At 63.1% G+C, this 55,791-nt stretch carries 55 protein-coding genes, 1 tRNA gene and 6 pseudogenes (2 of these 62 cut by a window edge); 26 read left to right on the plus strand and 36 right to left on the minus strand.

Annotated features, from left to right (window positions below; translation table 11 throughout):
• Both argC and EJ077_RS18420 read left to right on the plus strand, forming a co-directional pair.
• Positions 1–498, plus strand: the 3' portion of a protein-coding gene (argC, locus tag EJ077_RS18415) for an N-acetyl-gamma-glutamyl-phosphate reductase (protein WP_208695537.1). It extends 429 nt beyond the left edge of the window; the window shows 498 of its 927 coding nt (coding positions 430–927); its start codon lies off the left edge, out of view; it ends in the stop codon at positions 496–498.
• Positions 495–1,337 carry an aminoglycoside phosphotransferase family protein gene (locus tag EJ077_RS18420; RefSeq protein WP_210212118.1) on the plus strand — a complete coding sequence of 281 codons (843 nt, stop codon included), beginning with the start codon at positions 495–497 and terminating at the stop codon, positions 1,335–1,337. Before argC ends, EJ077_RS18420 begins: the two co-directional genes overlap by 4 nt.
• 152 nt (positions 1,338–1,489) lie before the next feature.
• Here EJ077_RS18420 and EJ077_RS18425 read toward each other — a convergent pair.
• A pseudogene (locus tag EJ077_RS18425) lies at positions 1,490–2,514 on the minus strand (COX15/CtaA family protein).
• 219 nt (positions 2,515–2,733) lie between these two features.
• Here EJ077_RS18425 and EJ077_RS18430 point away from each other — a divergent pair.
• A complete protein-coding gene (locus EJ077_RS18430) occupies positions 2,734–2,949 on the plus strand; it encodes a DUF2842 domain-containing protein (protein WP_135932244.1) in 216 nt (71 codons plus the stop codon).
• 24 nt (positions 2,950–2,973) lie between these two features.
• Here EJ077_RS18430 and EJ077_RS18435 read toward each other — a convergent pair whose 3' ends face one another.
• A complete protein-coding gene (locus EJ077_RS18435; RefSeq protein WP_208695539.1) occupies positions 2,974–4,032 on the minus strand; it encodes a polysaccharide deacetylase family protein in 1,059 nt (352 codons plus the stop codon).
• Between the two features lie 89 nt (positions 4,033–4,121).
• Here EJ077_RS18435 and EJ077_RS18440 point away from each other — a divergent pair, with 89 nt between their 5' ends.
• On the plus strand, positions 4,122–5,351 hold the full coding sequence (locus EJ077_RS18440) for a GNAT family N-acetyltransferase (RefSeq protein ID WP_208695540.1): 1,230 nt from the start codon (positions 4,122–4,124) through the stop codon (positions 5,349–5,351).
• A gap of 3 nt (positions 5,352–5,354) precedes the next feature.
• Here EJ077_RS18440 and EJ077_RS18445 read toward each other — a convergent pair whose 3' ends face one another.
• Positions 5,355–6,068 carry a GntR family transcriptional regulator gene (locus EJ077_RS18445; RefSeq protein ID WP_208695541.1) on the minus strand — a complete coding sequence of 238 codons (714 nt, stop codon included), beginning with the start codon at positions 6,066–6,068 and terminating at the stop codon, positions 5,355–5,357.
• Between the two features lie 262 nt (positions 6,069–6,330).
• On the opposite strand from EJ077_RS18445, the gene EJ077_RS18450 reads away from it, so the two are divergent.
• The 6 genes from EJ077_RS18450 (at position 6,331) to EJ077_RS18475 (ending at position 12,170) form a co-directional block, all read left to right on the plus strand.
• Entirely contained in the window at positions 6,331–7,416 is a 1,086-nt protein-coding gene (locus tag EJ077_RS18450) for an ABC transporter ATP-binding protein (RefSeq protein ID WP_208695542.1), read from the plus strand.
• 56 nt (positions 7,417–7,472) lie between these two features.
• Complete coding sequence (locus EJ077_RS18455; protein ID WP_208695543.1) at positions 7,473–8,762, plus strand: ABC transporter substrate-binding protein; 1,290 nt, start codon at positions 7,473–7,475, stop codon at positions 8,760–8,762.
• Positions 8,763–8,847: 85 nt separating this feature from the next.
• Positions 8,848–9,759, plus strand: a complete 912-nt coding sequence (locus EJ077_RS18460; protein WP_208695544.1) for an ABC transporter permease — start codon at positions 8,848–8,850, stop codon at positions 9,757–9,759.
• A 1-nt stretch (position 9,760) separates the two neighbouring features.
• Positions 9,761–10,579: an ABC transporter permease gene (locus EJ077_RS18465; RefSeq protein WP_127279656.1), complete on the plus strand. Its 819-nt coding sequence runs from the start codon at positions 9,761–9,763 to the stop codon at positions 10,577–10,579.
• Between the two features lie 2 nt (positions 10,580–10,581).
• Entirely contained in the window at positions 10,582–11,328 is a 747-nt protein-coding gene (locus EJ077_RS18470; protein WP_208703037.1) for an aspartate/glutamate racemase family protein, read from the plus strand.
• Between the two features lie 5 nt (positions 11,329–11,333).
• Positions 11,334–12,170, plus strand: a complete 837-nt coding sequence (locus EJ077_RS18475) for a GNAT family N-acetyltransferase (protein WP_208695545.1) — start codon at positions 11,334–11,336, stop codon at positions 12,168–12,170.
• A gap of 29 nt (positions 12,171–12,199) precedes the next feature.
• Here EJ077_RS18475 and EJ077_RS18480 read toward each other — a convergent pair whose 3' ends face one another.
• Positions 12,200–14,485, minus strand: a complete 2,286-nt coding sequence (locus EJ077_RS18480) for a GumC family protein (RefSeq protein ID WP_208695546.1) — start codon at positions 14,483–14,485, stop codon at positions 12,200–12,202.
• A gap of 255 nt (positions 14,486–14,740) precedes the next feature.
• Between EJ077_RS18480 and EJ077_RS18485 the strand changes: the two genes are divergently transcribed.
• The 5 genes from EJ077_RS18485 (at position 14,741) to EJ077_RS18505 (ending at position 19,468) form a co-directional block, all read left to right on the plus strand.
• The gene (locus EJ077_RS18485; protein WP_127279587.1) at positions 14,741–15,304 is read left to right on the plus strand and encodes a polysaccharide biosynthesis/export family protein; all 564 of its coding nucleotides are present in this window, start codon (positions 14,741–14,743) and stop codon (positions 15,302–15,304) included.
• Between the two features lie 11 nt (positions 15,305–15,315).
• Positions 15,316–16,446 carry a glycosyltransferase gene (locus tag EJ077_RS18490; RefSeq protein ID WP_208695547.1) on the plus strand — a complete coding sequence of 377 codons (1,131 nt, stop codon included), beginning with the start codon at positions 15,316–15,318 and terminating at the stop codon, positions 16,444–16,446.
• An 88-nt stretch (positions 16,447–16,534) separates the two neighbouring features.
• Complete coding sequence (locus EJ077_RS18495) at positions 16,535–18,070, plus strand: undecaprenyl-phosphate glucose phosphotransferase (RefSeq protein WP_208695548.1); 1,536 nt, start codon at positions 16,535–16,537, stop codon at positions 18,068–18,070.
• The gene (locus tag EJ077_RS18500; protein WP_208695549.1) at positions 18,067–19,335 is read left to right on the plus strand and encodes an O-antigen ligase family protein; all 1,269 of its coding nucleotides are present in this window, start codon (positions 18,067–18,069) and stop codon (positions 19,333–19,335) included. The genes EJ077_RS18495 and EJ077_RS18500 overlap by 4 nt, the downstream gene beginning before the upstream one ends.
• Before the next feature lie 56 nt (positions 19,336–19,391).
• Positions 19,392–19,468, plus strand: a tRNA-Pro gene (locus EJ077_RS18505).
• 99 nt (positions 19,469–19,567) lie between these two features.
• Here EJ077_RS18505 and EJ077_RS18510 read toward each other — a convergent pair.
• Positions 19,568–20,029 carry a YbaK/EbsC family protein gene (locus EJ077_RS18510; protein WP_208695550.1) on the minus strand — a complete coding sequence of 154 codons (462 nt, stop codon included), beginning with the start codon at positions 20,027–20,029 and terminating at the stop codon, positions 19,568–19,570.
• A 182-nt stretch (positions 20,030–20,211) separates the two neighbouring features.
• The gene (locus EJ077_RS18515; RefSeq protein WP_208695551.1) at positions 20,212–20,493 is read right to left on the minus strand and encodes a helix-turn-helix domain-containing protein; all 282 of its coding nucleotides are present in this window, start codon (positions 20,491–20,493) and stop codon (positions 20,212–20,214) included.
• Positions 20,494–20,770: 277 nt separating this feature from the next.
• Between EJ077_RS18515 and EJ077_RS18520 the strand changes: the two genes are divergently transcribed.
• From EJ077_RS18520 to EJ077_RS18530, 3 genes are all read left to right on the plus strand, one after another.
• Positions 20,771–21,385 (plus strand): hypothetical protein, encoded by a 615-nt coding sequence (locus EJ077_RS18520; RefSeq protein ID WP_208703038.1) that lies wholly within the window; start codon positions 20,771–20,773, stop codon positions 21,383–21,385.
• A gap of 195 nt (positions 21,386–21,580) precedes the next feature.
• Complete coding sequence (locus tag EJ077_RS18525) at positions 21,581–21,790, plus strand: hypothetical protein (protein ID WP_208703192.1); 210 nt, start codon at positions 21,581–21,583, stop codon at positions 21,788–21,790.
• A gap of 240 nt (positions 21,791–22,030) precedes the next feature.
• Positions 22,031–23,008, plus strand: coding sequence for an ATP-grasp fold amidoligase family protein (locus tag EJ077_RS18530; RefSeq protein WP_208695552.1), 978 nt, complete (start codon positions 22,031–22,033; stop codon positions 23,006–23,008).
• A 71-nt stretch (positions 23,009–23,079) separates the two neighbouring features.
• On the opposite strand, the gene EJ077_RS18535 is transcribed toward EJ077_RS18530, so the two are convergent.
• The 7 genes and pseudogenes from EJ077_RS18535 to EJ077_RS18565 form a co-directional block, all read right to left on the minus strand.
• Positions 23,080–23,382, minus strand: coding sequence for a hypothetical protein (locus EJ077_RS18535; protein WP_208695553.1), 303 nt, complete (start codon positions 23,380–23,382; stop codon positions 23,080–23,082).
• A 93-nt stretch (positions 23,383–23,475) separates the two neighbouring features.
• Entirely contained in the window at positions 23,476–24,015 is a 540-nt protein-coding gene (locus EJ077_RS18540) for a MerR family transcriptional regulator (RefSeq protein WP_208695554.1), read from the minus strand.
• 215 nt (positions 24,016–24,230) lie between these two features.
• Entirely contained in the window at positions 24,231–24,554 is a 324-nt protein-coding gene (locus tag EJ077_RS18545) for an integration host factor subunit alpha (RefSeq protein ID WP_010915609.1), read from the minus strand.
• 101 nt (positions 24,555–24,655) lie between these two features.
• A pseudogene (locus EJ077_RS18550) lies at positions 24,656–25,626 on the minus strand (beta-ketoacyl-ACP synthase III).
• A gap of 9 nt (positions 25,627–25,635) precedes the next feature.
• Positions 25,636–26,706, minus strand: a complete 1,071-nt coding sequence (plsX, locus tag EJ077_RS18555; protein WP_127869623.1) for a phosphate acyltransferase PlsX — start codon at positions 26,704–26,706, stop codon at positions 25,636–25,638.
• A 113-nt stretch (positions 26,707–26,819) separates the two neighbouring features.
• The gene (locus EJ077_RS18560) at positions 26,820–27,368 is read right to left on the minus strand and encodes a YceD family protein (protein ID WP_208695555.1); all 549 of its coding nucleotides are present in this window, start codon (positions 27,366–27,368) and stop codon (positions 26,820–26,822) included.
• Between the two features lie 3 nt (positions 27,369–27,371).
• A complete protein-coding gene (locus EJ077_RS18565; RefSeq protein ID WP_208695556.1) occupies positions 27,372–27,914 on the minus strand; it encodes a ubiquinol-cytochrome C chaperone family protein in 543 nt (180 codons plus the stop codon).
• A gap of 114 nt (positions 27,915–28,028) precedes the next feature.
• On the opposite strand from EJ077_RS18565, the gene EJ077_RS18570 reads away from it, so the two are divergent.
• The 3 genes from EJ077_RS18570 to EJ077_RS18580 all read left to right on the plus strand — a co-directional run bounded on the left by EJ077_RS18570 (position 28,029) and on the right by EJ077_RS18580 (position 30,268).
• Complete coding sequence (locus tag EJ077_RS18570) at positions 28,029–28,541, plus strand: outer membrane protein assembly factor BamE (protein WP_208695557.1); 513 nt, start codon at positions 28,029–28,031, stop codon at positions 28,539–28,541.
• 175 nt (positions 28,542–28,716) lie between these two features.
• Positions 28,717–29,262: a dTDP-4-dehydrorhamnose 3,5-epimerase family protein gene (locus tag EJ077_RS18575; protein WP_208695558.1), complete on the plus strand. Its 546-nt coding sequence runs from the start codon at positions 28,717–28,719 to the stop codon at positions 29,260–29,262.
• Position 29,263: 1 nt separating this feature from the next.
• Positions 29,264–30,268, plus strand: coding sequence for a glycosyltransferase family 2 protein (locus EJ077_RS18580; protein WP_245458450.1), 1,005 nt, complete (start codon positions 29,264–29,266; stop codon positions 30,266–30,268).
• A 97-nt stretch (positions 30,269–30,365) separates the two neighbouring features.
• Here the strand turns inward: EJ077_RS18580 and EJ077_RS18585 are convergent, their stop codons facing one another.
• The 6 genes from EJ077_RS18585 to EJ077_RS18610 form a co-directional block, all read right to left on the minus strand.
• A complete protein-coding gene (locus EJ077_RS18585) occupies positions 30,366–32,507 on the minus strand; it encodes a sodium-translocating pyrophosphatase (RefSeq protein ID WP_208695560.1) in 2,142 nt (713 codons plus the stop codon).
• A gap of 191 nt (positions 32,508–32,698) precedes the next feature.
• Positions 32,699–33,667: a hypothetical protein gene (locus EJ077_RS18590; protein ID WP_208695561.1), complete on the minus strand. Its 969-nt coding sequence runs from the start codon at positions 33,665–33,667 to the stop codon at positions 32,699–32,701.
• 156 nt (positions 33,668–33,823) lie between these two features.
• Positions 33,824–34,573 (minus strand): ABC transporter permease, encoded by a 750-nt coding sequence (locus EJ077_RS18595; protein WP_208695562.1) that lies wholly within the window; start codon positions 34,571–34,573, stop codon positions 33,824–33,826.
• Positions 34,570–35,508, minus strand: a complete 939-nt coding sequence (locus tag EJ077_RS18600) for an ABC transporter ATP-binding protein (RefSeq protein WP_208695563.1) — start codon at positions 35,506–35,508, stop codon at positions 34,570–34,572. The genes EJ077_RS18595 and EJ077_RS18600 overlap by 4 nt, the downstream gene beginning before the upstream one ends.
• Positions 35,505–36,668, minus strand: a complete 1,164-nt coding sequence (locus EJ077_RS18605) for an ABC transporter permease (RefSeq protein WP_208695564.1) — start codon at positions 36,666–36,668, stop codon at positions 35,505–35,507. Before EJ077_RS18605 ends, EJ077_RS18600 begins: the two co-directional genes overlap by 4 nt.
• A 41-nt stretch (positions 36,669–36,709) precedes the next feature.
• Positions 36,710–37,588: an ABC transporter substrate-binding protein gene (locus EJ077_RS18610; protein ID WP_245458786.1), complete on the minus strand. Its 879-nt coding sequence runs from the start codon at positions 37,586–37,588 to the stop codon at positions 36,710–36,712.
• A 252-nt stretch (positions 37,589–37,840) separates the two neighbouring features.
• Between EJ077_RS18610 and EJ077_RS18615 the strand changes: the two genes are divergently transcribed.
• Entirely contained in the window at positions 37,841–38,413 is a 573-nt protein-coding gene (locus EJ077_RS18615; protein WP_208695566.1) for an NADPH-dependent FMN reductase, read from the plus strand.
• Positions 38,414–38,427: 14 nt separating this feature from the next.
• Here EJ077_RS18615 and EJ077_RS18620 read toward each other — a convergent pair whose 3' ends face one another.
• The 16 genes and pseudogenes from EJ077_RS18620 to EJ077_RS18695 form a co-directional block, all read right to left on the minus strand.
• On the minus strand, positions 38,428–39,639 hold the full coding sequence (locus EJ077_RS18620; RefSeq protein ID WP_208695567.1) for an MFS transporter: 1,212 nt from the start codon (positions 39,637–39,639) through the stop codon (positions 38,428–38,430).
• On the minus strand, positions 39,636–40,136 hold the full coding sequence (gene nusB / locus EJ077_RS18625) for a transcription antitermination factor NusB (RefSeq protein ID WP_127281214.1): 501 nt from the start codon (positions 40,134–40,136) through the stop codon (positions 39,636–39,638). Before nusB ends, EJ077_RS18620 begins: the two co-directional genes overlap by 4 nt.
• Positions 40,133–40,627, minus strand: coding sequence for a 6,7-dimethyl-8-ribityllumazine synthase (gene ribH, locus EJ077_RS18630; RefSeq protein WP_208695568.1), 495 nt, complete (start codon positions 40,625–40,627; stop codon positions 40,133–40,135). The genes nusB and ribH overlap by 4 nt, the downstream gene beginning before the upstream one ends.
• An 80-nt stretch (positions 40,628–40,707) precedes the next feature.
• Positions 40,708–40,983, minus strand: a pseudogene (locus tag EJ077_RS18635) (type II toxin-antitoxin system RelE/ParE family toxin).
• Positions 40,983–41,243: a CopG family ribbon-helix-helix protein gene (locus tag EJ077_RS18640; RefSeq protein ID WP_208695569.1), complete on the minus strand. Its 261-nt coding sequence runs from the start codon at positions 41,241–41,243 to the stop codon at positions 40,983–40,985. Before EJ077_RS18640 ends, EJ077_RS18635 begins: the two are co-directional and overlap by 1 nt.
• Before the next feature lie 70 nt (positions 41,244–41,313).
• Positions 41,314–41,931, minus strand: a complete 618-nt coding sequence (locus EJ077_RS18645) for a riboflavin synthase (protein ID WP_208695570.1) — start codon at positions 41,929–41,931, stop codon at positions 41,314–41,316.
• 6 nt (positions 41,932–41,937) lie between these two features.
• A complete protein-coding gene (gene ribD / locus EJ077_RS18650) occupies positions 41,938–43,074 on the minus strand; it encodes a bifunctional diaminohydroxyphosphoribosylaminopyrimidine deaminase/5-amino-6-(5-phosphoribosylamino)uracil reductase RibD (RefSeq protein ID WP_208695571.1) in 1,137 nt (378 codons plus the stop codon).
• 2 nt (positions 43,075–43,076) lie between these two features.
• Complete coding sequence (gene nrdR, locus EJ077_RS18655; protein ID WP_127281280.1) at positions 43,077–43,556, minus strand: transcriptional regulator NrdR; 480 nt, start codon at positions 43,554–43,556, stop codon at positions 43,077–43,079.
• 97 nt (positions 43,557–43,653) lie between these two features.
• Positions 43,654–43,983, minus strand: a complete 330-nt coding sequence (locus tag EJ077_RS18660; RefSeq protein ID WP_208695572.1) for a GlpM family protein — start codon at positions 43,981–43,983, stop codon at positions 43,654–43,656.
• Positions 43,984–44,009: 26 nt separating this feature from the next.
• On the minus strand, positions 44,010–44,588 hold the full coding sequence (locus EJ077_RS18665; protein ID WP_208695573.1) for a hypothetical protein: 579 nt from the start codon (positions 44,586–44,588) through the stop codon (positions 44,010–44,012).
• A gap of 98 nt (positions 44,589–44,686) precedes the next feature.
• Positions 44,687–46,000 (minus strand): serine hydroxymethyltransferase, encoded by a 1,314-nt coding sequence (gene glyA, locus EJ077_RS18670; protein WP_019857608.1) that lies wholly within the window; start codon positions 45,998–46,000, stop codon positions 44,687–44,689.
• Positions 46,001–46,175: 175 nt separating this feature from the next.
• Positions 46,176–47,815, minus strand: a pseudogene (locus EJ077_RS18675) (Na+/H+ antiporter).
• Between the two features lie 134 nt (positions 47,816–47,949).
• Positions 47,950–49,203, minus strand: a complete 1,254-nt coding sequence (locus tag EJ077_RS18680) for a L,D-transpeptidase family protein (RefSeq protein ID WP_127279282.1) — start codon at positions 49,201–49,203, stop codon at positions 47,950–47,952.
• A 348-nt stretch (positions 49,204–49,551) separates the two neighbouring features.
• Positions 49,552–50,067, minus strand: coding sequence for a transcriptional regulator LdtR (locus tag EJ077_RS18685; protein WP_013896002.1), 516 nt, complete (start codon positions 50,065–50,067; stop codon positions 49,552–49,554).
• Between the two features lie 237 nt (positions 50,068–50,304).
• On the minus strand, positions 50,305–50,727 hold the full coding sequence (locus EJ077_RS18690; protein ID WP_208695574.1) for a DUF6163 family protein: 423 nt from the start codon (positions 50,725–50,727) through the stop codon (positions 50,305–50,307).
• Complete coding sequence (locus tag EJ077_RS18695) at positions 50,724–51,764, minus strand: enoyl-CoA hydratase/isomerase family protein (RefSeq protein ID WP_208695575.1); 1,041 nt, start codon at positions 51,762–51,764, stop codon at positions 50,724–50,726. The genes EJ077_RS18690 and EJ077_RS18695 overlap by 4 nt, the downstream gene beginning before the upstream one ends.
• Before the next feature lie 161 nt (positions 51,765–51,925).
• Between EJ077_RS18695 and EJ077_RS18700 the strand changes: the two genes are divergently transcribed.
• The 4 genes and pseudogenes from EJ077_RS18700 (at position 51,926) to EJ077_RS18715 (ending at position 55,534) form a co-directional block, all read left to right on the plus strand.
• Positions 51,926–52,747: a DUF2066 domain-containing protein gene (locus EJ077_RS18700; protein ID WP_208695576.1), complete on the plus strand. Its 822-nt coding sequence runs from the start codon at positions 51,926–51,928 to the stop codon at positions 52,745–52,747.
• Between the two features lie 113 nt (positions 52,748–52,860).
• Entirely contained in the window at positions 52,861–53,892 is a 1,032-nt protein-coding gene (gene hemB / locus EJ077_RS18705; RefSeq protein ID WP_208695577.1) for a porphobilinogen synthase, read from the plus strand.
• A 261-nt stretch (positions 53,893–54,153) separates the two neighbouring features.
• Positions 54,154–54,695 (plus strand): annotated as a pseudogene (locus tag EJ077_RS18710) (glyoxalase superfamily protein).
• A 191-nt stretch (positions 54,696–54,886) separates the two neighbouring features.
• A complete protein-coding gene (locus EJ077_RS18715) occupies positions 54,887–55,534 on the plus strand; it encodes a dihydrofolate reductase family protein (RefSeq protein WP_208695578.1) in 648 nt (215 codons plus the stop codon).
• A gap of 46 nt (positions 55,535–55,580) precedes the next feature.
• Here the strand turns inward: EJ077_RS18715 and ppk2 are convergent.
• Positions 55,581–55,791 (minus strand): annotated as a pseudogene (ppk2, locus tag EJ077_RS18720) (polyphosphate kinase 2); it runs 709 nt beyond the window's last position.

The following is a 55,791-nucleotide window of genomic DNA, read 5'->3' on the forward strand; positions in this document are numbered from 1 at the left end:
GGCATTTCGGGCTATTCGGGCGGCGGCCGCCCGATGATCGAGGACTATGTCGCCAAGGGCGAGGACGCCTCGGAATTCCTGCCCTATGGCCTTACCCTGAAGCACAAACACGTGCCGGAGCTCAAGGCCTATGCGAAACTGTCGCACGATCCGATCATGCAGCCGGCGGTCGGCAATTTCGCGCAAGGCATGATCACCGTGGTGCCGCTGCAGCTCGGCGGTCTCGACCGTGTGCCGACGGGCGCCGAGCTCCACGCCGCCATTTCGGACCATTTCGCCGCGATCAAGGGCGGCGTGGTCGAGGTGGCGCCCTATGCGCATCTGGAGCGCCTACCGGACATCGATCCGGAGATCTACAACGGCACCAACCGCATGAAGGTCTATGTCTTCGCCAACGACAGCCGAGCTCAGGCGCTGCTGCTGGCGGTCTACGACAATCTCGGCAAGGGCGCCTCGGGCGCGGCTGTCCAGAACATGGACCTGATGCTCGGCCTGTGATGGACGCGCCGGCCTTTCCGGCGCGCTGGCAAGTCAGCGATCCCGAACTCATTGCCGAAACCTTTTCGAGCCGCATCTGGAAGGTGCGGCTCAAGGACGGCTCACCGGCGATCGTGAAGGCGCTGAAGCCGTTCGACGACGTTGCCGACGAGTTGCGCGGCGAGCATTTCCTTGCCTGGCGGCGCGGCGAAGGCGCGGTGCGGCTTCTCGGCCGTGACGGGCATTCCATGCTGCTCGAATATGGCGGGGACACACTTCTGTCGCAGGTTCTCGACGAACAAGGTGACAATGCAGCGACCGCCATCGCGGCGGATGTGATGGCGAAATTGCTTTCGCCATCTGATCACCCCTACCCGCCCGAACTTCAGCCGCTCAGGGAGCGGTTCGCCAGTCTTTTCAAGAAAGCCGCAACCGATCGCGGCATCGGCGATGACAGCCTCTATGTCGAGGCCGGCGCCATCGCGGACCAGTTGCTGGCCAATCCGCATGACATCAGGCCGCTGCATGGCGATCTGCATCACGAAAACATCCTGCGGGGACCGCGCGGCTGGCTGGTGATCGATCCGAAGGGCGTGCTCGGTGATCCCGGTTTCGATGCCGCCAACATGTTCTACAACCCGCTCGACCGCGATGCACTTTGCCTCGCCCCGGAGCGGATCGCAGATATGGCCGAGGTCTTTGCCCGGACGCTGGGACAATCACCGGCAGCGATACTGGATCATGCCATCGCCTATGGTTGCCTGTCCGCGGCCTGGCACCATGAGGACGACAATGCGGTCGAGGAGAACCGCGAACTGTCTATTGCCGCGGCGATCCGCGCGGTGCGGGCTCATTTTTGACCCAAGGACAGCTGTAGTAGCCGCGGACGCCGACAAGGCTGCCAAGGCCGGTCAGAGCCAGTCGACGCCATCCGCCGCCGCATTGCGTCAGGCGGATTTCGACGGCGAGAAGACGGCGCAGTCCAACGAATTCTGGATGTGATCGGCCGCGCTCAGCGTCCGAAGGCAATCTCGTTGGGCAAGGGATAGGCGCCCTTGGTGCCGCGCCAATGGGCGGCGGCAAAGCCCAGCACAACAAGCGCAAACGCCTGATGGGTCAGCGCCATATGCAGGGGCACCTGCATCAGCAGCGTGCCGATACCGATCGAAGCCTGCACCAGCACCAGGGCAAACAGCAGCGTCGCGCGCCGCGCATGCGTCGAGCCGGGCAGTCGACGACGCGTCGCGATCATGTGCCACAACGCCACTGCGAACACCGTATAGGCGCCGAGCCGATGCACGAACTGCACCGTCTTCGGGCTTTCGAAGAAATTGCGCCATGCCGGTTCGAGGATGAGCAGGTCGCCGGGGATGACCTTGCCGTCCATCAGCGGCCAGGTATTGTAGCTCAAGCCGGCATCGAGCCCGGCAACCAGGCCGCCAAGATAAATCTGGATCAGCGCCAGAAGCACGATGAAACCGGCCAATCTCTGCGTCGAGCGATCGGCCGCAGGCTCGGAGTGAGGAGCGAGACCCCGTGCGACAACCATGGTCGCGGTGAAGATCAGGGCCGCCAGCGTCAGGTGCGTGGCGAGCCTGTACTGGCTCACCGACACGCGGTCTACCAGGCCGGAGGCCACCATCCACCAGCCGATGGCCCCTGCAGCCCGCCGAGAAGCAGAATGCCGACCAGCTTCGGTCTAAGGCCGCGCTCGATGCGGCGCGTCGCCCAGAAGACCAGAAGCGGCAAGGCAAAGACCAGGCCGACACTGCGCGCGAGCAGGCGATGCGCCCATTCCCACCAGAAAATCGACTTGAACGCCTCGATGCTCATGCCCTTGTTGAGCTCTGTGTATTGCGGGATCTGCTGATAGCGCTGGAATTCCTCCTGCCACTCGGCGTCGTTGAGTGGCGGGATGACGCCATGGATCGGCTGCCATTCGGTGATCGACAGGCCGGATTCGGTCAACCGCGTGGCGCCGCCAACCAGCACCAGCGCGAACAGCACCACGAGCACGACGTACAGCCAGCCGCGCACGAGCGCCCGGTTATGCAGGTCGCGGGCGCGGGCCTGATAGGGCGCGGCGGCAATGATGGCGGCCATGGATATATCCCGGCAGGTTGAATGTCGCGGATTGGTGAACCATCGCACTCCTGCTGGCAAGGCCGCCCAGCGCGGCACGCCGTCGCGCCCGGTGTCGCGGGTTGCGTGCGTCCCGCGTTCGGCCTAAGCGGTAGCCATCAACGAGGCCAAGCCATGCCCATTCGACTGAAAAAACTGATCGGAATGTTCCTGTTGTTGGCGCTGGTCATCATCTACGCGCTGGTCGCGTCGATCTTCGCGGTCGCCCGCCTGTCGGAGTCGGGCGCGCTGGTGCAGTTCCTGTTCTTTCTCTTCAGCGGTCTGCTCTGGGTGCTGCCGGCGATGGGCATCATCAAGTGGCTGATGCTGGAGCCGAGGGCCAAGCGCTGAGCCCAACCCGGACCGGGCAGTCCGTCAGATCGTGACGAACATCTTGCCGGCGTTGGCGAGCGGCGTCGTCACGCCCGACAGCATGGTGCGGATATGGTGCAGGCTCTGGTAGCGGCCATTGACCGAAATGCGCGGCAAGGCATGCAGGAAACCGGCATGTTCGGCGCGCAGCACGCCGTGGCGGGTGGTCACGGCGGAAGCATAGCCGGCTTCGCGCGCAAAGCCGACTTCGCGGCAGCCGACGGCGCTGGCGTAGCCGTAGGGATAGGCGAAATGGCGCGGCTCCTCGCCAAGCCCAGTCCGCATCATATCCTTGACGGCGCCGATCTCGCGCCGCGCATCGGCCTCAGAAAGCCGCTTCAGATTGCTGTGGTTGATCGTATGGGCGCCTATCGTCACCAACGGATGCGCGGCGACGGTACGGATCTCATCCCAGTTCATCAGCGTGCGCAGGCGTGGGGCGTCCGCGTCGACCCCATTCGAAGCGGCCAGATCACGCAGCACGCTCCGCAGGTCCTCCTCGCCGACCTCGGTTGTGAAATAGGCATGCAGGCGGGCGATGGCCTGATGTTTCCTGACGGGGGTCGCGCAATCGATCACGGTCGGGCCGTTCGGTGTCGTCAGGGTCAGGCGATCGCAGGCATTGACGATGTCCTCGACCACATCCCACCAAAGGTGGGCCGTGCCATCGATCAGCCCGGGAGCGACATAGATGGTGAGTGGCGCGCCATGCTTCTCCAGCACCGGCAAGGCCTCGGTCATGTTGTCGCGATAGGCATCGTCGGCGGTGATGGTGGCGAACCGGCCGCCCTTGCCGCCTGCCTTGATGCGCTCCACGGCTTCGTCCATCGAGACGAAGGCATAGCCGTCCGCTCTCATGTCGGCGATCACGGCATCGAGGAAACTGGGCGCGATGTTGAGGTGCCGGTTGACGCTGTCGGGCTTTTCGGGTGTCGCCGTCACGCGGTGCAGCATCAGGATGGCGCCGATGCCGCCGACAAACGGCCTGGCCAGCGGTGCGAGGCCGGTATAGCGAGCGACGTTGAGCGCCAGTTTCCGGATTGCCTCCCCACCGTCGATCATTCATTCACCTTTTGCGCCTAGCCTATCCAAGCACGGAATACGCCCGAGCGCCCCCCAAATCGGGATCAGTACGCCTTAAGGATTGAGGTATGGTTGACGCAACCGCGTCATTTGATGGCAAGCGGCTCGCGGCGATCCAGGCTTCGTCACGCGCACTGCCCGGGCATCTCGCAGGGCTGTCGGTTTCCGTTGCCGCGGCCGAAGGGCTCGCGGCGTATGCGGCGTTCTGTCGTTCGGCGCTCTGTGCGCCGGCGCAAAGTGCGGCATGGGTCTTGAACTGGGCCGCCGAGGTCAAGCCCGATCTGCTCATCGCCACGCTCGAACTGGAGGGCAGGCCGGCTTTCGCATTGGCGCTGGAGGTGGTCAAGCGCGGCCCGTTGCGGGTTGCCCAGTTCATGGGCGGCCGCCACGCCAACGGCAATTTCGCCGCCGCCGAGCCGCAACTGCTGGCGAGCGGCGACCTCACGGCCATCCGGACGATGCTCGCGGCAATCGCCAGGTCCCGGCCCGATATCGATCTCGTTGCGCTGGAAAGATTGCTGCCCGATCTCGACGGTATCGCCAATCCGCTGGCATCGCTCGATCATTTCGCCAGCCCCAATCTGTCGCTGGCCGTAGACCTCAGCGGCGGGTTCGATGCGCTGCTGCTGCGTGCCAGCGGCAAGCGCAAACGCAAGAAGCATCGTTCGCAGACGCGCAAGTTCGAGGCCGTCGGCAGCTACCGGCGCATCGAGGCGCGCAGAGCCGACGAGGTGGAGAGGCTGCTCGATGCGTTCTTCGAGATGAAGGAACAGCGTTTCCGCAAGATGGGCATTGCCAACGTCTTCGGTGACGACCGGACACGCGCTTTCTTCCGGGGGCTGTTCACGCAAGCGCTTGTCGAGGACAAGCCTTGCTTCGTGCTGCACGGGCTAGAGGTCGCCGGCAAGCTGCGCGCCGTCACCGGATCGAGTCGCTCGGGCCGGCGCCTGATCTGCGAGTTCGGAGCGATCGCCGAGGATGAGCTCGCCAACACCAGCCCGGGCGACTTCCTGTTCTTCGACAACATCCAGAATGCCTGCCAGAGCGGGTTCGCGGTCTATGATTTCTCCGTCGGAGATGAGCCCTACAAGCGGCTGTGGTGCGATATCGAAACGCAGCATTTCGAGGTCCTGGTGCCGCTGACGTTCAAGGGCCGTGCGCTGGGACAAGCGTTTCGCCAGGGCGCGCGACTGAAGGCCTTTGTCAAGAACAGCCCGACGATCTGGAAGCTGGCCAAGATGCTGCGCCGCAAGGCAGCCGGACAGACGGCCCCCCTTCACACGGAAGACGAACACTAGACGTCAGAAATTGAGAGCCTCGCGAAGCGCTGGGCCTGCCCTGACGCGCAGATCGAGATCAGCCTCGATATGGTCGATGTGGTGCAGCATCAAGCGGCTCACCAGCCCGGAGTCGCGGCTTTCCAGCGCACCGACAATACCCGTGTGCTCCGTGTGGCCGCAGGCCGATACGCCAGACCGTCCGTAAAGCGCAATGACAAGCGACGAGCGCGCAACCAGTTCCTCCATGAAGCGCTGCAGGATGGCATTGCCGGCGACCGAGGCGAGCAACAGATGGAAATCGCCGGACGCCTTGATTTCGGAACGCCGCGCCGTCGGACCGCGCTCGGCGATGAAGCGGCCCTCCTCGTCGAGTTGCGCCCTGAAGGCGACAATGTCGGCTGATGTGACCCGCTCGCAGGCGGCAGTGGCAATGCCCGGCTCAATCAGCCGGCGCGAGGCGAACACCTGGCGCGCCTCCTCGGGCGATGGATTGGCAACGAAGGCGCCTCGATTGCGCTCGGTCCGCACCAGCCCTTCGAAAGACAGCATCTGCAGCGCCGCGCGAGCGACGGTGCGCGACACGTCGAACAGCGTGCCGACCTCGCCTTCCGACAGCTTGGTGCCCGGCGCCAGCCTCCGGTCGACGATGGCGTCGCGCAGACTGTCGCGAATCGCCTGGGCGCGATCCTGGTTGGCGCTGTCGGCGGCGGAATAGATCTGATTGGTGATGTTCATAGCGATGATGGTTCCCGCCCTCTCCTAACGCGAATCCTTGCTCGTGCACGAGAGGCAAAGTGAACACGAAGTCGAAAAAGATTGCATACGATTTTTGTGCAAATCGCGCGCGATAGCTCATAATTTGTGCAATGCACAAAGTAGCCTCGAAGATAGGCGGCAGGCAAGAGCCTGATTTCTTTAAACGATTCAAATACTTGGTCCCACATGCCCGGATTGGCACGCATGATGCTTTGGTTAATGCGCCAACGGGGAAGCCTGAATGTCCAAAGCCGCCGAGATCGACATCGTGTCCGTTTCGAAAATCTATGGAACGACGACCGCCGTCGAGGACATCAGCCTGAAGATACCGGCGGGCACCTATTGCTGCCTGCTCGGCCCCTCCGGCTGCGGCAAGACCTCGACGCTGCGCATGATCGCCGGTCACGAAAGCATCTCGTCAGGCGACGTCCGGCTCGGCAACATTGTTGTCACCGACCTGCCGCCAGCAAAACGCGGCACGGCAATGATGTTCCAATCCTATGCACTGTTCCCGCATCTGGATCTCGTCGACAATGTCGCTTTCAGCCTCAAGATGAAGGGCGTCGACAAGGAACAGCGCCGTGCCAAGGCGCTCGACATGCTGAAGCTGATGCAGATGGAGGCCTATGCGACGCGCCGGCCCGCGCAGCTTTCCGGCGGCCAGCAACAGCGCGTGGCGCTCGCCCGGGCTTTGATCACCAATCCGGAAGCGCTGCTGCTCGACGAGCCGCTGTCGGCGCTCGACCCGTTCCTGAAGATCCGCATGCGCGCCGAGCTGAAGAAACTGCAGACCTCGCTCGGCATCACCTTCGTACACGTCACCCACAGCCAGGAGGAGGCCATGGCCTTGGCGGACCTGATCGTGGTGATGAATGAGGGCCGTATCGAACAGGCTGCGCCACCGCGCGACGTGTTCGAACGGCCGGCCACAGCCTTCGTTGCGCGCTTCATGGGCGACCACAATGTCATCTCCGGCCGGGTCACCGGCGAGCATGACGGCATGGTCGTCTTCGACGTCAATGGCGGCGGCTCGCTCGCCGCCTGCGGTCACGGCCGAGAGCCGGGCGCGCCGATCGATATCGCCATCCGCACCGATCATGTGCGCATCGGCGACGCGCCTGCGCCCGGCCTCGGCTTCACCGGCATCGTCTCCAACATCGAATATCGCGGCCATTCGGTAAAGCTGTCGGTCAACGGCGCCGGCATCGACGACTTCACGGTGATCGTCGACGATTCCGATTTCTTCGCAAAGCCTGTCGCCGTCGGCGACGCCGTGCCGCTCGCCTGGGACCGGCAGGACGCGGTCGTTCTTGGCCGTCTCAATTGATGACCGCCTTCATTCAACACTCGATGACCAAACCAAAACAAGACAGGGGAATGAACATGACAAATTCGACTGAAACAAAAATGGGAATTTCGCGCCGCTCGCTGCTCAAGACGGGTGCCGCCGCGGTCGGCTTCGCCGCCGGTTCCGGCGCCATCACAGGCTTTCCGACCATCTGGGCGCAGTCCAACATCACGCTGCGCCAGTTCGGCACTGGCGTGTCGAACCTCAATGCCATCGCCGACAAGTGCAAGGCCGATCTCGGCATCACGCTGGAGATGACCGCGACCGATTCCGATGCCGCCGCCCAGCGCGCCGTGACCCAGCCCGACAGCTACGACATCGCCGACATCGAATACTGGATCTGCAAGAAGGTGTTCCCAAGTGGCGTGCTGCAGCCGATGGATGTCAGCAAGCTGAAATACTATGACGAACTGGTGCCGCTGTTCAAAACCGGCAAACTCACACCCGACAGCGTGATTGCCCAGGGTACCGCGCCGCACACCGTTGGTTACGTCGAGGCGCAGGATTCCAAGACCTTCGCCAAGGCACCGACCAACTGGTTCACCATGGTGCCGACCATCTACAACGCCGACACGCTGGGCATCCGCCCCGACCTCGTCGGCCGCGACATCACCACCTGGGCCGACATCATGGACCCGGCCTTCAAGGGTAAGACCGCGATCCTCAACATCCCGTCCATCGGCATCATGGACGCTGCGATGATCATGGAAGCTACCGGCAACATCAAATATGCCGACAAGGGCAACATGACCAAGGACGAAATCGACAAGACGATCGACTTCCTGATCAAGGCCAAGCAAGCCGGCCAGTTCCGCGCCTTCTGGAAATCCTTCGACGAGAGCGTCAACCTAATGGCATCGGGCGAGGTCGTGATCCAGTCCATGTGGTCGCCGGCGGTAGCCGCCGTGCGCTCCAAGGGCATTCCCTGTCGCTTCCAGCCGCTCAAGGAAGGCTACCGCTCATGGGGCGGCGGCCTTGGCCTCGCCGCCCACCTCAAGGGCGCCGAGCTCGACGCCGCCTATGAATACATCAACTGGTACACGTCCGGCTGGGTCGGCGGCTACCTCAACCGCCAGGGCTACTACTCAGCCAACATGGTCTCGGCCAAGAAGTTCATGTCCGAGGACGAGTGGGGCTACTGGATCGAAGGCAAGCCGGCCAAGGGCGAGATCAAGGCGCCCGACGGCACCGTCATGGAAAAGGCCGGCGCCGTGCGTGACGGCGGCTCCTTCGAAGAGCGCATGGGCAAGGTCGCCTGCTGGAACTCGGTGATGGACGAGGACCGCTACATGGTGAAGCGCTGGAACGAGTTCATCGCGGCGTAAGGGAAAAAGCGCCCTCCTCTACCCCTTCTCCCTGGCGGGAGAAGGGGAACACGGCCCGGCCGTATCGCCAAACCCGAGAGCATTGATGACAGTCGCGCTCGAACGCCCCGCAATCGCCGCCGCGAAACCAGCCCGACGACGACGGTTCTCCATCGGCGCCGTCGCGCCCTATCTGCAGTCGGCACCTCTGGCGCTGATCCTCGGCGCGTTCTTGCTGCTGCCCATCGTGATGATCGTCGTCGTGTCCTTCTGGGACTACGACTTCGCCACAATGTACCCGGACTTTCTCACCACCAACTATTCCGACGTTCTCGGCTCCTGGGTCACCTGGAAAACCTATCTCAACACCATCAAATTCGCATTCATCGTCTGGGCGCTGACCCTGTTCATCGGCTTCTGGGTCGCTTATTTCCTCGCCTTCCACATCCGCACGACCGCCATGCAGATGGTGCTGTTCCTGGTCTGCACCGTGCCGTTCCTGACCTCGAACATCATTCGCATGATCTCGTGGATACCAGTGCTCGGCCGCAACGGGCTGATCAACTCGACGCTTGTGCATCTCGGGCTGGTGCCGAAGCCCATCGAATGGCTGCTCTATTCCGAATTCGCGGTCGTGCTGGCCATGGTACACCTCTACACGCTGTTCATGGTGACGCCGATCTTCAACACGCTGATGCGCATCGACCGTTCGCTGGTCGAGGCCGCGCGTGATGCCGGCGCTTCGGGCTGGCAAGTGCTGTGGAACGTCATCATCCCGCTGGCCAAACCCGGCATGGCGATCGGCACCATCTTCGTCGTCACCCTGGTAATGGCCGATTTCTCCACCGTGCAGGTGATGTCGGGCGGCCAGAGCGCATCCGTCGCGCTGATGATGAAGAACCAGATGTCGCTGCTGCAATACCCGGCCGCCGCCGCCAATGCCGTGGTGCTGCTGGTGCTGGTGCTCTTGATGGTCGCCGGCATCCTGCGCATCGTCGACATCCGCAGGGAACTGTGACGTGAACCACGAAAAACGCACTCTTGAATTCTACGCGCTGGCGGTGTTCTTCGCGCTGTTCGTGCTGTTCCTCTATGGCCCGCTGTCGGCGATCCTGATCCTCTCCTTCCAAGGCGAGACCGGCGGCCTCACCTTTCCGCTCAACGGCGTATCACTGCACTGGTTCGCCAATCTGTTCGAGCGCCAGGCGGTCGGCGATTTCGGCGGCAGCTTCAAGCGCTCGCTGGTTCTCGGCCTTATGGTGATGATCGTCACTGTCGTCGTCTCGCTGCTGGCGGGGCTGGCCTTCCGCCAGAAATTTCGCGGCGCCACCGCTTTGTTCTACCTGGCGGTCGCCAGCCTTGTGGTACCCTCGATCATCATTTCCCTGGGCATCGGCGTCGTCTTTCAGCAGGTCGGCTTCCGACCAGCCTGGTATACGTCAGCCTTCGGCGCGCATTTGACCTGGACCTTGCCGTTCGGCGTGCTCATCATGTTCGCCGTCTTCAACCGCTTCTCGCCTGCCTATGAGGAAGCCGCACGCGACCTTGGCGCCTCATCCTGGCAGACCTTCGCCCATGTCGTGCTGCCGATGATCGCGCCAAGCCTGATCGGCGTCGGCCTGTTCGGCTTCACGCTGTCCTACGATGAGTTCGCCCGCACACTGATGACCTCGGGAACCTTCAACACACTGCCGCTCGAGATCTACGGCATGACCACCAATGTCACCACGCCGGTGCTCTACGCGCTGGGCACCGTGACCACCGTGTTTTCCTTCCTGGTGATCGTGGCGACGTTAGGCGCCATCCTCTATGTCGGCCGCCGCCGGACCAGGGCGTGACCGTGCGGATACTGGTGGTAAATCCCAACACGACGGAGAGCATGACCGAGACGATCGCGGCGGCCGCGCGCAGTGTCGCCGGCGCCTGGACCGAAATCGTCGCCGTTACTTCGTCCATGGGGCCGGCCTCGATCGAGGGTTATTATGACGAGGCGCTGGCGGTGCCCGGCCTGCTGATGGAAATCGCCGCTGGCGAACGTGCCGGGGCGCGGGCCGCGATCATTGCCTGCTTCGACGACACCGGGCTTGATGCCGCCAGGGCCATGGCCGCCATTCCCGTCATCGGCATCTGCGAGGCCGCGCTCAGCATGGCCAGCTTCATTGCCCAGCGTTTCACTGTCGTAACCACCACCGAACGCTCGCGTGTGCCTGTCGAGGGGTTGGTGCAGCGCTATGGCATGTCGGGTCGGGCACGCGTGCGAGCCGCCGATATTCCGGTGCTGGCACTCGAGGACCCTGCATCGGGAGCGATTGGCAAGCTGCGCGATGAGATCGCCCGGGCCGTGGAGGAGGATCGCGCCGAGGCCATCGTGCTTGGCTGCGCCGGCATGGCGGATCTTGCCCAGAGGTTGCAGAGCGAGTTCGGCCTGCCTGTCGTTGACGGCGTCGGAGCCGCTTTGAAGCAAGCCGAGGCCCTGGTGGCTCTTGGCCTCGCGACATCGAAGCGCGGTGCTTATGCGAACCCGCTCGCCAAGCCCTATCGTGGTATGCTGAAATCGTTCTCTCCAGGAGCAGTCGCTGCCGAGTAAGCACCATGAAACCGATCATCCGCACGCTGTCGTTGGGAGAATTGGCTAACCTCATCGACTGGGCGGCCGCGGAGGGCTGGAACCCCGGCGTTGACGATGCGGCGATGTTTCAGGCAGCGGATCCCACGAGTTTCATCGGCGCCTTTACCGGCAGCGAAATGGTCGCCGGGATCTCGGCCGTGGAATATGGGCCCGATTTTGGTTTCGTCGGTCTCTACATCTGCCGGCCGGATATGCGCGGCAAGGGTTACGGCAAAGCGGTGTGGACCGCGGGCATGAACAGGCTGGCCGGGCGCACTATCGGGCTCGATGGCGTTGAAGAGCAACGAGCCAACTACGAGAGCAAAGGGTTCAGGCCGCTCTACGAGACCATCCGTTACAGCGGGCGCCCTGCGGCCCTGACCATCGGCGCCAAACGGCCTCGCATGGTGACCGCGCGATTGGTGCCCGACATGATGAGATATGACGCGCTCTGCTTTCCCGCGTCCCGCCATTCTTTCCTACAGCGATGGCTGCTGCCGCCGCACCGCGCGGTGGCAGCAATCGGGCCACGGGGAGCGGCCGGTTACGCGGTAGCGCGATCGTGCCGCAGCGGCTTCAAGATCGGCCCGCTCTTCGCCGATGACATGCAGACCGCACTGGGATTGCTCGGAGACCTGGCAGGCGCCTGCGAAGGAGGCGACCTTCACATCGACGTTCCGGCCAGCAAGGTGGACTTCATCGCGGCGCTCGTGGCGGCAGGCTTGTCACCGACCTTCACCACCACGCGCATGTACAAAGGTCCGCCGCCGAGGCTTGACGCCAACAGGATATTCGGCGTGACGACGCTGGAACTGGGATAGGCCAGGCGTGCCTTTGAGCTGCGGCTCTTTCAGGCTGCTGAACGCCGCCCCGGCACCGGATTGCCTGGCGGCTCGTGGCCGAGCGGCGTCACCAGCGTGAGGTCGGGATAGCCGCTCTCGATCAGCTTGACCGCGGCCTGCGTCACCTCGTCGTCGGCCTCCAGCATGGACAGGAACACCTCGGTGGCCTCCCCGCCCAGACGGCTGATGCCTTGTGCATCGGCCGGCCCGCACTCGACCACCACCAGATCATAGGCTGTCGTCAGCGACTGCATGATGATCGGCAGCCGGTCGGCGGCACGCATGGCACGCACCGGATCGGCGGTGCCCACCGGGATGACATGGCAGTCGGAATAGAGGTCGGCATGGATCACGTCGCTGAACTGCGCCTGCGACGCCAGCAGATTGGTGATGCCGGGGAAAAGCCCGCTGTCCAGCATCGGGCGCGAGGCAGCCCCCGAGGCCGTGAGGTCGAGCAGCAGGACGCGTAGGCCGGCGTCGGAAACCTCGCGCGCCACCAGGATCGCCGACGCCGCCGCTTCGTCGCCCTCGGGGGAAACGAATATGGCGCGCGCCGCCCCGCTGGCGATCAGCTTCTCGGCAGCCTTCTCGACGTCGATCTCACCGAGCACGGATCGCGGTCGCCGAACCTCCACGACGGGGTCAGGCTCAGCCATGGGTTCAGGTTTGGCCAAGGATTCAGGCTCGGCGGCAGGCTCCGCTTTGGCGACAGGCTCGACCTCGACGGCAGGCTGCGGCTGCGCCGGTGTTTGCGTGACCGTTTCGGGCCATGATGCCTCGGAGGCGCGATTGGCGAATTCGTTGGCGATCGCCGGCTCCAGGCGGTTGGATGGCTCCTGATAAGCGGCCGGAGGCATTGCCACCTCGTCGATCGGTTCAAGCCGCGCCCCCCTTGCCGGGCGCATGGCGCGGCCCGAGAAAAGCTCCCGCAGCAGCGTGAACACCGCCGCCAGCAGAAGGGAAGCCGCCGCGGCAGCGCCGACGATCGGGCCGACCTTGGGGAAGTATGGTTCGGAGGGGACCGAGGCCGGCGAGGCGATGCGAGCGTCGACCGGAACATAGTTGCGATCCTGACGCGACGCCGCCTCGCGATAATTGGTCAGGTAAAGTTCGAGCTGCTGGCGCTTGGCGGCGGCATCGCGCTGCAGCGCGTCGAGACCGACCTGCTGCTCGCCGGCCTGTGCCGAAGCAGCCTTAAGCGTGTTGACGTCGGCGACGAGTTGGTTTTCGCGCGACTTGGCGGCATCGGCCTGCATCGCCAGGCCCTTCATGATCTTCTGGGCTTCGCTGCGGATCTGCGCATCGAGATCGGCCAGCTGTGATTTGGCCGCGCGAATACGCGGATGATTGTCGAGCAGCGTCGTCGACAGATCGGCGATGTTGGCACGCAGTTCGACCTGCCGCTCCCGCAAACGCTGGATCAGATCGGAAGACAGCACTTCCGGCAGTGAATCCAGCGATCCGCCATTTTGCAGTGCCTTGCGCACGCTCTCGGCTGTGCCCTCGGCCGCGGCGCGGTTGGCCCGCACCCGCGACAACTCGGTCGACAACTCGGCCAATTGTTGGGTGGCCAAGGTGGAATTGTTACCGCCCATCAGAAGGTCCGACTGGGCGCGGTAAGCCGCGACCTTGGCTTCGGCATCCCTGACCTGCTTGGACAGGTCGGCGATCTCGGGTGCCAGGAAGTCCGCGGCGGCGGTGTTCGATTCGCTCTTGGCCGCGCCCTGCCCCGCAATATAAGCCGCGGCAATAGCATCCGGGATGGCGGCGGCGAGCTTCGGATCCTCCGAAGAGAACTCGATGGCAATGATGCGAGTCTTTTCAACGCCGTAGACGTTGAGCTTCTCGCGCATCTTCTTCAGCACGCGTTCGTCGGCCGGAACATCCATCGGGTCGTTCTTCAGGCCAAGCAGGATCAGCGCGCGGCTCAGGGACGACAAGTTGATCGTCTCGTCGAACTCAGACAATCGCGACAGGCCGAGTTTCTGGGCGACCTGCTTGAGGATTTCGTTGGACGAAATTATCTGGACCTGGGTGGCAACGCCTTGCTCATCGAGGATCGGCTTGTCGCTGTCCGGGTTGCTGCTGGCGGGCCGTGTATAGACGGATTCTCGCGGGGCGATCTCCACCTGCGTCTGGGCCTTGTAGTGCCGGGTCGCGAACGACGCGGCCGCGAAGGCAAGTCCCGTCACCACGAGAACGAAGACCAGAATCCGCAGCCGGTTCCGCCCCAGGCCGGCGAAGAGCTGTCTGAGATCAACGTCGACGTCTGCGGCCGCGGATTGAACGGACATGCATCCCTACTCCGAAACTGGGTCGGGATGCACCGTAAACAACTATGGTAACTCAGGCGTTAAGATCACGGTAAGCTTCCATTAGGTTTTACTGGCGAGCGACAGAAAAAATCGATAAAATCGCGAAACCTGCCCGTGTGAACGGTTATCGGCGCGCTCCTTTACCGGCCATTAACCCTAACAGGATGATAACGGACCCGATCCCAGATGTTTGCTGCGACGCCGCAGCGGCCAGTCGAAGGTACCTGTCCGGTCATGAAAAGCACTGCTTCCCTCTTTCGCGCATTGCTTGCCGTATCGATGCTCGCGGGCTGCTCCAGCTATCGGCCGACGCCGGCCGCCTTTCACGAGGTCCTCGACCAGCCCTATCGTCTCGGTGCCGGCGACCGTGTCCGCGTCACCGTGTTCGAGCAGGAAGGCCTGACCAATAGCTACAGCGTCGACCAGTCCGGCTACATCTCCTTCCCGCTCGTCGGCGCCATACCGGCACGTGGCCACACCGCGCAGCAGATGGAAAAGGAGATCGCCGACAAACTGCGGCAGGGCTATCTGCGCGATCCCGATGTCTCGGTCGAGATCGATCGTTACCGGCCGATCTTCGTCATGGGCGAAGTGGGCGCCGCCGGCCAGTATTCCTATGTGCCCGGCCTGACTGTGCAGAAGGCCATCGCCATCGCCGGGGGCTTCACGCCACGCGCCAACCAGGAGAGCGTCGACATCACCCGCGACATCAACGGCAAGGTGATAACCGGCCGCGTGGTCACTTCCGATCCGCTGCTGCCGGGAGATACCGTCTACGTCCGCGAACGCCTGTTCTGAACAGACACCTCGTGGCGGGCAAGCTCAGGATCGTCCACTGCTTTCGCTCACCCGTCGGAGGAATTTTCCGGCACGTGCGCGACCTGACGGAAGCGCAGGTCGCCGCCGGCCACATGGTCGGCATCGTTTGCGACTCCACCACCGGTGGCGAACTCGAGGAGCACCTGTTCGAGCAGATGAAGGACACGCTGGCGCTCGGCATCCATCGCACGCCAATGCAGCGCCATGTCGGCCCGGGCGACATCGCCTCAGCCCGGCGCACCTACAGGATCATCAAGGAATTGCGGCCGGACGTGCTGCACGGGCACGGCGCCAAGGGTGGCGTCTATGCCCGTCTGTTCGGCTCATTGTTGCGGGTATCAAGGTCTCGCGTAGCCCGCCTCTATTCGCCGCATGGCGGCTCCCTCCACTATGACGAGAACACAGCCACCGGAAAGCTGTTCTTCGCGCTCGAGTATCTCATGGCGCGCTTCACCGACTGCCTGCTGTTCGTCTCCGACTACGAGCGGCGGACCTATCGCAGGAAGGTAGGCGAGCCGCCGATCCCGAACACGCTGGTCTATAATGGACTTCGCGCCACCGAATTCGAGACGGTGACCGCCGGGTCCGATGCGGCTGATTTGCTCTATATCGGCATGATGCGGGACCTCAAGGGCCCAGATATCTTCATCGATGCGCTGGCCGCCGTCGCTTCCCGGCTTGGCCGTGCACCGAGTGCGGTGATGGTCGGCGACGGCGACGACCTGCCACGCTACCACGAGCAGGTGAAGCGCCTGGGGCTTGAAGGCAATGTTCGCTTCCTGCCGCCTATGCCGGCCCGGGAGGCCTTTGTCCTGGCGGCGCTCGTCGTCGTTCCCTCGCGTGCCGAGGCCATGCCCTATACCGTGCTGGAGGCACTGGCCGCGGCAAGACCGATGATTGCGACCTCGGTTGGCGGCATACCGGAGATTTTCGGTTCAGACTCCCCTGCCCTGATCCGGCCGGATCCGGGCGAACTCGCCGACAAGATGAGCCAGGCGCTGGGCGACCTCGCCGCCTATCGCGAATTGATGCCCGATGAATCCACGCTCAGGGCGCGCTTCGGCGCGGACGTCATGGCCGCCGAAATCGAGAAGGCCTATTTCGCCGCGCTGGCAAGCTAGTCCCAAGCTCTTCCAAAGCCATGGGTTGTTTCAAGGCTTTCTTAGCTCTCTTTTGCTAATCACCCTGGGGAAGCTTGCGGACTATTCCATGAACGAGATCGACCCCGCGCACCGCTTTTCATCAGAAGCGGTGCGTAAATTCGACGGCCCTGCCGATGGCGACAAGCCCGGCGGCATGAACGACGTCGCCCGACAGGTCGCGTCGCAATACCGGCGCGATACGATGTCGCCGATCATGGTCAGCGGCGTGCTGCGCATGGTCGAATTCGCGGTGCTGCTGGTGTCGGGGCTCTGCGTCTATTTCTACTATGTCGGCTTCTTCAATTACCTGGCCTGGCAATATCCGCTGACGATCGCCGCCACGTCGTTCCTCGCCGTGGTGCTGCTCGATGTCACGGATTGCTACCAGGTCGTATCCCTGATGCGGCCGATCGCCAATTTCGGGCGCATCCTGCTGGTCTGGGCCGGGACCTTCGCCCTGATGGCGTTGACTGCATTCGCCATGAAGATGTCGCAAGACTATTCGCGCCTGCTGTTCGGCACCTGGTTCGTCGTTGCCTTCGTCTGCCTCTTCGGTCTCAGGCTGGTGATGTCGAAGCTGATCCGGCGCTGGGCGCGCGATGGCAGCATGGAACGGCGCGCAGTCATCGTCGGTGGCGGCAAGGCGGCGGAAGTGCTCATCCGCTCGGTGGAAAAGCAGCCTTACAACGACATCCGCATCTGCGGCATCTTCGATGATCGCAACGACAAGCGTTCGCCAGCCCTCGTCGCCGGCTATCCCAAGCTCGGCACCATTTCGGAACTGATCGAATTCGCCCGCATCGCCCGCATCGACATGCTGATCGTGTCGTTGCCGCTGACCGCCGAATCGCGCGTGCTGCAATTGCTGAAGAAACTGTGGGTGCTGCCGGTCGACATCCGTCTGTCGGCGCATTCCAATGCGCTGCAGTTCCGTCCGCGCGCCTATTCCTACATCGGTTCGGTGCCGATGCTCGATATCTTCGACAAGCCGATCAACGACTGGGATTCGGTCGCCAAGCGCGCCTTCGACATCATCTTCAGCCTCATCGGCATCATCGCGTTCTCGCCTGTGATGCTGGCGACCGCGATTGCCATCAAGCTCGACAGCAAGGGACCGGTGCTGTTCAAGCAGAAGCGGCACGGCTTCAACAACGAGGTGATCGAAGTCTACAAGTTCCGCTCGATGTACACCGACAGGTCGGACCCGACCGCCAAGCAGACGGTGACCAAGAACGATCCGCGCGTCACCCGTGTCGGCCGCTTCATCCGCAAGACCTCGATCGACGAACTGCCGCAATTCTTCAACTCGCTGCTCGGCTCGCTCTCGCTCATCGGTCCGCGTCCGCACGCCATTGCCGCGCAGTCACACAATTTGCTCTACAACGAAGTGGTCGACGGCTATTTCGCGCGCCACAAGGTCAAGCCCGGGGTCACCGGCTGGGCGCAGATCAATGGCTGGCGCGGCGAGATGGACACCAATGAAAAGATCCGCATGCGGACGGAATACGACCTCTATTACATCGAGAACTGGTCGCTGCTGTTCGATCTGCGGATCCTGTTCCTGACGCCGATCCGGCTGCTCAATACGGAAAACGCCTATTGAGCGCCATCAGCCATGATCTGCCGCGCGCGGCGGTCAACGCCAAGCTGGTCACGCTGATTTCCTCGAGCGCGGTCGTGCTCGGCATTCTTCTGTCGGGCTTCGTGATCAGCGAGCCGGCGCCTTACGAAATCTACATGGCCGCACTGATCGCCATCTGGGCCCTGTTCGGCCTGAGAATTTCGCGCGCGGCCATGCCGCTTCTGGTTCTGCTGGTGACGATGAACATCGGCGGCATGATTTCCATGACGCAGATGGCGGACCTCGCCTATACGCCGCTCTATCTCGCCGTGTCGCTGTTTCTCGCCTTCAGCGCGGTGTTCTTCGCATCGGTCACCGCAACGCAGCCGAACCTCTACCGGCTGATCTTCAATGCCTATGTGGTCTCGGCCGTGGCCACGTCGCTGCTTGGCATAGCAGGCTATTTCCACGCCTTCCCCGGCGCGGAAATGTTCACCAAATACGACCGCGCCGCCGGTGCCTTCCAGGACCCGAACGTGTTCGGGCCGTTCCTGGTGCTGCCCGGCATCTACCTGCTCTATCTCCTGTTGACCGGACCGGTCACGCGGATGCCGCTGCTGGCTGTGCCGCTGCTGATCATCAGCGCCGGCATTTTCTTCTCGTTCTCGCGCGGCGCCTGGGGCATGTTCGCGGTCTCGGCCATCCTGCTCACCGGCTGCCTGTTCCTGCAGAGCGCCAGCGGCATGTTCCGGCTGCGCGTGGTGATCATGACCATGGCCGCCCTGTCGCTGCTGGCCGTCGCCATCATCGTCATATTGCAATTGCCGGGGGTGGCGGAGATGTTCTCCAGCCGCGCCCATCTCGAACAGAGCTACGACACCGCCCGCCTCGGCCGCTTCGCCCGCTACTCGATCGGTTTCCAGATGGCCATGGAGCATCCGTTCGGCATCGGGCCGCTGGTCTTCGGCACGATCTACGGCGAGGACACACACGACATCTGGCTGAAAATGCTGATGGATTATGGCTGGCTTGGCTTCGTCTCGTTCCTGACCCTGGTCGTCTGGACGATTTCAGCCGGGTTCCGCATCCTGCTGCGCGACCGGCCGTGGCAGCCCTACCTGCTGTGCGCCTACGTCGCCTTCATCGGCAATATCGGGCTCGGCACCTTCATCGACATCGACCACTGGCGCCACATGTACCTGCTGCTCGGCTTGATCTGGGGCGCCATCGCGCTCGAATACCGCCACAAGCGACTGCTACAGCCGGTATTGCCCGCCTCGTTCAAACCAGCGATCGCGGCAAGATAATTATCGCGGAAACCGGTTGACCCGAGCGGGGTTATCACGATACATCGCGACCGGTCCGGAGTGTAGCGCAGCCCGGTAGCGCACTTGACTGGGGGTCAAGGGGTCGTCGGTTCGAATCCGGCCACTCCGACCATTTCGAAGCAGGACTTGCCCCCAAAAGTCCGCCCCTGCCGCATCACCTAATTCTCGAATTGCCCGTTTTGCGCAGCTCAGCTCCTGATTGGATCCGGCGCTAGGCCTGGCAGACATCCACCCATTGCGCACCGGTAAGCTCGACCATCCGACGCGGGGCGATCCGCACCGCGGCGTTGGTGGCACCGGCGGCGGGCACCACCTCTTCGAATTCGCGCAGCGAGACGTCGCAGTAGACCGGCAGCGGCGCCGGCAAGCCGAACGGGCAGACGCCGCCCACCGGATGGCTCGTTGCAGCGACAACCTCTTGCGCGTCCAGCATGCGCGGCTTGCCGCCGAACTGGTCCTTGAACTTGCGGTTGTCCAGCCTGGCGATGCCGCTGGTCACGACCAGCATGGTGCGCTCGCCGACGCGAAGGCAGATCGTCTTGGCGATCTGCGCCGGCAACACGCCATGCGCCTCCGCCGCCAGCGTCACCGTCGCCGAACTTGATTGCGTGACAATGACCTCGATATCAGGCGCGTGAACAGCGAAGAAGGCACCAACGGAATCCAGGCTCATATCGAAAACTCACGGTTCAGACCCGCTGCATGGCAGATGGGATCGGCGCGGATTTGGATGTCGCACCTATAGACACGTGCGATTTGCAGATCGGCAGGCCCGGCCTGCCGGAGAATGCCGACATCAACAAGAAACCCGCCAAGCGAGCCTTGGCGGGTTTCTTGGGCATGCCTGCCGCCGATCTATGCCTGGGGCCGGCCTTGTGCGGCCAATGTCGGTGCGGAAGCAACTGGAGCGTCCTGGGGCAGACGAAGCGCGGACGCAACACGACGCAGCTTCGCCGGGTCGGCCGCCCGGCCGCTCTCAATGTCCTCGATCTCGTCGACCGAGAGGCCGCAGGTCAGGGAAAGCGCTTCGAGGCTGTATCCGCGCGTTTCCCGCATTGCCCTGAGGGTGTTGTAATCTGGCCCGATCTCGTTGGCTAATGGTTCGGAGAGGGCGTGGCTTTTTGCATTGTTGGGCATTGGCAACTCCGTTGGCTGAAAGCGTTTGATCAAAATGGGATGTTGCCTGAGACGAGCAGGAAGATGCCCTCTCGCCGGCGATTTGCCAAGCGCCAAACTGGCCGTCACGGGATCGTGAACCGGATGTCCATGCGGCTGCCTCGCCCTGTCCCGATCAAGTTGTTTTGAACGCGTGAGCGGCTTTGCCCGGCAGTTTCGCCCCACCCGGTCGTTATCTCGATGTCGCTGGCGTGAAACCATCCCGTTCCAGCCAGCCTTTCCCAAAAGGACATCCCCAATGAACCTCACGACATCCCTCTTCGTGCTCGGCACGATTTCCATGCTTTCCGGCGTCGGCGTGGCCAGCGCGCAGGCGGCGGACGCATTGCGCGTGCGCGGCACGGTGGTCAGTTTCGAGCCGTCGCTGCTGACCGTGAAAACCCGTCAGGGCGACACTTCCGCGATCAAGCTGAAAGACGGCTGGAAGCTTTCAGGCGTTGCCAGCGCGTCTATAAAAGACATCAAGCAGGGCGATTTCGTCGGTATCGCCTCTGTCTCCAAGGCCGACGGCGGCAGCGGCGCGTTGGAGGTGGTGGTCTTTCCCGCGGCCTTGAAAGGCACTGGCGAGGGGGACCGCCCCTGGGACCTGGAGCCGAACAGCCGCATGACCAACGGCACAGTCGCCGACGTCACCGACATAAGCGGGCGGGTGGTGACGCTGACCTATGACAATGGTCAGACGAAGAAGATCTCGATACCCGACGGCACGCCCGTCGTCACGTTCGCGCCGGCCGCGCCGGCCGATCTCAAGCCAAGCGCGACGGTTTTCGTTACCGCTCAGCGCGAGGCTGACGGCATGCTGAGTGCCAGCCGAGTCGTCGTGGGAAACAATGGTGTGATCCCGCCTATGTAGGCCAACATGGACCACACGGCTTTCGGCCTGCACCCTGGCAACGGTGCAGGCCCTCCGGCTTGCCCGGAAACAGTTCAGAAACAAAATTCTACAATCGGGAAATACTGACGAAAAAAATCAGGAGCGTAATTCCATTCGCGGCGGTCGGGATATCGGCCCGATTGATGCCTGCCTGCGAAAGAAAGGAAACGACCCATGAAGAAGTCCCTCCTCTCGGCCCTCGGGCTTGCAACTGCAATCGCTTTCGCGGTGCCGGTGGTCGGCGCGACGAGCGCGGACGCGGCCCCGATGGCAAAGCATCATCACCATCACCACCATCACCACCATCACTACTACCACCACCACCACCACCACCATCATCATCATCATCACCACATGAAGAAGATGACAAAGAAGACCTACTAAGCATACCAGGGCTGCCAAGCAGAGGACCGGCCTTGGCTTCTTGTTCAAGGCTGGTCTTCTCCTGGTCATGCAAGCCAGGCCCGGACGACCCGGGCTGATCCGACTGTCACCGGATGGCAGCGCCGGTCCAGCTGTAGCGACAACAAGCAAGCGCTTTAACGCGACGCCAAATCGCGGTACGGCAAGGGTATTTCTGGCCGGCGCGCTGCGCCGGATCGCCAACAAGGCCAGGTATCCCCGATGACGGCAAAGGCCGATCTTTCCCGGACAGAACGCATTGTCCTGTCGGTCGCGCGATTGTGGCTGACGCTGCGCCATCCTGTCCTTGTCGTTCGATTTGTCATGAAACTGGGTTATCTGCCCAATCCGGCGGCGCCCGTGCGCTATAATGAGCTTTTACTCTGGCGAAAGATCCTCGATCGCAACCCGCTGTTCGTGACGCTGACCGATAAGCTCGCGGCCAAGGCCCATATCCGGGATGCCTGCCCCGAGATCGCCATGCCAGAGACGCTTTGGTCCGGGCGCGACCCTGCCGACATCCCTTCTGGCCTGCTGACCGGAGACGTCGTGGTCAAGGCAAACCATGGCTGCGCGATGAACATGTTCGTTTCCAACGGCGAACCAGATCACGCCGCCATCGTGCGCAAGGCGAAGCACTGGCTCAATAAACGCTACGGCCGGCGCAATGGCGAATGGGCCTATTGGCCTGTCGTGCCGGCTGTTTTCGTGGAGGAGCGGCTGGCGCTCAGCGGCGGGACGATCGCCACCGACATCAAGGTCCATCTCTGCAGCGGGGTGATATCCCATGTCTGGGTGGAGGATAAGCACGCCAGGCGTTCGCTGCTGTTCGACCGCGAAGCCAATCCGTTGCCCGGCCGCGATCCGGACTATCCCGGGGAGGACCAGGCCTTGCCTGTCAATGCGCGGCTCATCGCCTATGTCCGCCAGGCGATCTCGATCGCGCCCGGCATAGCCGGCGACCTCGATTATATCCGTATCGATTTCCTGGTCACCGACGATCGTCTCTATGCCGGCGAGGTCACCGTCTACTCGGCCGCCGGATATGGCACATGGACAAACCCGGCGATCGCCGCGGAAATCGAACGGCTGTGGCGGCTCGATCAATCCGCATTCTTTCGTCGGAAGCACAAGCGGGCCGCACGCCTCTATGCCGATGCGCTTCGTGCCAGATGCCGGAGCGGCACGACAAATCGCTGATATGAATGGAATGGCGGCCGGCCTGGAAAGGCGAGCCGCCATTTCTCCGGATTTCTTGTCCTGGGTGGCAGTCAGCGCCGGCTGAACAGCAGGCTGGCGACCAGACCGAGCACGACAAGGCCGACCGCGGCGGCGGCCGCCGGATGGTCGCGTGCCGATCTCTCGATCACCCTGCCCTGTTTGCGGATTGCCGGCATGGCATCTCGCAGGCGCTCCGCAAGATCCGAATACGTATCAAGTGCAGCATCACGGCTGTCTTCATAATAAGCGCCACCCCGCTTTGACACTGCCTTGCGCAACGCCGCGAGTTCCCTCGAGAGAGCCGCGACCTGCTTTTCGAGGTCGATGTCCGAAAGGGTCGAGAATGAAGCCATCATGCGTTTCCTTGTCTTGCAGAAGGAAACGTAACGCTTCACCCGACCGCCGGTTCCGGTTTTCGAGGCGTCAAAGCCACCTGGTGCTCGCGGTCAGCGCACCTGGTCAAGCAGACGCTTGCATTCCAGGAGGTCGAACAGCGCCTCCTGCAGCAGCGCGCGATTGTCACGCGAGAGTCTCGATGCGTCCGGCGCGACCGGCCCTTCCTCGTCGCTCTTGCCCAGGCCGAAAAAGCGGCGGCTGGGCTTGACCCTTGGCTGGCCAACCAGTTCGTCATCTCCGCCGCGCGGCTGGGCGGCCGGCGTCAGCGGCACCTGGTCGGCCTGCTTGCGTTGCGAGATCGCCTCGACGGCGGCCATGTCGCCATTGCCGATGGCGACCAGGAAATGATTGCCGTTTTCGCGCAGCAGCTTCTGCACGCCCTTGATGGTGTAGCCCTGGTCATAGAGCATGTGGCGGATGCCCTTGATCAGTTCGACATCCTGCGGCCGGTAGTAGCGGCGGCCGCCGCCGCGCTTCATCGGCTTGATCTGGTTGAAGCGCGTCTCCCAGAAACGCAGCACATGCTGCGGCAGGTCGAGATCTTCCGCGACCTCGCTGATGGTGCGGAAGGCGTCGGGGCTCTTGTCCATGGGCGAAATCCTCACGCTGGAGCGTGGCCCGGAACGGTCTTCAGACGAGATCGCGCCCAACGAAGAGAAGAGCTTGTTCCGCCAGCGCGGAACAGATCATACGCCAGAACACCAATCCGGCCATACCGCCGAATCGGGCCTTATTTCAGCGGTTTGTGAAGCAATATTCAAGCCCGCCGTCATCGCGGCGCCGGTTTTCAACCGTGCAATGAAGGCTATTTGCCGCCCTTGGCCTTGCTGTTCTGGTGAGAACGCAAGATGCGGTTCTTCAACACGTTGGACGATTTGAAGGTCATCACCCGGCGCGGCAGGATCGGTACTTCCTCGCCGGTCTTGGGATTGCGCCCGATGCGCTCATTCTTGGAGCGGACATGAAATGTCGCGAAGGACGACAGCTTCACTGTCTCTCCGCGCACGATCGCTTCACAAATTTCGTCCAGCACGGCCTCGACGAGTTCGGCGGACTCAGTACGCGACAGGCCGACCTTTCGGTAGACGGCCTCCGCCAGGTCGGCGCGAGTAAGTGTTTTTCCCCCCATGCGACCGTCCCATCAGTTCAAACGTAAAATCGGCACAACAACGGCAGAGCCTAAGTAATTGATCCGGCAAGGTCAAGGACCGAAACCGGACCGCTCTCCACTTACCAGCGAACCAGAACGGCGCCCCAGGTGAAGCCGCCGCCCATCGCCTCCAGGAGCACCAGGTCACCCTTCTTGATGCGGCCGTCGGCGACGGCCACCGACAGCGCCAGCGGTACGGAAGCAGCCGAGGTGTTACCGTGCAAATCGACGGTCACCACCACCTTTTGGTCTGCTATCCCGAGCTTTTTGGCTGAAGCGTCAATAATCCGTTTATTGGCCTGGTGGGGCACGAACCAGTCAAGGTCTTCGGGGTAATACCAGCGGCCGAGAAGGTCGCCTCGATGACATCGGTGATCATGCCGACCGCGTGCTTGAAGACCTCACGGCCTTCCATGCGCAAATGGCCGACCGTTCCCGTCGTCGACGGTCCGCCGTCGACGAAAAGCTTCTCCTTGTGCGCGCCGTCGGACCGCAGGCTGGCGGCCAGGACGCCCCGGTCGGCGATCGTGCCGGCCCCCTCGCCCGCTTCCAGAACCAGCGCACCGGCGCCGTCGCCAAACAGCACGCAGGTCGAGCGATCGCTCCAGTCGAGAATGCGCGAAAAGGTTTCCGAGCCGATGACCAGCACGCGCTTTGCCAGGCCGCCGCGGATATAGAGGTCGGCTGTCGCCACCGCATAGACGAAGCCGGAGCACACCGCCTGCATGTCGAAGGCAAAACCGTGATGCATACCGAGCCGGTTCTGGATTTCGACGGCAGTGGCGGGAAAAGTGTTGTTGGGCGTGGAAGTCGCCAGCACGATCAGATCGATGTCGTCCGGGGTCAATCCGGCATCGGCAAGGGCGGCGCGCGCCGCGGCCTCGCCCAGGGAAGCCGTCGTCTCGTCGTCAGCCGCGATATGGCGCTGGTGGATGCCGGTGCGCTGGGCGATCCACTCGTCGGAGGTCTCGACCATGCCTTCAAAATCGGCATTCTTCATGATGCGGCGGGGCAGCGCGGAGCCCGTGCCGCGCACAACTGATCTGATCAAAATTCTTTCCTATTCCTTTGCGTCGGTAACGACGTCGGATTTCCTAGATGTCAGGGCATGCGGGTTGCGCGCATGGAACAGATCGAGGTCGGCCTCGATGCGGTCGAGCAGATTGTTGCGCACCATGTCGTAGCCGAGTTCGATCGCCGCGGCGAAACCATCCGAATCGGCGCCGCCATGGCTTTTGACGACGATGCCGTTCAGCCCCAGGAACACGCCGCCATTGGAGCGGCCGACATCCATCTTTTCGCGCAGGCGGTCGAAGGCGCCCTTGGCGAAGACATAGCCGATCTTGGCCATCAGCGTGCGGCTCATCGCGGCCCGCAGATAGCCACCTATCTGGCGGGCGGTGCCTTCCGCCGTCTTCAGCGCGATGTTGCCGGCGAAACCTTCCGTCACCACGACGTCGACCGTCCCCTTGCCGATGTCGTCGCCTTCGACAAAGCCATGGTAGTTCATCGAGGCCATGTTGGCTTCGCGCAACATGCGTCCCGCTTCCTTGACCTCTTCCTGGCCCTTGATCTCTTCCACGCCGACATTGAGCAGGCCGACCGTGGGCCGGGCGATGCCGAATACGGAACGCGCCATGCCGGTGCCGAGGATGGCAAAATCAATGAGCTGGTGCGCATCGGCGCCAATGGTGGCGCCCACGTCCAGAACTACGCTTTCGCCACGCAATGTCGGCCACAATGCCGCAATCGCAGGGCGTTCGATGGTGGCCATGGTGCGCAGGCAGAACTTCGACATCGCCATCAGCGCGCCGGTGTTGCCGGCGGAGATGCATGCATCCGCGGCGCCCGATTTGACCGCCTCGACCGCCTTCCACATCGACGATTTCCAGCGGCCGTGGCGCAGCGCCTGGCTCGGTTTGTCGTCCATCCTGACCGCGATCTCGCAGTGGAAGAACTCGCTGACCTCGGCCAATTTGGGGAATTTGGCGAGTTCGGGGCGCACCAGTTCCTCACGTCCGTAGATGACGAAGCGGATGTCGGGACGGCGGGTCGCGACCGTCATGAGCGCTGGAATGACCACGGTTGGTCCGTGATCGCCGCCCATGGCATCGATGGAAATCCTGATCACGCGGTATTCATCTCACGGTTAGGCGGCAAGTCGTTTTAGCGATCGCAAAGGCTCGGCGAAAATAGCGGTTTTAGGCTGTCGCACAACCGACTTTTCCGTCGCGGGCGAGGTTTTCAGGATTTTCCCAGCAAGGATCGCAGTTTTTGCTGAAATTCATTCTCCGCGGATCCGGTGTCGTCACCGGCATCAAGCGACGCGCCGGGCTTGCGCGGATACGGGTCGATCGCCAATCCGAAGAACTGTTCGGCAAGCGCCCCGACATCGATGGTGTCGCCCGAAAATGTCTCGGGGCTATCGGGCCCATCCGCGTCGAGCAGAATTTCGCCGCCGCCATCGAATCCCTGCCGTCCGAGCTTGGAGTCCTCGGGCAGGAGCAGCGCCTCGACCGGCTCATCGATATGTGCCTGGACGGGGTCGAGCGTGACGATGCAGGCCTGGGTGATGTCTGCCTCGACACGGCCGCTGACCTTGACGCCATTGCGCTTCCACGACGTAACGAGCAGTTCGGCGCGATAGGCTTCGACCGACAGCAGCCCGTGCGCCTCGGCGAGTGCGGCGCGCTGTGCGGGGTCGGCCTCGACCACCACGGGCAGCCCCTTCTGCGGCAACCGGGCGACATTGGCGAAAAAGGATACCGGACTTTGCATATCGGCGTGTTTCATCGATCAGCCTCCGTTGGCTCCTGGAAATGCCACAGTGCCGGCAACGATCGATTCGGTCGGCTGCGCACTCAGTTTCCGGCTGGCGTCGGCGACATACCCGGCCAAACGCGATGCTTCCGGCCAGGCGCCGGCGTCGGGACGGACATTGCGGGCAAGTGCCGCGGTCAGACCATCATCATCGTCTCGTTCCAGCGCATCATCATAGGCGGCGGTGCGGCCATAGAACATCTTCGCCAGTTTCTTCATACGTTTTGGCACACCGACGTCGCCAATGCCCAGTTCCCGCAGCGAGTGATCGACATCGAGAAAGAACTCGTCGATCAGCACCTGGGAGATTTCCTGCGCCACGCCGTCCTCGCCGCGCAAGCGGTGCTGGACCAGGAACATATGCAGCGAAAGCATCTCGAAACGACCGAGCGGCGTGTCCGGCACATTCCAATGGGAATAAAAAACAGTCTGCCGCGCCGCCGCCACGATTTGTGCGTAAAGCGCGTCGGTGATGGCGCGGTTGGCGTGGCGTTCGCGGCCAAAAAGGCGCTGGAACATGGGGATGGTCTCCGGGGACCGTTTGTTGAATTGGCCTTGTTGCATCGGCAAGCAAGCTGGTTTACCGGTTTTGCGGCCCAGCGCAAGTTGCGGCGATATAATGGAGAATTGTTGTTGCGCGCGCTGAATTTCAAGTCGACCTTCTCGTCCAGGCCCGCCGGCGCGATCTCGCTGCTGGTTGTCGTATCGGCGCTCTCGGCATGCCACACCAACAAGATGATCGGCGACCTCAGTCCCAGCGAAACGTTCACGCAAGGGTATGTCTACGATCAGCAGGCCGTCGATTCGGTGCCCGTCGGTTCCAGCCGCGAACAGGTGCTTCTGGCGCTTGGCACGCCATCGACGACGGCGACGTTCGACAACGAGGCGTTTTATTACATTTCGCAAACCCGCAAACGCTATGTCGCCTTCGACAAGCCCAGGCTCGTCGACCAGAAAGTGCTCGCGGTCTATTTCGGTGCGGACGGCCGCGTCACCCAGATCGCCAATTACGGCTTGAAGGACGGCAAGATCTTCGACTTCATCTCGCGCACCACGCCGACCGGCGGCAAAGACCAGAACTTCCTCAGCCAGATCATCAACGGCGCCAGCAAGCTGGCACCCAGCATGCCCGGCGGCACCCCCTGATTTCTAGATTCCTGCTCACCTAGAATCCTGCTTCCCTGACTTTGGGGAACAGAAATGTCTCAGGCGACCGAAAACCCGTGAGAGCGATCTCACGGGTTTTTGTTTGGCCGATGAGGAGCCGGCTTGTCAGGAATGTGGCAAACCCATATCAACCGGCCAGGCTTGGGGCTTGGACATGAGCAGTGACGACCGTGCGGTGCCGGATGGCTGGATGACGATGGGGACACCCGACCGGCAGACAGTGACATCGGACTGGCTTGCTATCGATCCGCCGTCAATCGACGGCGTCAGGATCAAGGAAATCAGGCCGGTCGCAACGTCCAACGGCTATCTGACCGAGATTTTTCGGGACGAGTGGGGACTTGATCCATCACCTGTCGGCCAGGTGTTTCAACGCACGATGTATCCAGGCGCGGTAACCGGCTGGCATGCGCATAAGGCGACGCTGGACCGGCTTTTCTGCTGTGCCGGGAGCGTGCGCATATCGCTCTACGATGGCCGCAAGGCTTCGCCCAGTTTCGGCGCGGTCTGGCACAAGATACTCGGCGCGCTGCGGCCCGCGATCGTCGTCATCCCGCCCGGCGTGTGGCACGGTGTGACGGCGCTCGGTCCTGAGATCGCGCTGCTGCTCAATCTCGTCGACAAGGCCTATGCCTACGACGCGCCAGACCATTGGCGCCTGCCACCGGACACCGAACAAATCCCCTACAAGCTGGTGTAGCGTGGAAGGATCGCCCCTCTCCGATGCAACGGGGCAGCGCGCGCCGCTCGTCTCGGTGGTGATTGCCACCCACAATCGTCCCGCGGCCTTGCGACAGGCGCTGTTCAGCGTTTTGCGCCAGACCCTGCAGGATTTTGAAATTCTGGTGATCGGCGACGACTGTCGCCCTGAGACACCGGCGGTCATCGCCGAATTCGCCGATCCGCGCATCGCCTATATCGAGCTGCCTGTCAATTTCGGCGAACAATCTGGCCCCAACAATATCGGTTTTGCCAGGGCGCGCGGCCGGTTTGTCGCCTTGCTCAATCATGACGATCTCTGGTTTCCCGACCACCTCGCGGCAATGACCGGATGGATCGATGCGAACAGTGCCGATGTCGTCATCGCTCGAGGCGCTATCATCGAACCAGCGTCCAAAGGCGATCCTGTCAAGAATCTGATCTTCGGGGTCGGCAAGCACGGCTTCTACGATCCCGTCATCACGGCAGGCTATGGATCGGCGCAGATGGTCCGGCGGCCATCGCTGGGTTGGCTCGGCCTCTGGCGCCCTGCGAGCGAATGCTTTTGCGAAAGCTCGCAGGACTGGCTCTTCCGGGCATGGCGAAAGGGGGCTGCAATCGCGACCATGCCGCATCTGACCGTGCTCAGCCTGTTCTCCGGCACGCGCGCGGGCAGCTATGTCGAGGACACGGCGGTTGAACAGGAGGAACTGGTCAAAGCCATGCGAATGCCCGACCTCCTGCGTGTGAAAATTCTCGCCGCGGCCGAGTCCCCTCGCCCCTTGAAGAAATCCACCTATCTGAAACGCCGGTTTCTGGCCGCATGCGGCATCCATCCGAGAGCGAGGGAGTTTCGTCGCAAATACGCCCGTGGCGCCTTCGTCACCAGGGTGCGTCAGATACGCGGCTTGCCGGCGGCCCCCTCGCGCGAGCCGGAAGTGCACGAGATGCTGGCCCTCTACCGCAGGCGGGCCGAGAGCGATGGAGCCAAGCCGGACGGCAGCTGAAGCATGGTGCCTTCGGGCCAAATAAGAACCCGCGAGGATCGCTCCTCGCGGGTTCTTGATTTCAAGCGTTGAGCTATTTCAAGTTTCCGGCTTCCGCTCAGCCGTGCGCGAGCACCGCCAGCAACAGCAAGGCCACGATGTTGGTGATCTTGATTGCCGGATTGACCGCCGGGCCGGCGGTATCCTTGTAGGGATCGCCGACGGTGTCGCCGGTCACCGACGCCTTGTGCGCCTCGGAGCCCTTGAGGTGCTTGACGCCGTCCTTGTCGGTGAAACCGTCCTCGAACGATTTCTTGGCGTTGTCCCAGGCGCCACCGCCCGAGGTCATCGAGATGGCAACGAACAGGCCATTGACGATGACGCCGAGGAGCGAGGCGCCAAGGGCGGCGAAGGCGGACGCCTTCGAGCCCGAGATCAGCAGTACGCCGAAATAGACGACGAGCGGCGCCAGCACGGGCAGCAGCGACGGGATGATCATCTCGCGGATCGCCGCCTTGGTCAGGAGATCGACGGCGCGCGCATAGTTCGGCTTCGAGGTACCGGCCATAATGCCCGGATCCTCGCGGAACTGCTTGCGCACCTCCTCGACGATGGCGCCGGCCGCGCGGCCGACGGCCGTCATGGCGATGCCGCCGAACAGGTAGGGAATGAGGCCGCCGAAGATCAGGCCGGCGACGACGTAAGGGTTGGAGAGATCGAAGGAGATTTCGCCCATTCCCTGGAAGTAAGGATACTTGTCGCCATTGGCGGCAAAGAACTTCAGGTCGTTCGAATAGGCCGCGAACAGCACCAATGCGCCGAGGCCGGCCGAACCGATGGCGTAGCCCTTGGTTACCGCCTTGGTGGTGTTGCCGACCGCGTCGAGCGCGTCGGTGGAGTGACGCACTTCCTTGGGCAGGCCCGCCATTTCGGCGATGCCGCCGGCATTGTCGGTGACCGGGCCGAAGGCGTCGAGCGCCACGATCATGCCGGCAAGGCCGAGCATGGTGGTGACGGCGATCGCCGTGCCGTAGAGGCCGCCGAGCTGGTAGGTGGCGATGATGCCACCAACGATGACAATCGCCGGCAGCGCCGTCGATTCCAGCGAGACCGCGAGGCCCTGGATGACGTTGGTGCCATGGCCGGTCACCGATGCCTGGGCAATCGAGTTGACCGGACGCTTGTTGGTGCCGGTGTAGTATTCGGTGATCACCACGATAAGGCCGGTCACCACGAGGCCGATGAGGCCGCAGATGAACAGGTTCTTGCCGGTGATGACGATGCCGGCGACCGTGCCGACCTCGCCCCAGCCGAGGGTGGCCGAAGTGGCGACGCCGAGGCCGACGATCGACAGCAGGCCGGTCACGATCAGGCCCTTGTAGAGCGCGCCCATGATCGAGCCGTTGGAGCCGAGCTTGACGAAGAAGGTGCCGACGATCGAGGTCAGGATGCAGGCGCCGCAGATGGCGAGCGGATAGAGCATCGCCGCACCAAGGATTGCGGTGCCGCCAAAGAAGATGGCGCCCAGCACCATGGTGGCGACAACCGTCACGGCATAGGTCTCGAACAGGTCGGCGGCCATGCCGGCGCAGTCGCCGACATTGTCGCCGACATTGTCGGCGATGGTGGCCGGGTTACGCGGATCATCCTCCGGAATACCGGCTTCGACCTTGCCGACCAGATCGCCGCCGACATCGGCGCCCTTGGTGAAAATACCGCCGCCCAGGCGGGCGAAGATCGAGATCAGCGAGGCGCCGAAGCCGAGCGAGACCAGCGAGTCGATGACGATGCGGTCGTTGGGCTGGAGGCCGAGGAACTGGGTAAGGATGAGGTAGTAGATCGAAACGCCAAGCAGGGCCAGCCCAGCCACCAGCATGCCGGTGATGGCCCCCGACTTGAAGGCGATGTCGAGGCCGGCGGCAAGGCTGTTGGAAGCTGCTTGCGCGGTGCGCACATTGGCACGCACCGAAACATGCATGCCGATGAAGCCGGCGGCGCCCGACAGAACGGCACCGATCAGGAAGCCGATGGCGGCGGTGATCGACAGCAGCCACCAGGCGAGCACGAGCACGACCACGCCGACGATGGCGATGGTGGTGTACTGGCGTGCCAGGTAGGCCTGCGCGCCTTCGCGAATGGCGGCGGAGATTTCCTGCATGCGCGCGTTGCCCTGATCGGCCGCAAGGACCGAACGTGTCGCCCATATGGCGTAAAGGACAGACAGCAAGCCGCAGGCGATGACGGCGGAAATTATGGTCATTGCCGGGTTTTCCTCGATTGTTGGCCCAAAAGAACCCCTCCCTGGGCCGTTGAGACAAAGACGGAATCCCGTGCAGGGAATCCCCCTCTTCGCATCGGTGTATGCGAAACAGGGCTGCGAACGTCAAGATATTGTTCGATTTTTGCCCGGCTTTCGCCGCGTTGCTTTCTTGCAAACCGATTAAATTAAGCTCACCGGCCGTGCCCGACATAGAATGGCTCGCCGCCGCCCTGAAAGCGCTGACGCTCTGCAGCCAGCCACCGTGCCACCTCATCGTCCGTCGGCGCGGCCAAATCAGGCGGAGTGCCCCTGAACACCACCGTCTTGTCGAACTTCGACGTCTTGAACAGCTTGGGTGTGGAGTGTTCGCCGCGCATGCCGATATAGCGGGCGTGGCAGGGGAAGGTGGTGACACGAACCGCGCCACGTTCGGCGCAGGCTACCCAGCGGGCTGCATCCTGACTGGTGAACGTATTCTTCCAGCCGCGGCTGGAATAGAAAGCCTTGATCGTCTCGTGATCACGCTTCGAATAGTCGCAATCGCAGACCAGTTCCAGATACTGCTTGCGAAAAGGCCGCTCGGCCAGCCAGGCGGATCGCGTTAGCGCGGCTCCCCAGTTCTCGTGCATCGGGATTAGGTCGTGTGCCCGGCGCCGCTGACTGCGCCGGCCGGCCCAGAGATCACCGTAGGCCGCGACATAGGCGATGCGCTTGTCTTGCTCGGCGAAATCGAGGAGTTGCCCGACAACGCCGAGGTAGTTGGGCGAGAGAACGAGATCATCCTCGAGAAACAGTGCCTTTTCCGCCCGCAAGTCCTCGAACAGGTGACGCTCGGCGCGCTCGTAGTTCAGCGCGATGCCGAGGTTTTCCGGCGCCTCCGCCACCTCTCCCCACGGAATAATCCGACGAAAGACGGCAACGCACCGCGCAATCAGTTCGGTGCTGCCCTTCTGGCGCCCGCTCCAGCGGTTCCAGCCGCCGTCCTGAAACAGTATCACCCTGTCCGGCTCCGCGATCTGCGGGCGAAGGCTGTAGAGCACCTGGCGCAGATAGTCCGGCCTGTCGAACGACAGGACGGCTATCGGGAAGCCGACTGGCCGCGCCGGCCTTGCTTGACCGAAGCGCCAAAGTCCGCGACCGAGGCCTGCCAGCCAATCCATCTTCCTGCCTCACCTGGTGCTGTTGAGCCTGCGCCTTGCACTCACTTTCGTTGAACAAGCGTTGCAATTTTCAAGACAATGGCAAGGGCCTTGGGAAGACGGCGCCTCTGGCGGCAATTCTCGACCACTTTGCCCAGCCACCAACCGCGCTGACAGCTACTCCACTTCCCTGCCCATCTTGCGCGCCGCGTAGCGCTCGACCGCCGACAGCCCGTCATAGATCAGCACTGCTAGTGCCGCAACGATCACGCCGCCCTGCAGGATGAAGGCCAGATTGTTGGACAGCAGGCCGGCGATGATCACTTCGCCGAGCGTCCTGGCGGCCACCGTGGAGCCGATGGTCGCGGTGGCGAGGCTGATCACCACCGACAGTCTGATGCCGCCAAGGATGATCGGCGCGCTGAGCGGCAGTTCGACCTTGGTGAGCCTTTGCCAGCCGGTCATGCCGGCGCCACGCGCCGCCTCGACGACATTGGCCGGCAGCGTCGTCAGCCCGGTCAGCGCGTTCTCGAAGATCGGCAGCAGGCCATAAAGAAACAGTGCGATCAACGTCGGCTTCTCGCCGAACCCGACAGCCGGCACGGCGAGCGCCAGCACCGCCACCGGCGGAAAGGTCTGGCCGATGTTGACCAGGCTGCGCGACAGCGGCAGGAATTCAGCGCCGGCAGGTCGGGTCACCAGGATAGCAAGCGCCACAGCGACGATGGTGGCCGCGACGGTCGCGATCAGCACGGTGCGCAGATGCAGCAGCGTCAGCGTCAGCAGGCTGCCTTGATTGTAGATCGCGGGCGCATTGTTTTCGGTCAGCGGCTTCAGCAACGGCTCGAACCAACCCGGGCTGGTGATGAAGACCATGAGCAACACCACCAGCGCAAGCCTGAGCAGCAGAGGCAGCCCGGCTTTCATGCCGGCCTCGCCGCCCGCTTGACCAAGCCATCCACCGTGACGCGGCCGAGCGGCTTGCCGTCGGCGCCTTTCACCGGCAGCGCCGGCCTGCCGGACCAGAGAAGTTCCGCGAGCGCGTCACGCTGGCTGGCATCGCCCGGGATCGCCTCGCCTTCGGCCCCGCCCTGCTCCACGGCATCGCGCACCCGCCCGAGCGACAGCAACCTGAACGGCCTTTCGCTGGCGCCGACCAGCGTCTCGACAAAGGCGTTGGCCGGTCTCGCCAGGATCTCCGCCGGCCTTGCATATTGCACGAGCTTGCCGGCATCCATCACCGCGATCCTGTCGCCCATGTGCACGGCCTCCTCCATGTCATGGGTGACGAGGATGATGGTGGTGCCGAAGCGCTTCTGGATCGCCAGCAAATCCTCCTGCGCCTTGGTGCGGATGATTGGGTCGAGCGCGCCGAACGGCTCGTCCATCAACAGCACGTTGGGCTCGGCGGCGAGCGCGCGGGCCACGCCGACGCGCTGCTGCTGACCGCCGGACAGTTCGTGCGGATAGCGCGGCCCGAACTCCTGGGGGTCGAGCTGGTAGAGCGTCATCAGTTCATCCACGCGGGCCTTGATGCGCGCCTTGTCCCAGCCAAGCAGCACCGGCACGGTGGCGATATTCTGCGCCACGGTGCGATGCGGAAACAGGCCGTGGCCCTGGATGGCATAGCCGATGCTGCGGCGCAGTTCGTAACCGGGCACCGATCGATTGTCGGCACCGTCGAACTTGATGATGCCTGACGTCGGCTCGACCAGCCGGTTGATCATGCGCAGCAGCGTCGTCTTGCCGGAACCCGAGGTGCCGACGATGACGGCGATGGTGCGCGGCTCGATGACCATCGAAACGTTGTCGACGACCGTCGTCGCGTCATAGCGCTTGGTGATGCCTTCGATCTCGATCATGCCGTTTCTACCCTGCGCTTGGTGGCGGTCATTTCGATCACCGCGTCGAGGATGATGGCGGCGGCAAAGGCGAGCGCCACGGTCGGCACCGCGCCGAGCAGCACCAGGTCCATCGCCGTCTGGCCGACGCCCTGGAACACGAACACGCCAAAACCGCCGCCGCCGATCAGCGCGGCGATGGTCGCAAGGCCGATATTCTGCACCAGGACAATGCGGATACCGGTCAGGATCACCGGAAAGGCCAGCGGAAACTCGACACCGAACAGGCGCTGCCGGTCGGTCATACCCATGCCGCGCGCGGCATCGTTGGCCGCGCGGGGTACACCGGCAAGCCCGACCACGGTGTTGGCCACCACCGGCAGCAGCGAATAGAGAAACAGTGCCACGAAAGCAGGCGCGGTGCCGATGCCCCTGATACCGAGCGCGGCGGCGCCCGGCACATGGGTTGCGACCCAGCCGAGCGGCGCGATCAGCAGGCCGAACAGCGCGATCGAAGGGATGGTCTGGATGATGTTCAAGACGTTGAGCACGCCGGCCCGCAGGCTTTCGACGCGGTGGCACAGGATGCCGAGCGGCAGGCCGACGATCACCGCGGCAAGCAGCGAGCCGAGCGCCAGGGTCACATGTTTGGAGCCTTCGGCCCAGAAGCTGTCGGCGCGGTTGGAATATTCCTTGAGGATCGAGAGGCTGTCCCAGCGTCCCGAAATCAGCAGCAAGCCGATGGCTAGCGCCGCAACGACAAGCACGCCGACGCGCGCCCAGGGCGACAGATTGAGCCTGGTCAGCACATCGGCGAGCAAAAGCGTGAAGGCGAAGATGAGAATCCAGAAGCCGGAGGCCGGCGAAACCCGGGCAAAGGTATTGCCGGCCGGAGTGAGGAATGTGCCGGCGACGCCGATGAGCAGCGCCAGCGCGACAAGCGCCACGACGCTGGCTGCAAGGCGCAAGATGAGCGGCGTCCTGAACAAGGCGACAAGGGCAGCCAGAACGAGGATCGCCAAAAGCAGTGGACCGGTCGTTGCCGGCAGAGCTTCAAGAATCGAGCGCGCTTGGCCGGGTACGATGCGGTTGGCGCGGAAGGTGGCGAAGGGCGCGAGGAAAGCGGCATAGGCAGCGATAGCGGCGATGACCACGCCGAGCTTGTCGAAACGCAGGGTCATGACGCGTTTGCCTCGCACTGACGTCACTTTTCGACGCGCAGCTACTTCAAAAACCCGTTCTTCTTCAAAAAGTCTTCGGCGACGCCCTTGACCGGCTCGCCGCCAACCTGCACGCGCCCATTGAGCTCCTGCAGGGTGACAAGATCGAGCTTGGCGAAAACCGGCTTCAGCAGTGTCTCGATCTCCGGATGCTCCTTCAGCACGGCTTCGCGGATGATCGGCGCTGGCTGATAGACCGGCTGCACGCCCTTGTCGTCTGTCAACACGACGAGGCCCGATGGTGCGATGCCGCCATCGGTGCCGTAGACCATGGCGGCATTGGCGCCGCTGGTCTGGTTGGCGGCCGCCGCGATGGTCGCGGCCGTGTCGCCACCCGAGAGGGTGATCAGCTGATCAGGCTTCAGTGTGAAGCCATAGGTGGTCTGGAAGGCTGGAAGGGCTGCCGCCGAATTGACGAACTCGGCGGAGGCCGCCAGCACCACCTTGCCGCCGCCAGCGACATATTTGCCGAAGTCCGAGAGCGTGACGAGCTTGTTCTCGTCCGTCACCTCCTTGCGCAGGGCGATCGCCCAGGTGTTGTTGGCCGGCGCCGGCGACAGCCAGACGATCTTGTTGGCGTCGTAGTCGAGCTTCTTGGCCGTCTCATAGGCCTTGGCGGCATCCTTCCACGCGGGATCATCGGCCTTCTCGAAGAAGAAGGCGGCATTGCCGGTGTATTCGGGATAGATGTCGATCTCGCCGGCGGTGATCGCCTTGCGCACCACCGGCGTGCCTCCGAGCTGGATGCGATCCGTGGTCTTGATGTTGTTGGCGTTGAGAACGAGCTGGATAATGTTGCCGAGCACGCCACCCTCGGTGTCGATCTTCGAGGAGACAACGACCTGAGCGCTCGCGGAAGCCGCCGTGATGGCAAGCGCCATTGCCGCGCTGGCCAGAACCTTGACTGAAAACATTGTGAAAATCCCTTGCTATGAACCGGAATGCGGTGGCCGCATATGAGCATGGCTTCAACGGCCAGTCGGGGCACACGGTTTCATAAGAAGGGTGATCAGCGCAATATTTTTGTTCCGGACGCGCCGATGTCGGCCCGGCGGCAACAGCGGGCTGGCGATCGGCCGCCATCGGGTGGATAATGCCGCGAGGGTGCGGGCGGCGAACACGGAGAGCGTGTCATGGCCATACACAAGGTCGGTTATCTCATCGGCAGCCTTGCCCGGGAATCCATCAACCGCAAGCTCGCGAAGGCTCTCGTTCAACTTGCCCCTCCCGAGCTCGAAATGACGGAAATCGGTTTCAAGGATCTGCCGCTCTACAGTTACGACTACGACGCCAATTTCCCACCCGCCGCCCAGGCTTTCAAAAAGGCGATCGCCTCGGTCCAGGCCGTGCTGTTCGTCACCCCGGAGTACAACCGCTCGATCCCCGGCGGACTGAAGAACGCAATCGACTGGGCCAGTCGCCCCTACGGCAAGAATTCATTCGCGCGCAAACCGTCCGCCGTCATCGGAACATCGCCGGGCGCCATCGCGACCGCTATCGCCCAACAAAGCCTGCGCAGCGTTCTGAGTTTCTGCAACTCGCCGCAGATGAATGCGCCCGAAGCCTATATCCAGTTCACGCCGGGGCTGATCACGGATGAGGGCGAGGTGACGGTTGAATCCACCGAGGGCTTCCTGCGCAACTATATGGCTGAGTTCCATATGTTCATAGCGCGGGTGCTTCAGGTTTTGCCGCCGGACGCATAGCTGACGGATAGGCGTCAAGCCGGCCGCAAGCTTGTGATCTTCAGCGCGCCGAGGGCCACGAAGCAAAGCGCGGCGACCGGAAAGATCATCCAGTTGAGCATCGTCCAGCCCCAGGCGTTGTAGACCATGCCCGACATCAGCGACGCGCAGGCGACGGAGCCGAACAGGACAAAATCGTGGAAGCCCTGCACCTTGCCCTTTTCGGAAGGGTGGTAGCTGGCGGCCACCATGGCGGTAGCGCCGATGAAGGCGAAATTCCAGCCGAGACCGAGCAGGATCAGCGCTGTCCAGAATTGCCACAGCGCCAGGCCCGACAAGGCAACGACGGCACAGCCGATCAGCAACAGCAGGCCGGTGGCGACAATGCGCTCGGCGCCGAAGCGATGGATCAGCGAGCCGGTGAAGAAGCTTGGCCCGAACATCGCCATGACGTGCCAGGAGATGCCCAGCGTCGCATCGTCCTCGGACAGGCCGCAGCCAACCATGGCAAGCGGTGCGCCGGTCATGACGAAGCTCATCAGCGCGTAGCTGCCCACGGCGCAGAAGAGCGCCGCGACGAAACGCGGCTTGGTAACGATTTCGGAAAGAGGTCTGGCATCGCCGTCGGCAACGTCCACCTTGCTCGCGGTCTTCGCCGGCAAGCGCAGGAACGACAGGATGATGGCGCCGACAGCCGCCAGCGGCAGGATCGAAGCGAAGGAACCGGCAAACATGACAGGCGCGAACAATTCGCGGGTGAAGATGACGATCTGCGGCCCGAGAATGGCGGTGATGATGCCACCGGCGAGCACGAAGGAGATGGCGCGCGCCTTGAACGCCGGGGGCGCGTTGTCGGCCGCGGCAAAACGGAATTGCTGGACGAAGGCGCCGCCGACGCCGATGACGAGCAGCGCGAACGCGAACAGCCAGAAGCTGCCATGGAACAATGCCAGGGTGGCGACCAGCCCGCCGAGCGCGGTGACTACGGTTCCGGTCATGAAGCCGCCGCGCTGCCCCAGCCAACGGATGATGGCCGCAGCCGGCAAGGCGCCGAGCGCCACGCCGAGGTTGAAGCCGGTGATGGGCGCCGTCGCCAGGGATTTGTCGGCGCCGAGCAGATATTGCCCGGCCAATGCGCCCATGGAGATGGCGATGGGGGCCGCCGAGCCGATGATCGCCTGCGAGGCGGCGAGAATCAGCGCGGTGCGGCGCGCCTCCCTGCCCGCCTCGACGGCGATGGCGGTCACGAAGCGTCCTTGCCGCGACCCTCGCCACGCACGCGGCGTGACACACGGTCAAGCACGGCATTGACCAGCTTCGGCTCGTCTTCCTCGTAGAAGGCCTTGGCGATATCGACATATTCGGTGACGATGACCGCGACAGGCACGTCATCGCGCTTCATCAGTTCATAGACGCCCGCGCGCAGAATGGCACGCAGCGTGGAATCGAGACGCGACAGCGGCCAGTCGTCAGTCAGCGCCTGGCGGATGATTGGATCAATGGTCTTCTGGTTCTCGACGACGCCCGTCAGGATGGCGCGAAACCACTGCGCGTCCGCCTCGCGGTAGAGCGCACCGTCGACTTCCTTGCCGAGGCGGAACGCCTCGTACTCGGCGGTGATCTCGAACACGCCACTGCCGGCGACATCCATCTGGTAGAGCGCCTGCACGGCGGCCAGACGGGCAGCACCGCGCTTGTTGGCGTGGCGCACTGCGGGCTGTCCTGGCGAAGCGGGTTCGCTCACGATCGCGCTCCCAATCGTTCCTTCAGCGCGATCATGGTCAGCGCCGCGCGCGCGGCAAAGCCACCTTTGTCGCCTTCCGAGCGCTTGGCCCGCGTCCACGCCTGTGCGTCGTTCTCGGTGGTCAGGATGCCGTTGCCGATGCAGACCGATTCCTGCACGGACAGGTCCATGAGCGCACGGCTGGACTCATTGGCGACGATGTCGAAATGATAGGTATCGCCACGGATAATGGTGCCGAGCGCGACAAAACCGTCATAGCCCGTCCCGCCTTCGGCCATGCCGTCGAGCGCGAAGGTGATCACCGCGGGAATTTCCAGCGAACCAGGAACAGTGACGACGTCGTAAGTCGCGCCTGCCTCCTCGAGCGCGCTTGTCGCGCCGTCGAGCAGCGCGTCGGCAAGGTCGTCGTGAAAGCGCGCCTCGATGATGAGCAAATGCGCTTTCGCCTTCGGGCGAATGAAGGCTTTGCCGTGTTGGGATATGCCAGCCATAGAAGTCTCCGGGGGTTGCCGGTGACTTAGGCCGAAGCCGGATTGATCGCAAGCGGAAGATTGCCCGTGGGCTAGTCGTCCTATCGATCCTCTCGCGTGTGCCACAGGCGCAGCAACAGAATCGTGGTGTTCGCTATCTCATAGCGAATCTCGTAGTTGCCGACCAAAATGCGGCGGACTTCGCGCGGCTCGAACTCTTCCAGCTTCTCCCCGATACGCTAATACTCGATTAGCCTTGCTAGGGCGGCAACCAGCGACTGCACCGCACGGGCTGCCGCCTGATTGTTTACTGGTGCAAGAAAGCTGTGAAGCCTGACCAGATCGGACAAAGCCTTACTGGTCCACTTCAGCTCCATCAACGTGGTACCGGCAGTGGCTTTTCAGTACCAAGACTCTCGGCCCAGGCCTGAACGGCCTGGTGGTCTATAACCCGACCAGCGTCGACATCGGCCAGCGCTTCAAGCGTGAGCCGTCGACGTTCCTCCTCCAAATCAACCCAAGCGGAAAGGGCTTGTTTGACGATCCACCCGCGCGGACGCTCAAGTCGAGCAGCCAGTTGGTCCACTTTCTCCGCAAGCGCCAGCGGGACATGAGCGGTGATAACTTTTGTGTCCATTCGAGCCTCGCAATCAAGTTTAATCAGAGCGACTAAAGTTGATTAAGTCGGGGTGAGATTGAGGCTGTACCTACAGCCCCTCTTTCGCGGCCTCCGCCAAGCGCGCCGCGTACCGCGCCATGGTGTCGATCTCGAGATTGACGCGGTCGCCGGCCTTGCGCTCGCCCCAGGTGGTGACGGTCAGCGAGTGGTGGATCAACAGCACGTCGAAACGCGTTCCCTCGACCCTGTTGACGGTGAGCGAGGTGCCGTCAAGCGCGACGGAGCCTTTCGGCGCGATGAATTTCGCCAGATCGCGCGGCGCTTCCAGCGTGAAGCGCACCGCGTCGCCCTCATCCTTGCGCTCGATGATCTCGGCGGTACCGTCGACATGGCCGGAAACGATGTGGCCGCCGAGCTCGTCGCCGATCTTGAGCGCCCGCTCCAGATTGATCCTGGTGCCCGATTTCCAACCCGCCGCCGTCGTCAGCCTGAGCGCCTCCTCCCAGGCCTCGACCTCGAACCAGCGTGCGTTCGAGCCGCTGTCGGGCAAGGCGGTGACCGTCAGGCAAACGCCCCCGCAGGAAATCGACGCGCCGATGGCGATGGTCTCGGGATCATAGGCGGTGTCGATGCGCAGTCCCACCCCCTCCCGCAGCGGCTTGACGGCGGCCACGGTGCCGATATCGGTGACAATCCCGGTAAACATCGATCGCTATCCCTGAAAATCCCTGATCCATTCGGCGTAACCGTCTTCGCCGAACCGCATCTCGCGCAGCTTGCGAAAACCTGCCGGGATATGGTCGGCGTCGACAGGCGATGCAATGCCGTCACCGCCGATCGCTTCCGGTCCCTGGAACAGGACGATGCGGTCGACCAGCCCGTCGGCCAGGAAAGCGCTCGCCACCTTGGCGCCGCCCTCGACCAGCACGCTTGCCATACCGAGCGCCGCCAGATCCTCGAGCAGTTCCGGCAATGCCACGCCGCCCTCATGCGTCTCCGTGCCAATGAAGCGCACGCCGGCGCGCTCGAGCACCGCCCGGCGCTGCGGATCGGCCTCCAGGCAAGCCGCGACGTAAAGCGGTACGCGATCGACGCCCGACACCAGCTTCGAGCCCTCCGGCAGCCTGATCTGGCGGTCGAGCACGATGCGCGCCGGAGAACGATTCTCCAGCCCGGGCAAACGCACCGTCAGCGCCGGATCATCTTCCAGCGCCGTGCCGATGCCGACCAGAATGGCGTCCGCCTCGGCACGCATCAGGTAGACTTCGCGGCGCGCCATGTCGCCTGTTATCGCGACTTGGCCGGCGCCTTCCCTGCCGATCTTGCCGTCGCTGGAAAGCGCAAGCTTCAGAACCACTTCCGGGCGCTTTTTCAGAGAGCGAATCAAATAGCCCGCCATTTGTTCGGCCGCTTCGGCAGCCAGGACCTTTTCAACCACTTCGACGCCGGCGGCGCGCAGGATGGCATAGCCCTGGCCGGAGACCCGCGGATCGGGATCGCTGGCCGCTCCAACGACGCGCGCAATGCCGGCGTTGACCAGCGCATTGGCGCAAGGCGGCGTGCGGCCGTGATGGGCGCAAGGCTCCAGCGTGACATAGGCGGTGGCGCCGCACGCGAGTTCGCCGGCCTCCGCCAACGCCTCGGTCTCGGCGTGCGGCCTGCCACCAATCGCGGTCACGCCGGTACCGACGATCATCGGGCCTGAGCCGTCGTCACGCACGATGATCGTGCCGACGGATGGATTGGTCGAGGTGCGACCGGCGTGCTTGCGCGACAGCCGCAAGGCCGCGGCCATGAAACGGCGGTCAAGGGCCGCTTGTTCGGCCTCGCTGCGTTGCGGTGCTGCCATGCTCAGCCGGCGTCCTCTTCGCTCTTGTCTTCGTCCCCCTTCAACTCGCCAAGCAGTTCGTGGAAATCCTTGGCCTCACGGAAATTGCGATAGACCGAGGCGAAGCGCACATAGGCGACATCGTCGAGCGATTTCAGCGCATCCATGACCAGCCGGCCGACCTCACCCGAGGCCACTTCCGTTTCGCCGGAGCTTTCGAGCTGGCGCACGATGCCGGTCACGGCGCGATCGATGCGTTCGGGGTCGACGTTGCGCTTGCGCACCGCGATCTCGACCGAGCGCAACAGCTTGTCGCGGTCGAACGGCACTTTTCGCCCTGATTTCTTGACCACCACGAGATCGCGCAACTGCACGCGCTCGAACGTGGTGAAACGGCCGCCGCAATCGGGACAGACACGCCGCCGGCGGATCGCCGCGCCGTCCTCGGCGGGACGCGAATCCTTCACCTGCGTATCTTCGGACTGGCAATAGGGACAGCGCATGGAGAGCCTTGGGTTCGCGAATCTGGTGAGATGAAAGGCTTAGAGCCTTTCCGGTGCGGATTGAAGCAGTTCCGTTTCCTCGATGGCCTGCCGCGCCTCAGAGATAGCGAGGCGCGAGGAAGATTGCCAGCGCGGCAAGCAGCCAGACGGCAATGCCGCCGGCAACAGCCAGGCGATAGTCAACCTTGTCGATGAACAGCCAGCAGGCGCCGAGGAAGGCGAGATAGGCCGGAATCGACTTCATTCCGGCAAGGCAGGCATCGCGGAATCCGCCCGGATCACCCTTGGCGCCGACAGCGAGCAACGCGATGACGGCAAAGGTCGGCGCCAGCGGCAGGATGCCGGGCAGGACATTGCCCCGCTTGGAGGCCCAGACGATCAGGGCCGTCACCAGTCCGCCGACCACGCCTTTCCAGATAATGTCCATAGGCCCATGCTCCAGCCACCAAGCCGTTAAGGCGCAACGTCCTTGGTTGGGAAGCCGCAAGATGTGCCGAGATTGCGGTAGGCCTTGGTGAAGCCGTCCATCGGAATGCTTGCGACAGCCTGCTTGCCGAAGGTCACGTCGAGCGAGGTGGCTTGGCGCATGGCACGCAGCAGCGCGAGACTGGTCTTAGCCTGACTGTCGACCGTCCAGCTGGGGCGGCCGATGACGCCATCGTTGGAGTAGACCGTGGCCGAAACCTTGACGCCCGGATCGCCGAAAGTCGCCGCGATCTTCTTGTCGGTTGGCAGGGTCTTGTTGTCGATGGTGATCAAGATCGCCGGATAGGCATCGGGCGGCAGCGCATCGCCGGTCGAGATCGACAGTGTCAGCGTGCCCGAATTGCCGCTCCCATCGAAGAACGCCGTGGAAGCCGCGCAGGTCTTGTGCGCGTCCTGGCCGGTGTCGAGCGTATCGACCATGGTCGTCCAGCGGCCGAAAGTGCTGGTGGCGGGCATGTCCGGAGCGGGCTGCGTCTGCGCCAAGGCAGACCCGGAAACGGCCAGGCAGCCGACAGTGCCAAGAAAAGCAAGGCAAAAATTGCGCATCATCAATCTCCGATTCCATGCGTCACCCGATCAGGGGTGACGCACCGCCGGTGGATAAAAGATGACGCTTCGCGCCCGGTCAACCAAGATAAGGATGGTCAACCGAGATAGGGATAGAGCGGGAACCGATCGGTCAATGCAACGACCTTGGCCTTGACCGCCGCTTCGACCGCGGCATTGCCTTCGTCGGAATTGGCGACCTTGAGCCCATCCAGCACCTCGGCGATCAGCTTGCCGATCTCACGGAATTCGGCCTGGCCGAAGCCGCGCGTGGTGCCGGCCGGCGTACCCAGCCGCACGCCCGAAGTGACGAAGGGCTTTTCCGGGTCGAAGGGGATGCCGTTCTTGTTGCAGGTGATGTTGGCGCGGCCAAGGGCCGCCTCGGCGCGCTTGCCGGTGGCGTTCTTGGGCCTGAGGTCGACCAGCATCAGGTGGTTGTCGGTGCCGCCGGAGACGATGTCGAGACCCGTTTCCTTGAGGCTTGAAGCCAGCGCCTTGGCATTGGCGGCGACGCTTTCGGCATAGACCTTGAAGCTCGGCTTCAACGCTTCGCCGAAGGCCACCGCCTTGGCGGCGATGACATGCATCAGCGGGCCGCCCTGCAGGCCGGGGAACACCGCCGAGTTCATCTTCTTGGCGATATCCTCGTCATTGCACAGGATCATGCCGCCACGCGGACCACGCAACGATTTGTGCGTGGTGGTCGTCACCACATGAGCGTGCGGCAAGGGCGAGGGATGCACGCCGCCAGCGACGAGGCCGGCGATGTGCGCCATGTCGACCATGAGATAGGCGCCGACCGCGTCCGCGATCTCGCGAAAACGCTTCCAGTCCCAGATGCGCGAATAGGCGGTGCCGCCGGCCAGGATCAGCTTCGGCTTGGTCTCGTGCGCGGTCTTTTCGATCGCGTCCATGTCGAGCAGGTGGTCTTCCTTGCGCACGCCATAGGAGACGACCTTGAACCATTTGCCGCTCATGTTGACCGGCGAGCCGTGAGTGAGATGGCCACCGGAATTGAGGTCGAGACCCATGAAGGTGTCGCCGGGCTGCAGCAGCGCCAGGAACACCGCCTGGTTCATCTGGCTGCCGGAATTCGGCTGGACGTTGGCGAAGTTGCAGCCAAACAGCTTTTTGGCGCGTTCGATGGCCAGTTCCTCGGCCACGTCGACGAACTGGCAGCCGCCATAGTAGCGCTTGCCAGGATAGCCCTCGGCATATTTGTTGGTCATGATCGAGCCCTGCGCTTCGAGCACGGCGCGCGAGACGATGTTTTCCGAGGCGATCAGTTCGATCTCGTGCCGCTGGCGACCGAGCTCGTTGCGGATGGCGCCGAAGATCTCCGGATCGGCATCTTCCAAGGTGGTTTCGAAGAAGGATTCGAATTTATTCGACGCCGCCGCTGCAGTTGCCATGGCCTGAAAATCCTCCGGTTCGGGGTAACTATCCACACATATCGCTATCCCAAAAAGCGCTACTCGCTCTTGGGCGACATGCATTGGCGCGCCATTAACACAGTTGTTTTGACCTCGCCACGTTTGCGCCGCGAAATTTGCTGGCCGGATTGCGCCAACGGGTCGCGCCGGACCGCTATTTCCTGTCCCGTCGCTGCTTCAGCAAGGCCTCGGTCAAGGTGATTTCGGAAAACAGCGCGCGCATCGTGTAATCATTGATCTCTTGGCAGCGGAACATGCCGCGCAGCGCGGAGCGTTCGGCTTCGATGCCCGCCGCCCTGAGTTCCAGCTCCAGCCTGCCGGCCTCGCGGGCCTCGGCGCGGGCCTCGGCGGCTTCGGCGGAAGCCGCGATGCGTCTACGGTAGCCGGCCACGATGCTGTCGGCGACGGCGAGCCGGGCCGCGACCGCCTCGCCCTCGCCTGGCTCGTTGGCGATGCTCTCGATCCTGGCGATCGCCGCATTGGCGGCGCCGACGCGCGCCCGTCGCTCCTCCGCGGCGGCCGGATCCTCGCCCGGCTCGACCAGTCCCCGCGCGATCCTGGGCAACGCAAAGCTGGCAATGACAAGCGAGCAGATGATGACGCCGGCGGCGAGGAAGATCACCACGTCGCGTGCCGGAAAGGGCGAGCCGTCCTGCAAAGCCAGCGGCAATGACAGGATGCCCGCCAATGTGATGGCGCCGCGCACCCCGCTACCGAGCCGGCGAGCCGGACGCGAAATCCGAACGGTTCGGCCTCGCGCTTGCCGAGACGCGCCGCGATCGCCTGGGCGATGTCGCCGACCCAGATCCACAGGAAGCGCAGCCCGATAAGGCAGAGTGTCAGGATCAGCACCGTCGCCACGGGCTCGATCAACCAATGCCGGCTGGACAATTCCGGCGGAACCTTGCGGATGATGTCGGGAATCTGCAGGCCGAGCAGAATGAACAGAGCGCCATTGAAGACGAAAGTGAGAGTCGCCCACAGCGACAGGGTCTGCATGCGCGCCGATACGCCGAGGTGGCGATACATGCCGGAGACCCCGGTCAGCAGGCCGGCAGTCACCGCCGCCAGGATGCCCGAAGCTCCGACATGCTCGGCGCCGAGATAGGCGACGAAAGGCAGCAGGATCATGACGAGAACCTGCGCCTCGGCCGGCACGCCGCCGATGCGGTTGAGCAGTTGCAGCGCCTTGGCGGCGATGAACAGGGCCGCGACGCCGGCCAGGATGCCGGCGGCGACGGCATAGAGGAAGCCGAGCGAGGCTCCCGCGAGGGAGAAGTTGCCGGTCAATGCCGCAGCCACCGCAAAGCGGAACATGACCAGGCCCGACGCGTCGTTGAGCAGCGACTCGCCCTCCAATATGTGCATCAGCCGGGACGGAACCACATTCCTGTCGACGATCGAGGAGACCGCCACGGTGTCGGTCGGCGACAGCACGGCGGCCAGCGCGAAAGCGACGACGAGCGGAATGCTCGGCACCAGCCAGTGCAAGGCATAGCCAAAGCCGACGATGGTGAAGAAGACGAGCCCGATGGCGAGGTCGAGGATGGGTCCGCGCAAACCGATGAGCTCACGTTTGGGCGCGGCGAAGGCCTCACCGAACAGAAGCGGCGGGATGAACACCAGCAGGAAAAGTTCGGGATCGATCTCGACATGCAGGCCTTTGGCCGGCCAGGCAAGGGCCGCGCCGATGGCGATCTGCAGCACCGGCAGCGGCACCCGAACCAGCCGGACGAGCGCGCCGGACAGTGCCACGAAGACGAGCACGACGAGAATGAAGATGGCGACGTCCATGGCACGATTCCGGCTGTTTGCGACCATGGCCAATTGCCGGAACTTCGTCCAGCCGGTCGAAGGTCGGCTCTGACGGCGTCCGCAACAAAAAAAGCCGCTCTGAGAGCGGCTTTTTTCTTCAAAATATCAGCCTGTTAGAGCGAAGATGTGATCTGCAGCTCGCTGGCGCCGTCGAGTGCGTAGACGTCGTCGCGGAACTGGACCACGCCAGGTCCCGTCGACCATGCCGAGAGATAGAGGAAATGCACCGGCACCGGGTTGGTGACCTGGATCGGTGTGTTCTGGCCAGTCTTGATAGCCGCCTCGAAATGCTGGCGATCCCAGCCGGGCGTGTCGCGCAGGATCCAGGTGACGAGATCGCGCACGTTCTGGACGCGCACGCAGCCCGAGGAATCGAAGCGCATCATCTTGCCGAACAGGCTCTGCTGCGGCGTGTCATGCATGTAGACGCCGTCCGGGCTCGGGAAATTGATCTTGACCGAGGCCATGGCGTTTTCCGAACCGGGATCCTGGCGGAAACGGTACTTTTCGGCATCGTCCGTCGACCAGTCGACATTCATCGGATCGACTTCGCTGCCATCGGGCGCGAACAGGCGGATGTGGCTGTTCTTGAGATAATCGGGATTCTTCCGCATCAGCGGAATGATGTCCTTGCGCACGATCGAGACCGGTGCGTTCCAGTACGGATTGACGATGATCTCGTTGATCTTGGAATTGACGATCGGCGTCTGGCGATCGATCTTGCCGACGATCGCGGTGTGGCGAAGCACGACGCGGTCGTTCTCGACCGCTTCGATCTGCGCGGCCGGAATGTCGACCAGCACATAGCGGCTGCCCAGCGTACCGGCCTTCTCCTTCAGGCGCTGCAGATTGGTCTGCAACTGGCCAAGCCGGATCTGCGCCGACACGTTCATCGCGGCGTAGGTGTATTTGCCCATCGAGCCGTCAGCAGGCAGGCCATGGCGCAACTGGAAGCGCTTGACCGCCGAATCGACATAGGAATCGAAGGCCGTCGAAATGCCGGCACTCTGCGACAGGTCGCCAGCAACCATCAGGCGCTTGCGCAGCGGCACCACGTCCGGATCGTCGACGCCGAGCTGAAGCTTCTTGGTGGCGGGAACGTCTGTCCAGCCGCCCTGCGAGACGATGTTTTGGTACTGCGCGACCGCCTGCTCGGTGAAGGCGACGGTCTGCGGGCTGAAGATCGGCAGCGTCGAGGCCACCTTGCCGCCTTCGCTGGCGCGGGCATCGAACTGATCATCCCAGTTGCCGCGAGCCGAGGATTTCAGGATATCCCCGATCACATCCTGCGCATTCGCACGGCCGGCCACCATGGCGGCTGCGAGCGCGGAGGCTCCGGAAAGGAAAAAGCGGCGGCTGGTTCTCATGGACGTTCCAGACATTCTTGTAGCGTTCGATCACTTGCTGCGTCGATCATCGCGCGATCTCGCCCGCACTCTAAAATCGGCAATCTTAACAATAAGCCAACCATGGTCCGTATCACATTGGCGACAAAGGCGAAGGCGCGACACGGTTGCGGGTGGACGCATGGTCTTCACCACAGCATCACTGCCACTCTCGGTTCCACTGGAATATGGCGGCAACGTGGCCTTGGCCCGTAATTTGCTTCGGCCGGACGCAAGAAAGAAAAGACCGGTGCTTTTCGGCACCGGCCCTGGCTGGAGGTCGCTGTTTCGGCCACGCTTCTGCGGCGCGGCTCCGTTTCCTGGATGGTCTTACATCCGATAGGCAATCGTGTCGTTCCAGAAGCGGTCGAGGCGCTGCAGGGCGCGGTTCATCTGCTTGAACTCGTCGGTGTTGATGCCGCCGACCTGTTCGATCGAGCCGACATGACGCTCATAGAGACCGGCGACCACATCAGCCACTTCATTGCCCTTCGGCGTCAGCGAAACGCGGACCGAACGGCGGTCGATGCGTGAGCGCTGGTGGTTGATGAAGCCGAGATCGACCAGCTTCTTCAGATTGTAGGAGACGTTCGAGCCGAGATAGTAGCCACGCGAACGCAGCTCGCCGGCGGTCAGTTCGGAATTGCCGATGTTGAAGAGCAGCAGCGCCTGGATGGCGTTGATGTCGGAACGGCCGTTGCGGTCGAATTCGTCCTTGATCACATCAAGCAGACGGCGGTGCAGACGCTCGACCAGCTGCAGCGATTCCATGTACAGGGAACGGATAGCCTCGCGGCGATCGTCGGAAACGTTGGCGGTCTTCGCCGCCGGACGCGAATTGATCATTGTCTTTGCCTCTCGTTTGTCGCCTTGGTGATTTTTGTTTTTCACCTTGATCGCGACACTATCGAATACTCATAAAATTCGACTTAAACGCTAGGGCTAACAAGAGCTTACCGGTAAGAGGTTTCGGAAGAGGCTTAACGAACGGTCACCCGAGCAAGGATGATTAACCTAAAGATTTAGGCAATGACCGCGGGGCCGGATAGAGGCGGTCGCCGAGTCGTCAACGCGCACAAGGGCTTAGTGCCTTGCCGGCCGTTTTTGCAGGTAGATGACGACGCGAAAGACGATGTAGAGCAGCGCCACGCAGGCATGCGAGACGAGAATCAGGAGACGATGGCCGAAAAGCTCGGGAAAGCCGGCATACATGACGGTCTCGGTGACCGCGCATATGAACCAGATCACCGGCCCCCAGGACGCCAGCATCCACAAGCCGGCCGCGGCGAAGGGAAAGAACACGGCGAGCATCACCCCCGCCACCTGCCAATGCACCGGCATAAGGTCGAAGCGCCATAGCGAGCCCGGGTAGAATCCGATCAGCTTGATCCAGTACAGGACGCCGAACATCAGGCAGTAGCCCGCGATGACGCGCTGGAACCAGGCGAAGATCACCTCAACCGTCGACGGCTGCAGGACGACGCGTCTCGATGTCACCTCGCTCACAGCCCAAGCTCCCGATCGCCGAGCGGAGCGAAATAGGCCTCGACGTCCGCCTCGGCGACCGCATCGATCTTTGCCGGCCGCCATTGCGGCTTCGAGCCCTTGTCGATGATGGCGGCACGGATGCCTTCGTAGAAATCGTGGCCGGCCAGCATGCGGTTCAGGATGCGGAACTCCATCCTCATGCAGTCGTCCATCGACAATGTCTGCCCGGCGCTGATCTGCCGCCAGGCGACGCGAAGGCTGGTCGGCGAGCGCATGCGGATCGTCGCCAGAGTTTTGGCCGCGAACTCGTCCTTGCCGGCGCGATCCAGGCTGTCGATGAGATCCGGCAGCGACGGCTGGGCGAAATGACGGGCGATGGCCTCCAGGATCGGCCTGTCCGTCTCCCGCTTGGCGGGAACAAAGAAACCGCGCAGCACTGATCCCGGATCGCCCGTCAGCGCCAGCCGGTCGAGGAAGCTTGCCTGGTCTTCGGCCTTGATGGTGTGGGTGGCCAGCCCCGACCACAGGGCATCGCCATAGCGGATGCGGTTGCCGGTCAGCGCCAGGTACATGCCGAAGGAACCGCCAAGGTCGGGCAGCAGGTGACTGGCGCCGACATCAGGGAAAAAGCCGATGCCGACCTCCGGCATCGCGAACTGCGCATTTTCGGTCATCACCCGATGCGAACCGTGGAAGGAAATGCCGACCCCGCCGCCCATGACGATGCCGTCGATGAGCGCCACATAGGGTTTCTTGAAACGCGCGATATAGGCGTTGAGCCGATACTCGTCGGCGAAGAACTCGACCGGGGGCTTTCCGGCCCGGCCGGCTTCGTAGATGTGCAGGATGTCGCCTCCGGCCGAAAACGCCCTGCCCTCGGCCTTGACGACAACGACGTCCACACCGTCGTCGCGCTCCCAGGAACGCAGGGCCTTGTCCAGCGCCTTGACCATGCGATGGGTGACGGCATTGAGCGCCTGCGGCCGCGTCAGCGTGACGACGCCGGCCCTGCCCATCCTTTCGAAGCGAATTTCGTCGCCTCCACCAAAATCCATCGCCAGAGAATCCCTTCCCCGCGCCTGCGGGACTGAAGTGCTAAAGGCGGCGCATGGGTGCGTCAATGGCAGCAGCATGTCGGCCGCGGTCTTGGCGGCAAGCGGTGGCCGATGCTAGACGTTGGCGCCATTACGACAGGCCACGAGCCGGATAGCGAGCCATGCCGCAGTTTTTTCGCCTTGTCCTTGTTCTGAGTTGCCTGTCTGCGTTGTGGGCAACCAATGTCCCCGCCAGCGCAACCGACCTTGGCGAGCTTTACCAGTCGCAGACCATCGTCACCGGCCAGGGTGAAGAAAACCGCCAGCTCGGCTTCAGGATTTGCCTCGACAAGGTCCTCGTCCGTGTTTCGGGCGATCAGCGGCTGCTTGCCAGACGCGAAATGGACGCGCTGCGCGACAAGGCCGGCAGCTTTGTCGACTCGTTCCGGTACCGCGACCGGCTGGAAGGCATTCCCATCCATGACGAGCAAGGCACGCACGACCGGCCGCATGATCTCACCTGCCTCTACAAGCCTGAAGTGATCGACAAGGTGCTGACGTCGCTCGGCAGCAAACCCTGGCTTGGCGAGCGGCCGAGGCTCACCGTCTTTCTCACGACCGAACAGGGCGCTCGCCATTTCGCACTGACGGCCGAGGAAAAGCGTGGCCAGACGATGCGCGAATCCTTCGTCAATGCCACCGGTCCGACACTGATGCATGTCGTCTTTCCGAAGGCCGCGCAGCTTGGGGGCCTGAGCGAAGAAGTGTTGCGCGCGGCCGACATGGCAAGGCTGGATCGGCTGGCCGAACAGGCCGGTGGCGCCAGAGCGCTCGCCGGCAGCATCTTATGGAGCGACAAGGAGTTCGGCTGGATCGCCGATTGGCGGCTGGCCGATCACGGCAAGACCTATCGTTGGCAGGTTCGTGGCGTCAGCTTCGACGAGGCGTTCCGTGTCGCCATTGGAGGCGCGGCGCAGATCCTTTCGGGTAATGGCCAGCCCTGACCCAATAGGCGTGGTGGGACAGCGCTGTGGCAGCTTTGACCCCTGGCACAAACGTGTCGCATTGGTCAGCACCAAGGGCTCGTGGTAAAAGCCGCCGATCCGGAGTTTTGGCCATGAACAAATTCACCCCAGCAAAACCTGCCGGCGCGCGCAGCGTCGACGAGGTCACCGGCAGCCGCCGCCTGCGCCGCATGCGCAAGGCCGACTGGTCGCGCAGGCTCGTGCAGGAGAGCCGGCTTTCGGTCGACGACCTGATCTGGCCGATCTTCGTCGTCGAGGGCAGGAATGTCCGCGAACCGATCGCCGCCATGCCCGGCGTCTTCCGCCTTTCGGTCGACCTTGCAGTCAAGGAAGCCGAACGCGCGGCCAAGCTCGGCATCCCGGCTCTGGCCGCTTTCCCCAACGTCGATCTCGGCCTGCGCGACCAGACCGGCTCGCACATCCTCGACCCGGAAAACATCATCAACCGCGCCACCCGCGCGATAAAGGACGCGGTGCCCGAGATCGGCATCATCACCGACGCGGCGCTCGACCCGTTCACCAGCCATGGCCATGACGGCATCCTGCGCGACGGCATCATCGTCAATGACGAAACCGTGGAACAGGTCGCGGCTGCGGCCGTCATCCAGGCTGCCGCGGGCGCCGACATCATCGCGCCTTCGGACATGATGGACGGCCGTATCGGCGCCATCCGCGACGCGCTCGACGCCAACGGCTTTCAGGAGGTGGCGATCATGTCCTACGCCACCAAATTCGCCTCGGCCTTCTACGGCCCCTATCGCGAGGCGGTCGGCACCGCCGGGCTGCTCAAGGGCGACAAGAAGACCTACTATATCGACCACGCCAATTCGGACGAGGCGGTGCGCGAGGCCGAACAGGACATCGCCGAGGGCGCCGACATGCTGATGGTCAAGCCCGGCCTGCCCTATCTCGACATCATCCGCCGGCTGAAGGACGAATTCCAGATGCCGACCTTCGCCTATCAGGTGTCGGGCGAATATTCGATGATCAAGGCGGCGGGTGCAAATGGCTGGATCGATGGCGAGAAGGCGATGCTGGAATCACTGCTCGCCTTCAAGCGTGCCGGCTGCGATGGCATCCTGACCTATTTTGCGCCCGAAGTGGCGGTGATGCTGAAGGGCTAGCACCGATTTCCCGAGCATGCCTTTCAGTAGGTGTCACCACTCTTTCGACCGGTCGGCGGTTCTTTCGAGTTCCCGCTGACAAAAACCGGCAGCCGCGGCTATGATAGCCGCACGGCCGGAGGCGGCCGGCAGCCCGCACCTCGGACCAAGAGGTATGGCGAACGCCTCCAGAGGATGCTTCCTGACCCGTTTCGCCGTCGGGCGAAGGCGTCGGCAATGCGGGCACTGACGAAGGCTTCGCCGTGACCCGAGGAAACGGACATGCTTGCCTATCGCGATGCCAAGACCATGGCGAAAGCCATGCGGGAGGCGCTTGCCACCCGCGACCTGACGATCAGCCACAGTGAGGCCTGGAGATCGTCGCGCGCCAGTTTGGACTGGCGAGCTGGAATATCCTGTCGGCGAAGATCGGAGCGCCGCCTGCCGGCCAAGACAAGATCGTCTTCGAGCGAACCGCGCCGATCGTGCGCATCTTCGACGTCGCCAAGGCGCATGAATTCTACCTAGGCTTCCTCGGCTTCAACGTGGACTGGGAGCACCGCTATGGGGGAAGTTCCCCTCTCTATACCCAGGTCTCGCGCGGCGACCTTGCACTGCACCTATCCGAACATGCGGGCGACGCAACGCCTGGCGGCAACATGGTCGTCTATATGACAGGCATCCGCGACTTCCAGAAAGAGCTTGCCGGCAAGGAGTACCGCTACATGAATCCCGGCCTGGAGCATGAAGACGGCCGGCTGACGGTCGAGGTCATCGACCCCTTCAACAACCACATCCGTTTCATGGAACTGACGGGCGAATGAGCTGATATCGCGGCGATCTGGACGGCCGTCACTGGCCGTCCGAGCCGATCGCTCCAAAACAGTCGCGACATCGCGTGGCGGCAAAGGTACGGATACATATCTTTCGGTCCGAAAATACCGCTTGCAATTAACAATCAGTTTGATAAAAGAAAACCACTTGCAAAATACAACTGGTTATCGAGTAGGTCTTCATGTCAAAACTTCGTGTCAACGCGTTTACCCTCTCGCTCGACGGCTACGGCGCCGGTCCTGATCAGGATCTGCAAAATCCGCTCGGCATCGGCGGAGAATCCTTGCACAAGTGGTTTGTCGACACCCGCACCTTCCGCAAGATGGTGCTCGGACAAGATGGCGGCACCACCGATACCAATGAAGCTTTCGCGGCGCGCAGCTTCGAGAATGTCGGCGCCTGGATCCTGGGCCGCAACATGTTCGGGCCGATCCGCGGAGAATGGCCCGACGACAAGTGGAAGGGATGGTGGGGCGACAACCCGCCCTACCATGTGCCGGTTTTCGTGCTGACGCACCACAAGCGGGCGTCTATCACGATGGAAGGCGGCACGATTTTCCATTTCGTCACCGACGGCATCCATTCGGCGCTCGAGCAGGCGAGATCGGCGGCTGGCGGCAAGGACGTGCGGGTCGGCGGCGGCGTCGATACGATCCGCCAGTATCTGCAGGAGAAGCTGATCGACGAGATGCACCTGGCGATTTCGCCGGTGCTGCTTGGCCGGGGCGAGAACCTTTTTGCCGGCCTCGACATGCCCAAGCTTGGCTACGCGTGCACCGAGCAGGTGGCAACGGCGCTGGCCACGCACGTGGTTATCAAGCGGGCTTAAGCGACGCCCCTTTATTCCCATCACTATATGGGGAGAAGGGGCCCCCTCAATATTTCTCCGGCACGTAAAGCTCGCGCGGCAGGACCTGGCGTTCGTATTCCGGGTTGAAAACGCGCTCCGGCAGCGTGATCTGCTCGTGCGGCACCTCTTCATACGGCATCTGCTTGAGCAGATGGTCGATGCAGTTCAGCCGCGCCCGCTTCTTGTCGTTGCCCTCGACGATGAACCAGGGCGCTTCGGGAATGTTGGTGCGGGCG

It is taken from the genome of Mesorhizobium sp. M8A.F.Ca.ET.057.01.1.1, assembly GCF_003952565.1.
Classification (GTDB): Bacteria; Pseudomonadota; Alphaproteobacteria; order Rhizobiales; family Rhizobiaceae; genus Mesorhizobium.

What these genes read in the sequence shown, in the direction of transcription:
- EJ077_RS18430 (WP_135932244.1), top strand. Translation starts at nt 2,734, where the DNA reads ATGCCCATTCGACTGAAAAAACTGATCGGAATGTTCCTGTTGTTGGCG.
- EJ077_RS18640 (WP_208695569.1), bottom strand. Translation starts at nt 41,243, where the DNA reads ATGGACACAAAAGTTATCACCGCTCATGTCCCGCTGGCGCTTGCGGAG.
- EJ077_RS18590 (WP_208695561.1), bottom strand. Translation starts at nt 33,667, where the DNA reads ATGGATTGGCTGGCAGGCCTCGGTCGCGGACTTTGGCGCTTCGGTCAA.
- EJ077_RS18480 (WP_208695546.1), bottom strand. Translation starts at nt 14,485, where the DNA reads ATGTCCGTTCAATCCGCGGCCGCAGACGTCGACGTTGATCTCAGACAG.
- EJ077_RS18495 (WP_208695548.1), top strand. Translation starts at nt 16,535, where the DNA reads ATGAACGAGATCGACCCCGCGCACCGCTTTTCATCAGAAGCGGTGCGT.
- EJ077_RS18645 (WP_208695570.1), bottom strand. Translation starts at nt 41,931, where the DNA reads ATGTTTACCGGGATTGTCACCGATATCGGCACCGTGGCCGCCGTCAAG.
- EJ077_RS18615 (WP_208695566.1), top strand. Translation starts at nt 37,841, where the DNA reads ATGGCCATACACAAGGTCGGTTATCTCATCGGCAGCCTTGCCCGGGAA.
- EJ077_RS18535 (WP_208695553.1), bottom strand. Translation starts at nt 23,382, where the DNA reads ATGGCTTCATTCTCGACCCTTTCGGACATCGACCTCGAAAAGCAGGTC.
- EJ077_RS18600 (WP_208695563.1), bottom strand. Translation starts at nt 35,508, where the DNA reads ATGATCGAGATCGAAGGCATCACCAAGCGCTATGACGCGACGACGGTC.
- EJ077_RS18530 (WP_208695552.1), top strand. Translation starts at nt 22,031, where the DNA reads ATGACGGCAAAGGCCGATCTTTCCCGGACAGAACGCATTGTCCTGTCG.
- EJ077_RS18595 (WP_208695562.1), bottom strand. Translation starts at nt 34,573, where the DNA reads ATGAAAGCCGGGCTGCCTCTGCTGCTCAGGCTTGCGCTGGTGGTGTTG.
- EJ077_RS18435 (WP_208695539.1), bottom strand. Translation starts at nt 4,032, where the DNA reads ATGATCGACGGTGGGGAGGCAATCCGGAAACTGGCGCTCAACGTCGCT.
- EJ077_RS18715 (WP_208695578.1), top strand. Translation starts at nt 54,887, where the DNA reads ATGTCAAAACTTCGTGTCAACGCGTTTACCCTCTCGCTCGACGGCTAC.
- EJ077_RS18660 (WP_208695572.1), bottom strand. Translation starts at nt 43,983, where the DNA reads ATGGACATTATCTGGAAAGGCGTGGTCGGCGGACTGGTGACGGCCCTG.
- EJ077_RS18520 (WP_208703038.1), top strand. Translation starts at nt 20,771, where the DNA reads ATGAACCTCACGACATCCCTCTTCGTGCTCGGCACGATTTCCATGCTT.
- EJ077_RS18460 (WP_208695544.1), top strand. Translation starts at nt 8,848, where the DNA reads ATGACAGTCGCGCTCGAACGCCCCGCAATCGCCGCCGCGAAACCAGCC.
- EJ077_RS18540 (WP_208695554.1), bottom strand. Translation starts at nt 24,015, where the DNA reads ATGGACAAGAGCCCCGACGCCTTCCGCACCATCAGCGAGGTCGCGGAA.
- EJ077_RS18445 (WP_208695541.1), bottom strand. Translation starts at nt 6,068, where the DNA reads ATGAACATCACCAATCAGATCTATTCCGCCGCCGACAGCGCCAACCAG.
- EJ077_RS18510 (WP_208695550.1), bottom strand. Translation starts at nt 20,029, where the DNA reads ATGAGCCTGGATTCCGTTGGTGCCTTCTTCGCTGTTCACGCGCCTGAT.
- EJ077_RS18700 (WP_208695576.1), top strand. Translation starts at nt 51,926, where the DNA reads ATGCCGCAGTTTTTTCGCCTTGTCCTTGTTCTGAGTTGCCTGTCTGCG.
- EJ077_RS18565 (WP_208695556.1), bottom strand. Translation starts at nt 27,914, where the DNA reads ATGTTCCAGCGCCTTTTTGGCCGCGAACGCCACGCCAACCGCGCCATC.
- hemB (WP_208695577.1), top strand. Translation starts at nt 52,861, where the DNA reads ATGAACAAATTCACCCCAGCAAAACCTGCCGGCGCGCGCAGCGTCGAC.
- EJ077_RS18560 (WP_208695555.1), bottom strand. Translation starts at nt 27,368, where the DNA reads ATGAAACACGCCGATATGCAAAGTCCGGTATCCTTTTTCGCCAATGTC.
- EJ077_RS18475 (WP_208695545.1), top strand. Translation starts at nt 11,334, where the DNA reads ATGAAACCGATCATCCGCACGCTGTCGTTGGGAGAATTGGCTAACCTC.
- EJ077_RS18610 (WP_245458786.1), bottom strand. Translation starts at nt 37,588, where the DNA reads ATGGCGCTTGCCATCACGGCGGCTTCCGCGAGCGCTCAGGTCGTTGTC.
- EJ077_RS18605 (WP_208695564.1), bottom strand. Translation starts at nt 36,668, where the DNA reads ATGACCCTGCGTTTCGACAAGCTCGGCGTGGTCATCGCCGCTATCGCT.
- EJ077_RS18585 (WP_208695560.1), bottom strand. Translation starts at nt 32,507, where the DNA reads ATGACCATAATTTCCGCCGTCATCGCCTGCGGCTTGCTGTCTGTCCTT.
- EJ077_RS18575 (WP_208695558.1), top strand. Translation starts at nt 28,717, where the DNA reads ATGAGCAGTGACGACCGTGCGGTGCCGGATGGCTGGATGACGATGGGG.
- EJ077_RS18665 (WP_208695573.1), bottom strand. Translation starts at nt 44,588, where the DNA reads ATGCGCAATTTTTGCCTTGCTTTTCTTGGCACTGTCGGCTGCCTGGCC.
- EJ077_RS18455 (WP_208695543.1), top strand. Translation starts at nt 7,473, where the DNA reads ATGACAAATTCGACTGAAACAAAAATGGGAATTTCGCGCCGCTCGCTG.
- ribD (WP_208695571.1), bottom strand. Translation starts at nt 43,074, where the DNA reads ATGGCAGCACCGCAACGCAGCGAGGCCGAACAAGCGGCCCTTGACCGC.
- ribH (WP_208695568.1), bottom strand. Translation starts at nt 40,627, where the DNA reads ATGGCTGGCATATCCCAACACGGCAAAGCCTTCATTCGCCCGAAGGCG.
- EJ077_RS18440 (WP_208695540.1), top strand. Translation starts at nt 4,122, where the DNA reads ATGGTTGACGCAACCGCGTCATTTGATGGCAAGCGGCTCGCGGCGATC.
- EJ077_RS18545 (WP_010915609.1), bottom strand. Translation starts at nt 24,554, where the DNA reads ATGGGGGGAAAAACACTTACTCGCGCCGACCTGGCGGAGGCCGTCTAC.
- EJ077_RS18680 (WP_127279282.1), bottom strand. Translation starts at nt 49,203, where the DNA reads ATGAGAACCAGCCGCCGCTTTTTCCTTTCCGGAGCCTCCGCGCTCGCA.
- nrdR (WP_127281280.1), bottom strand. Translation starts at nt 43,556, where the DNA reads ATGCGCTGTCCCTATTGCCAGTCCGAAGATACGCAGGTGAAGGATTCG.
- EJ077_RS18450 (WP_208695542.1), top strand. Translation starts at nt 6,331, where the DNA reads ATGTCCAAAGCCGCCGAGATCGACATCGTGTCCGTTTCGAAAATCTAT.
- EJ077_RS18525 (WP_208703192.1), top strand. Translation starts at nt 21,581, where the DNA reads ATGAAGAAGTCCCTCCTCTCGGCCCTCGGGCTTGCAACTGCAATCGCT.
- EJ077_RS18515 (WP_208695551.1), bottom strand. Translation starts at nt 20,493, where the DNA reads ATGCCCAACAATGCAAAAAGCCACGCCCTCTCCGAACCATTAGCCAAC.
- EJ077_RS18485 (WP_127279587.1), top strand. Translation starts at nt 14,741, where the DNA reads ATGAAAAGCACTGCTTCCCTCTTTCGCGCATTGCTTGCCGTATCGATG.
- EJ077_RS18685 (WP_013896002.1), bottom strand. Translation starts at nt 50,067, where the DNA reads ATGATCAATTCGCGTCCGGCGGCGAAGACCGCCAACGTTTCCGACGAT.
- glyA (WP_019857608.1), bottom strand. Translation starts at nt 46,000, where the DNA reads ATGGCAACTGCAGCGGCGGCGTCGAATAAATTCGAATCCTTCTTCGAA.
- EJ077_RS18695 (WP_208695575.1), bottom strand. Translation starts at nt 51,764, where the DNA reads ATGGATTTTGGTGGAGGCGACGAAATTCGCTTCGAAAGGATGGGCAGG.